This window comes from Shewanella carassii (genome assembly GCF_002777975.1).
Classification (GTDB): Bacteria; Pseudomonadota; Gammaproteobacteria; order Enterobacterales; family Shewanellaceae; genus Shewanella; species Shewanella carassii.
In genome coordinates this window covers 115,343-173,013 of sequence record NZ_NGVS01000033.1, presented here as the reverse complement: position 1 = coordinate 173,013, position 57,671 = coordinate 115,343, and the positions used below count along the sequence as shown (strand labels likewise).

The 57,671-nt window shown below is 54.7% G+C and carries 44 protein-coding genes (1 of these 44 cut by a window edge); 20 read left to right on the top strand and 24 right to left on the bottom strand.

Annotation, left to right across the window (positions count from 1 at the left end; genetic code table 11):
* Positions 1-162, top strand: partial view of a PepSY-associated TM helix domain-containing protein gene (locus CBE72_RS16970; RefSeq protein WP_100145254.1) — the 3' portion only. 1,446 nt of this gene lie to the left of the window's left edge; only the last 162 of its 1,608 coding nucleotides appear in the window; its start codon lies off the left edge, out of view; the stop codon is at positions 160-162.
* Positions 159-482 carry a DUF3325 domain-containing protein gene (locus CBE72_RS16965; protein ID WP_100145252.1) on the top strand — a complete coding sequence of 108 codons (324 nt, stop codon included), beginning with the start codon at positions 159-161 and terminating at the stop codon, positions 480-482. Before CBE72_RS16970 ends, CBE72_RS16965 begins: the two co-directional genes overlap by 4 nt.
* Before the next feature lie 78 nt (positions 483-560).
* On the opposite strand, the gene CBE72_RS16960 is transcribed toward CBE72_RS16965, so the two are convergent.
* Complete coding sequence (locus CBE72_RS16960) at positions 561-2,123, bottom strand: S8 family serine peptidase (protein WP_100145250.1); 1,563 nt, start codon at positions 2,121-2,123, stop codon at positions 561-563.
* 343 nt (positions 2,124-2,466) lie between these two features.
* On the opposite strand from CBE72_RS16960, the gene CBE72_RS16955 reads away from it, so the two are divergent.
* Entirely contained in the window at positions 2,467-2,910 is a 444-nt protein-coding gene (locus CBE72_RS16955) for an OsmC family protein (protein ID WP_100145248.1), read from the top strand.
* 105 nt (positions 2,911-3,015) lie between these two features.
* Here CBE72_RS16955 and CBE72_RS16950 read toward each other — a convergent pair whose 3' ends face one another.
* Entirely contained in the window at positions 3,016-6,282 is a 3,267-nt protein-coding gene (locus CBE72_RS16950; RefSeq protein ID WP_100145246.1) for a S41 family peptidase, read from the bottom strand.
* A 134-nt stretch (positions 6,283-6,416) separates the two neighbouring features.
* Positions 6,417-6,731, bottom strand: coding sequence for a monooxygenase (locus CBE72_RS16945; RefSeq protein WP_100145244.1), 315 nt, complete (start codon positions 6,729-6,731; stop codon positions 6,417-6,419).
* A gap of 206 nt (positions 6,732-6,937) precedes the next feature.
* Here CBE72_RS16945 and CBE72_RS16940 point away from each other — a divergent pair, with 206 nt between their 5' ends.
* Positions 6,938-7,276, top strand: coding sequence for a winged helix-turn-helix transcriptional regulator (locus tag CBE72_RS16940; RefSeq protein ID WP_100145242.1), 339 nt, complete (start codon positions 6,938-6,940; stop codon positions 7,274-7,276).
* On the top strand, positions 7,273-7,695 hold the full coding sequence (locus CBE72_RS16935) for a ribosomal maturation YjgA family protein (RefSeq protein ID WP_100145241.1): 423 nt from the start codon (positions 7,273-7,275) through the stop codon (positions 7,693-7,695). The genes CBE72_RS16940 and CBE72_RS16935 overlap by 4 nt, the downstream gene beginning before the upstream one ends.
* A 206-nt stretch (positions 7,696-7,901) precedes the next feature.
* On the opposite strand, the gene CBE72_RS16930 is transcribed toward CBE72_RS16935, so the two are convergent.
* From CBE72_RS16930 to CBE72_RS16915, 4 genes are all read right to left on the bottom strand, one after another.
* A complete protein-coding gene (locus CBE72_RS16930) occupies positions 7,902-8,372 on the bottom strand; it encodes a cupin domain-containing protein (protein ID WP_100145239.1) in 471 nt (156 codons plus the stop codon).
* 104 nt (positions 8,373-8,476) lie between these two features.
* Positions 8,477-9,322 carry a polyadenylate binding domain-containing protein gene (locus CBE72_RS16925; protein WP_100145237.1) on the bottom strand — a complete coding sequence of 282 codons (846 nt, stop codon included), beginning with the start codon at positions 9,320-9,322 and terminating at the stop codon, positions 8,477-8,479.
* Complete coding sequence (locus tag CBE72_RS16920; protein ID WP_100145235.1) at positions 9,319-9,897, bottom strand: sigma-70 family RNA polymerase sigma factor; 579 nt, start codon at positions 9,895-9,897, stop codon at positions 9,319-9,321. The genes CBE72_RS16925 and CBE72_RS16920 overlap by 4 nt, the downstream gene beginning before the upstream one ends.
* A gap of 237 nt (positions 9,898-10,134) precedes the next feature.
* A complete protein-coding gene (locus CBE72_RS16915) occupies positions 10,135-12,030 on the bottom strand; it encodes a vWA domain-containing protein (protein ID WP_229672002.1) in 1,896 nt (631 codons plus the stop codon).
* Between the two features lie 284 nt (positions 12,031-12,314).
* Here CBE72_RS16915 and dauA point away from each other — a divergent pair, with 284 nt between their 5' ends.
* The 8 genes from dauA to CBE72_RS16875 all read left to right on the top strand — a co-directional run bounded on the left by dauA (position 12,315) and on the right by CBE72_RS16875 (position 23,535).
* The gene (gene dauA / locus CBE72_RS16910) at positions 12,315-14,102 is read left to right on the top strand and encodes a C4-dicarboxylic acid transporter DauA (protein ID WP_100145233.1); all 1,788 of its coding nucleotides are present in this window, start codon (positions 12,315-12,317) and stop codon (positions 14,100-14,102) included.
* Positions 14,103-14,311: 209 nt separating this feature from the next.
* A complete protein-coding gene (locus tag CBE72_RS16905; protein ID WP_100145230.1) occupies positions 14,312-15,397 on the top strand; it encodes an alpha/beta hydrolase in 1,086 nt (361 codons plus the stop codon).
* A gap of 10 nt (positions 15,398-15,407) precedes the next feature.
* The gene (locus CBE72_RS16900; RefSeq protein ID WP_100145228.1) at positions 15,408-16,799 is read left to right on the top strand and encodes an SPFH domain-containing protein; all 1,392 of its coding nucleotides are present in this window, start codon (positions 15,408-15,410) and stop codon (positions 16,797-16,799) included.
* 98 nt (positions 16,800-16,897) lie between these two features.
* Positions 16,898-18,064, top strand: coding sequence for a PQQ-dependent sugar dehydrogenase (locus CBE72_RS16895; RefSeq protein ID WP_100145226.1), 1,167 nt, complete (start codon positions 16,898-16,900; stop codon positions 18,062-18,064).
* A 241-nt stretch (positions 18,065-18,305) separates the two neighbouring features.
* The gene (gene purE, locus CBE72_RS16890; RefSeq protein ID WP_025010942.1) at positions 18,306-18,797 is read left to right on the top strand and encodes a 5-(carboxyamino)imidazole ribonucleotide mutase; all 492 of its coding nucleotides are present in this window, start codon (positions 18,306-18,308) and stop codon (positions 18,795-18,797) included.
* Position 18,798: 1 nt separating this feature from the next.
* Entirely contained in the window at positions 18,799-19,878 is a 1,080-nt protein-coding gene (purK, locus tag CBE72_RS16885; RefSeq protein WP_100145224.1) for a 5-(carboxyamino)imidazole ribonucleotide synthase, read from the top strand.
* A gap of 65 nt (positions 19,879-19,943) precedes the next feature.
* Positions 19,944-21,167: a sensor domain-containing diguanylate cyclase gene (locus tag CBE72_RS16880; RefSeq protein ID WP_100145222.1), complete on the top strand. Its 1,224-nt coding sequence runs from the start codon at positions 19,944-19,946 to the stop codon at positions 21,165-21,167.
* 76 nt (positions 21,168-21,243) lie between these two features.
* A complete protein-coding gene (locus tag CBE72_RS16875) occupies positions 21,244-23,535 on the top strand; it encodes a toxin-antitoxin system YwqK family antitoxin (protein WP_308419688.1) in 2,292 nt (763 codons plus the stop codon).
* Between the two features lie 307 nt (positions 23,536-23,842).
* Here CBE72_RS16875 and grpE read toward each other — a convergent pair whose 3' ends face one another.
* Entirely contained in the window at positions 23,843-24,460 is a 618-nt protein-coding gene (grpE, locus tag CBE72_RS16870; RefSeq protein ID WP_100145218.1) for a nucleotide exchange factor GrpE, read from the bottom strand.
* Between the two features lie 94 nt (positions 24,461-24,554).
* Between grpE and nadK the strand changes: the two genes are divergently transcribed.
* The 6 genes from nadK to CBE72_RS16840 all read left to right on the top strand — a co-directional run bounded on the left by nadK (position 24,555) and on the right by CBE72_RS16840 (position 33,633).
* A complete protein-coding gene (gene nadK, locus CBE72_RS16865) occupies positions 24,555-25,433 on the top strand; it encodes an NAD(+) kinase (protein ID WP_100145216.1) in 879 nt (292 codons plus the stop codon).
* A gap of 652 nt (positions 25,434-26,085) precedes the next feature.
* Positions 26,086-27,732, top strand: a complete 1,647-nt coding sequence (locus CBE72_RS16860) for an L-lactate permease (RefSeq protein WP_100145214.1) — start codon at positions 26,086-26,088, stop codon at positions 27,730-27,732.
* 79 nt (positions 27,733-27,811) lie between these two features.
* Positions 27,812-30,616, top strand: coding sequence for an FAD-binding and (Fe-S)-binding domain-containing protein (locus tag CBE72_RS16855; RefSeq protein WP_100145212.1), 2,805 nt, complete (start codon positions 27,812-27,814; stop codon positions 30,614-30,616).
* Between the two features lie 312 nt (positions 30,617-30,928).
* A complete protein-coding gene (locus CBE72_RS16850) occupies positions 30,929-31,672 on the top strand; it encodes a (Fe-S)-binding protein (RefSeq protein WP_100145210.1) in 744 nt (247 codons plus the stop codon).
* Between the two features lie 10 nt (positions 31,673-31,682).
* Positions 31,683-33,059, top strand: coding sequence for a lactate utilization protein B (locus CBE72_RS16845; protein WP_100145208.1), 1,377 nt, complete (start codon positions 31,683-31,685; stop codon positions 33,057-33,059).
* 4 nt (positions 33,060-33,063) lie between these two features.
* Positions 33,064-33,633, top strand: a complete 570-nt coding sequence (locus tag CBE72_RS16840) for a LutC/YkgG family protein (protein WP_100145206.1) — start codon at positions 33,064-33,066, stop codon at positions 33,631-33,633.
* A gap of 90 nt (positions 33,634-33,723) precedes the next feature.
* Here CBE72_RS16840 and CBE72_RS16835 read toward each other — a convergent pair whose 3' ends face one another.
* From CBE72_RS16835 to CBE72_RS16815, 5 genes are all read right to left on the bottom strand, one after another.
* A complete protein-coding gene (locus tag CBE72_RS16835; protein WP_373289268.1) occupies positions 33,724-34,356 on the bottom strand; it encodes a transglycosylase SLT domain-containing protein in 633 nt (210 codons plus the stop codon).
* Positions 34,357-34,459: 103 nt separating this feature from the next.
* Positions 34,460-34,885, bottom strand: a complete 426-nt coding sequence (locus tag CBE72_RS16830) for a hypothetical protein (RefSeq protein WP_100145204.1) — start codon at positions 34,883-34,885, stop codon at positions 34,460-34,462.
* Positions 34,882-36,447 (bottom strand): glutamate--cysteine ligase, encoded by a 1,566-nt coding sequence (gshA, locus tag CBE72_RS16825; RefSeq protein WP_100145202.1) that lies wholly within the window; start codon positions 36,445-36,447, stop codon positions 34,882-34,884. Before gshA ends, CBE72_RS16830 begins: the two co-directional genes overlap by 4 nt.
* 300 nt (positions 36,448-36,747) lie before the next feature.
* Complete coding sequence (locus CBE72_RS16820) at positions 36,748-39,603, bottom strand: M16 family metallopeptidase (protein WP_100145200.1); 2,856 nt, start codon at positions 39,601-39,603, stop codon at positions 36,748-36,750.
* Positions 39,604-39,641: 38 nt separating this feature from the next.
* Positions 39,642-40,067, bottom strand: coding sequence for a YqaA family protein (locus tag CBE72_RS16815; protein ID WP_071477249.1), 426 nt, complete (start codon positions 40,065-40,067; stop codon positions 39,642-39,644).
* 291 nt (positions 40,068-40,358) lie between these two features.
* On the opposite strand from CBE72_RS16815, the gene CBE72_RS20265 reads away from it, so the two are divergent.
* Positions 40,359-40,526 carry a hypothetical protein gene (locus CBE72_RS20265; protein ID WP_167387693.1) on the top strand — a complete coding sequence of 56 codons (168 nt, stop codon included), beginning with the start codon at positions 40,359-40,361 and terminating at the stop codon, positions 40,524-40,526.
* 169 nt (positions 40,527-40,695) lie between these two features.
* On the opposite strand, the gene CBE72_RS16810 is transcribed toward CBE72_RS20265, so the two are convergent.
* The 11 genes from CBE72_RS16810 to kdpF all read right to left on the bottom strand — a co-directional run bounded on the left by CBE72_RS16810 (position 40,696) and on the right by kdpF (position 57,523).
* Entirely contained in the window at positions 40,696-41,829 is a 1,134-nt protein-coding gene (locus tag CBE72_RS16810; protein WP_100145198.1) for a sodium ion-translocating decarboxylase subunit beta, read from the bottom strand.
* Between the two features lie 9 nt (positions 41,830-41,838).
* On the bottom strand, positions 41,839-43,632 hold the full coding sequence (oadA, locus tag CBE72_RS16805; RefSeq protein WP_100145196.1) for a sodium-extruding oxaloacetate decarboxylase subunit alpha: 1,794 nt from the start codon (positions 43,630-43,632) through the stop codon (positions 41,839-41,841).
* Between the two features lie 26 nt (positions 43,633-43,658).
* Positions 43,659-43,928 carry an OadG family transporter subunit gene (locus CBE72_RS16800; RefSeq protein ID WP_100145194.1) on the bottom strand — a complete coding sequence of 90 codons (270 nt, stop codon included), beginning with the start codon at positions 43,926-43,928 and terminating at the stop codon, positions 43,659-43,661.
* Between the two features lie 531 nt (positions 43,929-44,459).
* Entirely contained in the window at positions 44,460-46,037 is a 1,578-nt protein-coding gene (tilS, locus tag CBE72_RS16795) for a tRNA lysidine(34) synthetase TilS (protein ID WP_100145192.1), read from the bottom strand.
* The gene (gene dnaE / locus CBE72_RS16790; protein WP_100145190.1) at positions 46,037-49,510 is read right to left on the bottom strand and encodes a DNA polymerase III subunit alpha; all 3,474 of its coding nucleotides are present in this window, start codon (positions 49,508-49,510) and stop codon (positions 46,037-46,039) included. Before dnaE ends, tilS begins: the two co-directional genes overlap by 1 nt.
* A 175-nt stretch (positions 49,511-49,685) precedes the next feature.
* Positions 49,686-50,405, bottom strand: coding sequence for a response regulator (locus tag CBE72_RS16785; protein ID WP_100145188.1), 720 nt, complete (start codon positions 50,403-50,405; stop codon positions 49,686-49,688).
* Complete coding sequence (locus CBE72_RS16780; protein WP_100145186.1) at positions 50,389-53,046, bottom strand: ATP-binding protein; 2,658 nt, start codon at positions 53,044-53,046, stop codon at positions 50,389-50,391. The genes CBE72_RS16785 and CBE72_RS16780 overlap by 17 nt, the downstream gene beginning before the upstream one ends.
* A gap of 4 nt (positions 53,047-53,050) precedes the next feature.
* On the bottom strand, positions 53,051-53,608 hold the full coding sequence (kdpC, locus tag CBE72_RS16775; RefSeq protein ID WP_100145185.1) for a potassium-transporting ATPase subunit KdpC: 558 nt from the start codon (positions 53,606-53,608) through the stop codon (positions 53,051-53,053).
* Between the two features lie 12 nt (positions 53,609-53,620).
* Positions 53,621-55,726, bottom strand: a complete 2,106-nt coding sequence (kdpB, locus tag CBE72_RS16770) for a potassium-transporting ATPase subunit KdpB (RefSeq protein WP_100145183.1) — start codon at positions 55,724-55,726, stop codon at positions 53,621-53,623.
* Positions 55,727-55,745: 19 nt separating this feature from the next.
* Positions 55,746-57,431 (bottom strand): potassium-transporting ATPase subunit KdpA, encoded by a 1,686-nt coding sequence (gene kdpA / locus CBE72_RS16765; RefSeq protein ID WP_100145181.1) that lies wholly within the window; start codon positions 57,429-57,431, stop codon positions 55,746-55,748.
* A 2-nt stretch (positions 57,432-57,433) separates the two neighbouring features.
* Positions 57,434-57,523 carry a K(+)-transporting ATPase subunit F gene (kdpF, locus tag CBE72_RS16760; protein ID WP_071238225.1) on the bottom strand — a complete coding sequence of 30 codons (90 nt, stop codon included), beginning with the start codon at positions 57,521-57,523 and terminating at the stop codon, positions 57,434-57,436.
* Between the last annotated feature and the right edge of the window lie 148 nt (positions 57,524-57,671).

The following is a 57,671-nucleotide window of genomic DNA, read 5'->3' as shown; positions in this document are numbered from 1 at the left end:
AACCTGCTGAGCAACCTCGCGGCCGGTCAGTGGCAATTGGCGGGATTTGATCTGCTGGTGCTGACTTTTGCTGCCCTTGGCTTATTTGCCTTCAAGCGTTTGGGGAGGCAGCCAATGAAACAAACGGCCAAGGCCCAAAAACTCCAGGCGGTGCGCGGATGATGATTGCACTTATTGCGTTGACTTATCTCGCCTTTGGCCTGCTGGCTATGTCCATGTTTGGTCATTTCCGTGAAGCCATGGGGCGCGCTCCCAAAACTCTGGAAAGCCGCCTGCTGTATGCGGGCGGTTGGTTGGCCCTGCTGGCAAGCTTTGTGCTTTGTGGCATGGGGTATGGCTGGGGTTATGGCAGCATACTGTTTTTCGGCCTGATGACGTTGGCTGCCCTGCCTGTGGTTTTACAACTCAGCTATCTCGGTCGCAGTCTGCCGAAAGCATTGATGTTGGCGCCGGTTGTTTTGGTTGTGGGATACCTTATCTAATTTTGTCTCCAGCTCTGCCATGAAAAAGCGCTGCAACAGCAGCGCTTTTTAGTGCGTATCTCAAAAGAGAGCCAGCAATCAGCGAGGATTTTTAGGGCTCTTACAGCCTTTGCCCTTACAACCACCTGTGTCACCGCCACCGCCGGTACCACCGCCCGAGCAACCGTTGGCGGTCAGGTAATCCACTGCATCCTTGGCCTGCACCAGACCATAACCTGTCTCATCATCACGGCCGGCAGCGCCGAGATCTTCGGCGGTGGCACGTAATGCCGCACGAATGTCACTGTTGCTGCATTGAGGGAAATGACTCCACACCAAGGCCGCAACCCCGGCCACATGAGGTGTCGCCATCGAAGTACCGTCGAAGTAAGCATAGTTACCCGCGCCGATATCAACGCTTGCATTGCTGCCGACTGCCGCCAACATGGCCGCACCATCAGTATCACTCACACCCACAGACGGAATGGCGGTAACCACCTCACCCAGAGTCCCGTTTAAGGCCCCCGGCTCATTGTTGTAGATAATGGCCGCAACACCACCGCCATTTTCACAGGCGAGCACCTTGTCGGAGAAGGCGATATTACCGCGCTGAATTAAACACACCTTACCGGCGGCATCACACTGGCTCTCACCTGTGCCACAGTCAGCCAGAGTACCGGCGGCGCTACCTGTAGGTGAGCCTTCCATACCTATGGCTTCGTAACCATTGCCGGCAACAGCGGCAGCAGCCACCAACGCAGTGCCCATAGGCACGGAGGAAAGTACGCCGACACCCGGGCCGGAGAGCTCAACCTGACTGGTACGCTGTGAGAAATCCGCATGTTGCTTGTTGGCATCCACTGCGGCAACCGACACCACAGAGTTATAAGATGCCGGATAGGAGTGACGGGTATTGCCGTCGTTACCGGCGGCGGCAATACTCAGAATGCCGCGGCTGTCGGCGGCGGCAAAGGCGCGGTCCTCGGTGCGGCTCTTCAAGCTGCCACCCAGACTCATGTTGATGACCTTGGCACCGGCCTGCTCACACTTGTCCAGTGCGGCAACCAGACTGGATGAATAACCCCAGCCATCGGCATTGAACACCTTGATAATGTGCAAGTTAAGATTGCCGTTGGGGTTAACCCCTACCACACCAACACCATTGTTGAGTGCGGCAATCGTCCCGGCCACATGGGTACCATGATGGTTTTCATCTGTGTACCAGTTACCGGTACCGGGATCATTGGTGCCATCGACATTGTTGCCCGACAGATCTTCATGGGCCAACTGGTAACCTGAGTCTATGATACAGACCTTCATATTGCCGGTCTGGGCGTCACTGAGTTGGTCGGCCTGCACCATGGGAATACCATAAGGCATTATCTGTGAAAGCGGGAAACGTTTCACATCCGCTTCGACATATTCCACGTTGGGATTGTTGGCCAGGCCCTTGAGAGCCTGGGCCGGAATAGAAAAAGCGGCGGCGTTGTGGGCCGACAAATCCAGTTCCATTTTGGCGCCCATGGCCTTCATCTGCGCCATAGTGCTGGGGCCTTTCCCCTCCTTGAACTTAACGATATAACGCTCATTATCTGCAGCCTGTGCACCGACGCACAGCGCCAGGGTGACCGCTGCTGCGAGGGGCTTGTAAAATGCCTGCATAATGTTCTCCTGCAATTTGTCTTTGATCAGTATTTCGATCTATCTCGAAACGTTATTTTTATTAACATATGAAACAATGTATTTACATACACTGTTGTTATAGCGCCGCCAGACTTGAGATGCAAGACTAAAGTAGGTGGAATGACCAAAGAATTAAGACCAAAGAACTAATTACGAGAATTTATACAATCATCTTTAAAAACAATGAATTAACACTACACCCTTCTTGATTTTATTGAGAAAAATCCAGCCAGGCGGGATCCTGATAGCCAGTGGCAGACAAGGGTTTGGCAAATAGGCTATAGTGGCCGCTACTTAGCAAACCGTCTCAAGGAGCATCCAATTGAGTTTTCATCTGACCGTATCCTGGCAAACCAGCCCGGCGCCCGAGGGAGAGTTCAATCGCGATCATCAGATAGACTTTGGTACTGGCCAACAACTGCTGGCGTCAGCAGCCCCCGAATACAAAGGCAATGAAGCCAAGGTCAACCCGGAAGAGAGCCTGCTGGCGGCATTATCGTCCTGCCATATGCTGACTTTCCTGACCATAGCTCACTTGAAGCGTTTGCCGGTCGAGAGCTACCGGGATAACGCCACCGCAGAAATCGGCAAAAAAGAGTCGGGTAAAATCGCCGTGACCCGCATGATTCTGAATCCTGAAGTGACTTTTGCCGAAGGTGCTGAGATAGATAGGGAAACATTGGAAAAGATCCACGAAAAGGCACATGCTAACTGCTTTATCGCCAACTCACTGGCGGCAGATACCGAAGTGGAAATTAATTTCTGAGCAATAAAAACGGGTGCCACCGGCCCGGGAACCACTTGGCCGGTAACACCCTAACACCTATACAGGGGATGCCAAATGCATCCCCTGTTTTTTATCACTGCATGCTTACTTAATATCGTCCGCTTCGCCCTTGGGGGGCATGGGGCGAGCATTCAATGCTGGTACCGGTTCGCGTACCAGTTCATCCTTGAGATAACTGATAGCCCGCTCAAGCTGGGCGTCTTTGCCATTGAAAGTGGCCAGAGGCAGGTTGTCTACCTCGATATCCGGGCTGACACCTCGGCCTTCAAGTACCCAGCGACCATCGATGGCATACTGAGGATACTCGGCAACCCGAGCCATGCCCCTGTCAGTGAGGCTGTTGCGGCCCGAGAGCCAAACCCCGGCGCCCGCCGTCTGTTTACCCACCAAGGGCGCCAGTCCCAGGGCCTTTATGCCAGCTGAGAAGGTTTCACCATCGGAGTAGGTCAACTGATCTGTCAGCACCACCAGGTGGCCGCGGAACGTCTGCTGCATGTTGACATAAGGCGCGCCTGTTGTGGGTTGCCAGAAGGCCCAGGCCTTACGCAGCAGCTTTTCAATGATCCAGCTGTCGATATTACCGCCACGATTGCGGCGCACATCGATAACCAGCCCCTCCTTGTCATAGTTGGCGTAAAACTCGCGGGCAAAGCTCTCAATATCACCACTGCCCATGGCATACAGATGCAGATAACCTATCTTGCCATCGCTGGCCTTGGCCACCTTATCGGCATTGGCATTGACCCAATCGAGATACCTGAGTTTGGCGTTATCACGGTTGCTGATGGCCTGCACTATTACCTTGTGCTGCTTGCTGCCGCGCTTGAGGCCCAAAAGCACTTGTTTGTCGGCCTGATTACGGAGCATAGAGGTGAGCTGCGCCAGGGTAGCCAGTTTACGGCCATTGATATGGGTGATGATGTCGCCATCGCGGACATCGACTCCGGGACGCGCCAGCGGTGAGGCCTGCATCGGCAGTTCAGGGTCGGTGCGATAGATATGGCTGACCTTGACACCATCTTTCACCTGACTCAGACGTGCACCCAGCTCGGCGGCCTTGGGCATGTCGGGATCCTTGGCAAAGTCACCGCCGCGCACTTGAGAGTGCAACGCATCCAGTTCCCCCATCATCTGAGTGAAGATGTCATTCAGCTCATGTCTGTCGGTGAGTCGGTCCAGCAATGGCTGATATTTGGCCTTGGCGGCTTGCCAATCGACCCCGCGCATCTTCTTGTCGAAGAAGGAGTCTCTGTGCATAAGCCAGGCATCTTCAAAGATCTGCTGCCACTCCTGATGCGGTTGAATGGCGAGTTGCCACTGGGATGTTTGCACCACGGCATTGCTGAGATCGCCCGGCAGTTTGTCACCCACTGGCACTATCACCATCTCTTTGGGATTGCTCTGCTTACGCAGCAATACCTTGCTCTGATCGGCCGAGAGTTGATAATCGCGCACATCATCGGCGAAGGTTTCCAGCTTGGGGCTCAAAGGGTCAAACCTTACCAGCTTGAGCGCCGACTGTTCGCCTGTGATATCGCTATCGAGCAGATAGAGCCCCGAGTCCAGCACCTGCAAATTCTGGTAGTTACCCGCCTCGATGGGGACTTGCCACAGCCGCGACTTCAGGCCTTGCCAATCCACTTGCAGCTTATCGTCAGCGGCCTTGTCATCACCGGCAACAGCGCCTTGCAACTCGTTGGGACGTTGGAATGGGAAACTGGCATCCTGACTCAATGCCAGGGCAAAGATTTGGCTACGCTTGTCAAATACGGGGCCCATGTTGCGATCGCCCCAAGGCGAAGATGGAGTGGCCTGGAACTCACGGTTTGACAGGAAATAGAGCCACTGGCCATCCGGGCTGAAGCTGGGCGAGAAAGACTCGTACTTGTCGCTGGTCAACATCTCGCCCTTGGCAGATTCCAGCGAGTAGAGCATTACCTGGCTGCGCTGGGCACCGACTTCCGAGCGAGTCAAGGCCAGGAAGCGGCTATCCGGCGACCAACGGATATCGACATAGGGGCCGAGACCTTCGTTGTGGGTCACTATCTTCTTATTACTGCCGTCTTTGAGATCCAGCAGCCACAAATTACCGGCATAATCATCATGAGCCAAATAACGACCATTGGGCGACAGCTCAAGGCTCATTCTCAATGTGTTGCCATCTTGGGTCAGCTGCTTGGCGCCAGCGCTGCCATCGGCGGGATAACGCCAGATCTCCTGCTCACCGGAAGCATCCGAGATGGCATAGACCCAACGGCTGTCATGACTCATCAGTGCATTGCGCATTCTATGCTTGCCGTCCGAGTCCAGCTCTACCAGGCGGGAACCATCTGTAGTCGCCAGCGCCACATGGCTGCGGGCAGTGATGACCACCTTGTCTCCTGCCGGGGCCAGCCTGGCACTGGTGGCAAAATCGAGCGGATCGTTAACCCAATGTTCACGCCGCTCGGGGAAGTCTGAGGCCAGACGCAGATCCAGCTTCTGCTCCTGCCCGGAAGCCAGGTCCCACAGGTGAATATCGGCACCCAGCTGAAACACTATGCGGCCGCCGTCCAGATAGGGGCTGCGCACTTCGAAATCACGATATTGAGTCAACTGTTTAAGATCTGAGCCATCGCTGGCCATAGACCAGATGTTGGCGTTGCCATCGGCATCCGAGACAAAATAGACCCGCCCCTGCCACAGCATGGGATGACGCAGCGAGCCCTGATGCTCTTTGGCCAGCCGCACGGCCTCTTTGTCCTGCCCCAGTTGATAACGCCACAGTTCACCCATGGCGCCGCCGCGGTACACCTTGGCATTATCCCCTGTGGTTTGCAGCCCAAAGCGGCTGAAGTAGACATACTCACCTTCTGGGTCAACCACGCCTTCTATGGCATCGGCCAGCGGCAGATCGCGGGTTGTCAAAGTATCCGGGTTTACCGAACGCAGCACCCAGTAGTTCGCCGGCCCCTGGGCATTGTCTGTGGCATAGAGAATTTCGCCATTTGTGGTCCAGCCCTGTAGCCGTACCTGGCTATTTTCGAAACTGACGCGCTTGGCAAGCCCGCCACTCATGGGGATCACATAGACTTCCTGGGCACCATCATAGTTGGCGGTAAACGCCAGCGATTTTCCATCGGCAGAGATCTTGGCATTCAACTCTTCGGCCGGCAGGCTGGTCAAACGGGCAGCTTTATCCTGCCCGAGTGTCTGAGTCCAGATATCCCCTTCGGCAGTAAACACCAGGGTGTTGTCATGAATCGCGGGCGAACGGTAATAGCCCTGACCCGCTTCTGCGGCATAGGCGGCTGCACTGCCCAAAGTTCCCAATGCCAGCATACAGCAGGCCACGGAGTGACGAAGTTTCATCAATGCCTCTATCTCTGTTATTAATCAGTTAGCGCGGTTTTACGAGCCCAACAAGTTAACAGAGAAAGCGGCGGGATTCAGCTGTTGCCGACGACAGAAGTTTTAGCAAATGTGTCGGCAGGCATACTGAAAAATCAAACTGATAGCGGCCAGCCGTGGGTAATTTTGCTCAAGGGTTCATTCACATCGAACAGCCTGATGCGTATGTTGTGGGCGCCCATGGCCGCCACTCGTTGTGAGTGCATGCAGGCGTAAGCTTCGGCGCTGGCTTCATCTTCAAACAGATAAATGCCACCGGCCTCGCCGCTGCGTGGGTTTTCGGTCCAGATTTTGGCAATGAAACCCGGCTCCCGGGTAATGGACTCGGCCAGAGGCTTGGCCTGCTCTGTCAGGGCATCGCCCATCATTTCGGTGGGAAATTCAAAATCGATTTGCAGTAGAGTGGTCATTCAACCCTCCCCTTGGTTTGCGGATAAATGTCAGGGAAGATGCAAACAAGTCATAGGCCTTGAACACCTGTCACTGTTTTAGCCGCTCTCTTTCAAGAGAGCGCCATCAGGACCTTCCTGATAAAATCATAAAACTGCTGCGCGTTCGCTACAAGGAGGCACAAATTGGTGGCATAGTTACCCCAAAGTAACTTGCGCCAAGCCTTATGACACTCAATCAGCAAGCCCCTCTCTGCCCGGCCTATCAGGTTCTGCGGCTGATCTGCGGCAAATGGAAACCCGCCATCCTGTTCTTGCTGCAACAGCAGCCACAGCGCTTCAGCTACCTAAAACGGCATCTACCCGGTGTCAGTCAAAAAGTGCTGACCGCTCAGCTAAAGGAGCTGGAGCAAGACGGCGTACTCACCCGTACTCTCTACCCTGAAGTGCCACCCAGAGTCGACTATCGTCTCAGCGCGCTTGGAATGGCACTGTTGCCGCTGCTGGAGCAGATGCACCTTTTTGCCGAGCAAAACGCCGACTTGCTGACGGGAGAGGCCCAATGAAACCTGTGCCCTGGTTCGATGGTTTGAAGCGCTGGCATTTTGCCTTAGCCACAGTTTTATTGTTCGGTATTGAAGTATTGATAGCCCGCTACGCCCCGCCCGGCTTCATCCGCGGGTTTATCGGCGATCTGCTGGTAGTAATATTGATGTTTTGCGCCCTTAAAACCGTGAGCCCCTGGGCAAGTCGGCTGCTGCTTCCCTTGGTACTGGCATTTGCCTTCGCCATAGAATTTGGCCAGGCCTTTGGCTTGGTGGATAAGCTGGGGCTGGGCCATATTAGCCTAGCACGAATCGTTATCGGCAGCCACTTCGACTGGCTGGATCTGCTGGCATACAGCCTGGGTTGTTTGCTGTTACTCCCGGGCTCCCTGGCGCTATCTTTTCCGGGGAAGAGCCAAGCTCAAAGTGCCCGGGAATAACCCCCTGAAATAAAACTCAGTTTCGGTACTTAACCCCGGCTTAGGCCAATATCAGCACCACCTGGGCGGCAATGGGACTGAGAATTACCCGCTAAGTCGGGCTAAAAGACCGGGAGCAGGTTGGCAGCTGCCCCCGGGGATTTGACGGTTCAAAAAGGCGGTTTAAAAATCACGGCTCAAAATAAGCTTAAACCTTGTAACGCCCGCTAGCGGGTCAGGCGGTTTATCAACGCCTGATGCTGAGGGAAACGCTCAAGCAGTTCATCACGGCCGAACAGCTTGAAGTCATCGAAGGTAAAGCCAGGTGCCACCATACAACCTACCAGCGAATAGCCCGGATTATTCATTGCCGAACCAAAAATAGTGCCTTTGGGCACCAAGACCTGTGGCCGCTCACCTTTGGCCAAGTCCATCCCGAGTTGCGCCTCGGTCAGTTCACCCTGCTCGGAGATCATATAGATGGTCAGCGACTCACCGCTGTGGAAGTACCACATCTCATCGGCCGTCAGTTGATGCAGGTGGGACACTTCACCCGTCTTGAGCATAAAGTAGATACTGGTCCACAGGTTACGGCTGTCATCAAACCGGCTGTCCGAGACGAATGAACGACCGAAATACCCGCCCTCAACATGGGGCTCAAGCTCGAGTGCCTGGATAACATCATCGGCGGTCAACATAAAAACTCCTGTTATTAAAATGAGGGCAGGCTCCCTGCCCCGTGATGGATTGAAACTGACGGGCTTCCCGATAACTCTTTTTAAGTTAAGCTCTGTCTTTAGCCTCAGTGATTCTCTTTGGCTTCGAGACTCTGCTTGAGACGCTCAAGCAAGGCTTGCCAGCGCTCGCTCTGCTCCTTATTAAGTACTTGCGCATTCTCGGGCGCCGTATCCTGATGGATAAAGGACTGCTGCTTCAGTTGCCGCAGTGCCGCTTCTTCCATCTGGGCCGCCTCATTTGCGCTCAAGGCCTTGGCCAAGGTATCCGGCAGCGTCAGTTGATAATCTGCGGCTATGCCTCGTACCAGCACTGCCGCCTGCTCAAGTTCACCGGCTTCGATGGTAGTTGTCAGCAGATCCAAACGGCCGTCGATATCCCTTGGCAACGCGGCCAGAGCTTGCTGCCTGGGGGCCAATCTCGCTCTTTGCTGCACAGTGTCCTCTGCCACGGCGCGATTCTTTGCAGCACTTTCTTGAGGAGGCATGTCCTGTTGCTGAACAGCCTGTTCCTGAGGTGCCGCTCGCTTGGCGGCCATGGACTGCTGCGGCGCCGCCATCGGCTCAAGTCTGGCGGGCTGCGCCGCATCTTCAGCGCTATCTGGCTGCAGGCTGATTTCCAGACTGGCCGGAGCACTGAGCTGCGGCGCCGATGAGTTTCGCAGTTCGGGATTCAGAATAAACAACCCTGCCACCAGCATCACAGAAGCCGCGGCGGATAGGCCATATCTGTGCTTTTGCCAGAATCCGGGCGCCGGACGGATCACCTCTGGTGCTTGACGGCAGTTGTCCCTCGCCTGCTGCAGAATTTGCTGATCCAAGGCTAGAGGCGGCTGCTCGACAGCACCTTCACGATAGAGCGCATCTATCTGCGAGTCTGGCGTGGCAGCATCATCGCGTTTGTTCTCTGTCATTCAATGCTCTCCTGGGTCTTGCGCCCCAAACAGTCACGCAGACTCTGATAGGCATAACGTATCCGGCTCTTGGTGGCCTCCAGCGTCGCCCCGACCACTTCGCTGATCAGTTGCGCCGTCAGCCCGGACTCCTGATTTAGCAAGAAGGCTTCCTTCTGCACCTGGGGCAAGAGGCCGATGCACTCCTTAAGCCAGGCGACCTGACGACTTCGCTGCAGTTCGCTATCCGGCTCGGCGGTTTGTGGGCCCAGCAGATTGGCCTGCGCATCCGGCTCATCCTCATCTATGCTGAGACTGTCGACCGGTTTAACCGCCCGCACATGGTCAATCAGCAGGTTATGAGCTATCCGGTACAGCCAGGTAGTAAACTTGGCGCTGGGTTGATAACTCTGCGCCGCCTTGATCACCCGGCTCCAGGTTTCCTGATACAAGTCTTCAGCCAAGGCCATGTCACTTAACTGGCGGACAAAATACCGGTAGAGTCCGCCCTTGTGTTTAAGATAGAGGCGCTCAAAAGCTTGGGCATCCCCGGCGGCATAAGCCAGCATCCAGGTCTCATCCTCTCCACTTGGCATTCCCGTCTGCCTTTGCTGTTCCAAATTCTCTCTCCTGACCGGCAGCTTAATTGGTTATTGGGATGAGAGTTTGCCCCCACGCCATTGGACTGTAAACCCCAATGGCGCGACTCTGGGTCTCAGTTTTGCCTATGCCCCTATTCCAGCGGCTTAAATCCGGCGGCTTGCATAGGTTCGAGCGGGTTCGGGCATAGATTCGGCCCTGATTTTGTTAATCATGGCTTTCTTAATCCCGGGTTACCCTGCTACAGAGAGCCCTGCCACGGTTTTGCGTCTGGGTTTAAGCGCGCCTTGCCCGGCCAACAGTGCGGCGCTGCGAGCCAGGCTGACAAACTCATGTCGATAACCGTATGGGTCTTCGCCCTTGGCCGAATCGGCAAGCTCGGTGACCTGGCGCCAGTCAAAGTCATGCAGATATACTGAACCGTTAAGTAGTTGCCCAAGCCCGGCTACCGCCGCAGCAAAACGCAGATCATCACTGGCGAGCGCAAGCGACTTGTGGGCCGAATCCAGGCGAATGGCGTGAGTATAAAGCTGGCTCTTGCTATCTTTGCTACTCTCACTCAAGGGCGGTTTGGCTCGCAGTTTCAGATAGCCAAGCTCTTCACGGCTGTATTTTTCCTTGCCGCTGACAGGGTCGCGACCATAGCGCAATGCATCGTTGGCCAGATTATTTGAATCCGTAAGGCTGAGCTCATACAGAGCCGTCACCGCATGCCCTGCGCCCATTTCGGCGGTGTCGACCTTATCGTTGTTGAAATCCTCCCGCTTGAGGGCGCGGTTTTCATAGCCGATGAGGCGATACTCAGCCACCAGCGCCGGGTTGAACTCGAGCTGCACTTTGACATCCGACGCTATGGTCAGCAGGGTGCCGCTACGCTGCTCCACCAGGATTTTGCGGGCTTCGCTCAAGGTATCGATATAAGCGTATTGGCCATTACCCTTATCCGCCAACTGCTCCAACATGCTGTCGCGGTAGTTGCCTAGGCCAAACCCCAGAGTTGTCAGGCCAATCCCCTGCTGCTTTTGTTGTTCAACCAGCGCCAGCAGCTCCTTCCTGCTGGTCAGGCCCACATTGAAGTCGCCGTCGGTGGCCAGCAGAACCCGATTTACCCCGCCACTGATAAAGTGCTTGCGGGCCAAACGGTAAGCTGTTTGGATGCCTTCGCCGCCGTTGGTGCCACCGGCGGCCTTAAGCTCAGCCAAAGCGGCATCTAAGCTCTCGCTATCGGCGCCATTGATACCGTCTAGTACTACGCCGGCCTCACCGGCGTAGACCACTATCGACACCTTGTCCTCAGAGGTGAGCGTGTCGCTGAGCATTTTGATGGCCGATTTCAGCAGCGGCAACTTGTCCTGCGATGACATGGAGCCAGACACATCCAGCAAGAACACTAGGTTGGCGGCGCCTATCTGACTGACTGGCACTTCATAGCCCTTAAGCCCGATACGCAGCAACATCTTGCCTTCATTGTAAGGCGACGGTGCCAGCTCAGTACTGATGGAGAAAGGCTCGCCTTTGTCCGGCTGTGGGTAGTTGTAGTCGAAATAGTTAATCAATTCCTCGACTCTCACAGTGCCCTTGGCTGGCAATGCTCCCAGGTTGATACTGAGCCGCATCAGGCTGTAACTGCCACTGTCCACATCAACGGAAAAGGTCGATAACGGCGTTTCGCCCGCCACCATGATGCCGTTGGCGATATACACCTCCGAGCCATTGGCAAGCACTGTGGCGCTGGGATAATTCACATCCGCCAGAGTCAACTCAGCAGGCACGCTCAAGCTTCTTGGCTGGACACTCGGCTGGTACAAAGTCCGAGGTGATGCGACGGTGCTGACGGCTAACTTCTGAGCTTGCGCATGGGTTATAGCATTCGCGATATCCCGCCCGGGGTCTTTGCTTGGCAGCACAGTAGTTTCAGCCTCAGAGGACTGAGCCTCACTCGCTTGATTGGCTACCTTGGGTGGCTCATGGGACTGCTGTGGCTGGCAGGCGGCTAACCCCAAACTGCCAACTAGAATGGCCCATAGGCTAAGATAATACCGGCGCCCGGCAATGGCGGCGCTTTGATTTATCCCCATCTTCCCTTTGGTACTCACCTTGCATTTGCCTGGCAACATTGTCGCCTTCATAACATTTCTCCTTATTCGGCTATTGTTATTGCAAACGGATGCCAAGGACAAAAGGGTTATCGCCAGATAAGAAAATGGAAATAAAAAGCCAAAGGCCATAGCCAAAGGCCTTCTTCTATCGCGAAAATAACCACTTAAACACCAAACATACTTCCACAATAAAAAAAAGCCTAAAATTTTGATTCTGAGCCAGACATCACACAAGGGTCATTAACGGAAGCCTAAAATAACGGCTCTTTTTTTCCCGGTCACAAGCCGGTTCGATTTTATGGAGCCCTGTCGACGTGCCTCACATAAGCAATTTCAGAACCCAACTCTTTTCTTTACGCCTGGGCCATGCCCTGCGTGAAGTCATCGCCAAGGAAGGATACAGCGGTAAGCATTTTGGCCAGGATCTGATGGCCGGGGTCACTGTGGGGATCATCGCCATTCCATTGGCTATGGCTTTGGCTATCGCCAGTGGTGTGGCCCCTCAATATGGTCTCTATACTGCGATCATAGGTGGCTTTATCATCGCCATTACCGGTGGTTCACGCTACTCCATCTCAGGCCCGACCGCGGCCTTTGTGGTACTGCTCTACCCAATAGCCCAGGAGTTTGGCCTAGCAGGTCTATTGATAGCGGGGATGATGTCAGGCGTTATCCTGATAGCCATGGCGCTGCTGCGCCTTGGTCGCCTGATCCAATATATTCCTCAGTCGGTGACGCTGGGCTTTACCGCCGGGATAGGTGTGGTCATTGCGGTTTTGCAGTTGAAAGACTTCTTCGGTCTCCCCATAGACAGCATGCCGGAGCAGTTTGGTGAAAAACTGCAAGTGTTGGTGCAAGCCTTACCACAAACCGACTTACCCAGCCTATTGGTCGCATTGGTCACTCTAGCGGTCATGTTGCTGTGGCCAAAACTGAAATTGCCGGTACCGGCGCATCTACCGGCCATCATAGTCGGCAGCCTACTGGCATTGCTGCTTGGCAGTTTTGGGCAAGAAATAGAAACCATAGGCAGCCGCTTTCATTATCTGTTGCCCGATGGCAGCCAAGGCAATGGTATTCCGCCCTTCTTGCCTAGCTTTGAGTGGCCTTGGTTGCAACCTGGACCAGATGGCGAACCTTTGGGGCTATCCTGGCAGATGATTAAGGCCCTGGCCCCGGCCGCCTTTGCCATCGCCATGTTGGGCGCCATCGAATCCTTGCTATGCGCCGTTGTACTCGATGGTATGACAGGTAAGCGTCACAGCGCCAACAGTGAACTGCTTGGCCAGGGGATAGGTAATATAGTGGCGCCCTTCTTTGGTGGGATCACTGCCACAGCCGCCATTGCCCGCAGCGCAGCCAACGTCAAGGCTGGGGCCTATAGCCCAGTATCAGCAATTATCCACTCTCTGGTGGTACTCCTGGGACTGGTGGCGCTGGCTGGCTTACTGTCCTTCCTGCCGATGGCGGCCATGGCGGCCTTGTTACTGGTAGTGGCCTGGAACATGAGCGAAGCTCCCAAGGCCTGGCAACTGCTGAAAACCGCGCCGCGCAGCGATATCTGGGTATTCTTAAGCTGCTTTTTCCTAACTGTGGTGTTCGACATGGTGATCGCCATCTCTTTCGGGATCATGTTGGCGGCCCTGCTGTTTATGAAAGAGATCGCCGAGATGACCCGGCTCTATGAAATCAATAACAATAAACGCTACATCGACCGGCCACTGCCGGACGACTGGGTGGTACTTAAGATTAATGGCCCACTGTTTTTTGCCGCGGCGGAGCGCATCTTTGCTGAAATCGCGCAGATGACTCAGGACAAACAGACCATAGTGCTCTATATGGATGGGGTGTCTATTCTCGATGCCGGTGGCATGGCGGCGTTGAATAAATTGATACGCAAATGCCAGAGCAATAATACCCGTCTGCTGGTCGCCGATCTGCAATTCCAGCCAATCCGAACCCTGGCCAAGGCCAAAGTTCAACCTATCGAAGGTGTACTCAAGTTCTATCCCACCTTAAGAGAGTTGATTGAAGAACAGGTGCCGCTCAGCACGGATGGTCAAACTCGTGCAGAAGCCCTCCAGAGCAAACCGGCACAATAGCGTTAACGTGCCGTTGCTTGTATCTTCCCGCGCCCGGTTTTACCCGGGCGCTCGCTTATCCTCCCCAAACAATAACCATCGCAAACTACTGACACAATTGTAAGAAATTGGCTATCCCCCCACTAAAGCGAATCTGCTAGTATGCGCGCTGACTAAAAACTCTCGAAAAAGTGCGATGCGGATCACCGCCACACGACAAAGGACTGGGGATGGAAACCAAACACACTAAGCTCTACCACCTGTTGAGATGGGGAGCCGGGCTGGGACTGCTCTGCCTAAGCCAACTGGCACTGGCAGATGAAGAAAAAACGGAGGCGGAGATCCGCTGGCAGACGTTGAGCCCGATAGCCAACCTGTATCTGAGTCAAGCCAATGCGGAAGACTTCATCGCCCAAGGGGATAATGAAAAAAACCGCTACAACAACTACGCAGGCGCCCTCGCCTATTACCTAATGGCCACAGAGCGCGATAGCAGTAATATCTGGGCGCCCTATCAAGCCGCCGGTACTCTGGCAATGCTGGAACTTAAAGAGCAAGCCATCGAAATGCTGTTGCAAGCCGACAGCCGCGGCCTGTGGCAATATATCATGCTCGAGGAAGACGACGAACTTAACGCCATCAGAGACTCGGATGAGTACCGCACCGTGCTGGATAATGTTAAACGCCGTTATCCTCAGCATGCAAAAGATGCCGGTACAGCTTATATCTACCGACCTCAGGGGGCTGCCCCTGAAGGTGGCTGGCCCGTGCTGGTCTGGTTATCCGGCTATGGCACAGAAGGCAGTAACAGCGCCCATATGGCCAAACTGCTGACAAGTGAACGGGCAATATTTATCGGGATCAACGGCACGGAAAAGCTCAATGAGCACAGCTTCCGCTGGGCCAGAACCGAAACCGAATCCAGTCACCAGGCGGTGCAGCAGGCTTTAGCCCAGGCGGCAAAGACCAGCCCTGTCAACAAGCAGAAAGTAGCATTGATGGGCTTTTCCCAGGGTGCCCTTCACAGCGCGCACCTGCTGGCCAAACACCCGAATGATTATGTCGGCGCCCTGCTATTGTCGGCAGGCGGCATGCAAACCGAAATCAAGGCTTCGGCGCCCGCCGGTAAGCGACTGGTTATCTCATACGGCGAACAGGAGCACAGCAGTAATCTGGCGCTGGATAAACAGCTGGAACAATTTTTTAGCCCGGGTAATCAACTGCAGCTCAAACCGCATCAGGGCGGGCATTTCTTTGATGATGCCTGGCAGCAGAAATACCCGGATTATGTCAATTTCGTATTGGAACTCAATTAAGGAAGATTAGATGGAACTGAAAAGTGCCTCAGGTTTTAAATCCTATTTTACCCCCAAGCGCATTCTGATTGGGGTGGGCGTTTTGGCGGCCCTGGGTATTGCCCAAAGCTCAGTATTGATGACAGATGCCGGTTACACCTATGTGCATCAAAACAATGTTACCGGCTCTTTGGATGTGTTCACCGAGCCCGGCATCCACTTTCGCATGCCGTTTCTGTCGAAAATAACCCGCTATGATCAGGTCGTTACAGTCTCCTTTGGCAACAACCAGGGCGAGGTATTCTACCAACGTCTGCCGGCGCTGCAGGTACGTTTTGCCGATACCTACACAGGCCAGGTACCGGCCACTTTCCGCTTCAAGCTGTCTTATGATCCCGAGCAGCTCAAGACGATGCATCGGGAGTTTCGCTCCAACGACAACCTGATTGACACCATGTTGATCAAGAACGCCCGCAACGTCACTGTGATCACCTCGACCCAATATACCGGCGAAGAGTTTTTCCAGGGCGGCCTCAATCAGTTCAAGGCACAATTGTCAGATCAGCTCAGCAACGGTATCTACACCACTGAACGGCGCCAAGTTGAAGTCGAGCAAGTGGATCTGGTGCCGGTGGGCTTCGATCAGGAGGATTCCAACAAGCTGCAAGCCACCAAGCAATTGGTGTGGAAGACAGTGCCTATTACCGACAAGAGCGGTAATCCGATACGTCAGGACAACCCGCTTAAACATTATGGCATCACGGTCACCCAGGTCACTATCGGCGATCCCAAGCCGGAAGATCAGCTTGACAAGCTATTGACCGATAAGAAAAAACTGGTTGCCGAGCGGATCCGCACTATTCAGGAGCAGGAAACCTCCAAGGCCCAGGCCAAGACAGAGCAGCTGCGCAAAGAGATCCAGCGTACCCGCGAAGTACAGGATGCCCAGCGTGCCAAGGAGCTGGCGGTTATTGCCCAGCAAAAAGAGGTTGAAGTGGCGCGGCAAATCGCCGAGCGTGAACTGGTGGAAGAACGTAAGAAGAAAGATATCGCCACCCTGAGCAAGGCCAAGGAGCTGGAAATCGCCCAGGCCAACCTAGAGATCCAGAAAGCCAACTCGGCCTCGGCCATGTTTGAGGCCAAGGCGATCCGTGAAAAAGGGATAGCCGAAGCCGACGTACTGGCGGCGAAATACAAGGCACTGGGTGCCCATGAGAAGGTGTATCTGGCCGAGCTGAACCGGGATGTGGCCAACTCCCTGTATCAGAACCTGCCCAACTTCAAGGTGGATATGCCGAAGAACTATATCAACGGCAGTGGCGGCAACGGCATGACCTCCAATTTGGACGTGATCACCGGCTTGTCGGCGTTGGGACTGATGGAAAAAAGCACCGTCCTTGGCAGTAAAGCATCCGCCAAATAACGAGCTGGTTAGAAAGTAAATTGAAGGGAGGCTTAGCCTCCCTTTTTATTCGCCTTCATTTCAGGTCATACTGATATGCCCAACCGCAAGGAGGCCTTATGTCTAAGCATTCATCCGTTTCACTGCGCCCGCTGCGCCGCGCTATTTCACTTGCAGCAGCTCTCTCGACGGCGGCTTTGCTGACAGCTACTGTGAGTGGCTCTGCACTGGCTAAAAATTCAGCGCCATCGGAACTGAAGGATATCCGCCTGCCCCAGGGCTTTGAGATAGAAGTCTATCTGGATAATGTCGCCAATGCCCGCCAGATGGCGCTTGGCAGCCAGGGCACACTCTTCATCGGCAGTCGCGGCGAAGGTAAAGTCTATGCCGCAATCGATACAGATGCCGATGGCCGCCACGACAAGGTCAAAGTGATCGCCTCCGGGCTCAATATGCCTTCCGGACTAGCCTTTCGGGACCTGACTCTCTATGTAGGCGCCGTGAGCCAAATTCTCGCCTTTGACAATATCGAGCAACAGCTGAGTCAGAGTGCTTCCCCGAGCTATCGAATCTTTTATGATGACTTACCCTCAGATAAGCATCACGGCTGGAAATACCTCAAGTTTGCCGCCGACGGCCGCCTGTATATACCCGTAGGCGCGCCTTGCAATATCTGTGATGCCGGCAGCGACTACAGCAAAATAATCAGCCTGGATCTCCAAAGCAAACAACCGAGGCTCGAAGCCGCCGGTGTGCGCAACAGTGTCGGTTTCGACTTCGACCCTATCAGTGGCCAGCTGTGGTTTACCGACAATGGCCGCGACATGATGGGAGACGATATGCCAGCCGATGAGCTCAATCATTTGAGTCAGCGCGGCCAACATTTTGGTTATCCCTACGTTCATCAAGGAGATACCCTGGATCCTGAATTCGGCAAAGGTAAGCAGCCCGCCGATTTCAGCCCTCCTGAAGTCAAGCTGGGCGCCCATGTAGCGGCGCTGGGAATGACCTTCTATCGCGGCGACAGCTTCCCCAAGGCCTATCACGGCGGCATTTTTATTGCCGAGCACGGTTCCTGGAACCGGTCCAGCAAGGTAGGATATCGAGTGCGTTTCGTGCCGATAAAACAGGGCAAGGCCGGTGAACCTCAGGTGTTTGCCGAAGGCTGGCTCAAGGGCGAAACCGTATCCGGACGCCCCGCCGATGTGCTGCAGTTACCGGATGGTTCCTTGCTGATAGCCGATGATGCCAAAGGCCGCCTCTATCGCATCTTTTACTCGGGCTGATTTTTGTCCGAAACACAGTGTTCAAGGGCAGCGCGCGCCGTCCTGTCATGATATTATCTGCAGCCATTATCGCCCGGCCTTGGGAACAACGCCGGGTTAAGGACGTTGCGAACCACGCCTTGTATCCTGGCCTGTAAGCCCACGCAGAGCACTCATGGAACTGGTTTGCACCGTCCGTTACTGTACCCGACCTGGAAACAGGCAAAATATTATAAATAAAATCAGTAGTTAAGGAGTTATCATGCAAGCCCTCGTTGCTGTTGTAATGGGTTCCAAGAGTGATTGGCCCACCATGGAAGCGGCCGCAGAGATCATGGATTCTCTCAAGGTGCCCTACCATGTCGAAGTGGTTTCGGCCCATAGAACCCCAGACAAGTTGATGGAATTTGCCGCATCAGCAGCAGACAAAGGATACAAGGTCATCATAGGCGGTGCCGGCGGCGCCGCTCACCTGCCGGGTATGATAGCTTCCAAGACCCGCTTGCCTGTACTGGGCGTGCCGGTACAAAGCAAGGCCCTCAGCGGCATGGACAGCCTGTTGTCGATAGTGCAGATGCCCAAGGGTATTGCCGTGGGAACGCTGGCCATAGGTACAGCCGGGGCATTCAATGCCGGCCTGCTGGCCTGCCAGATGCTGGCAACTCAGGACTCGCAACTGGCCGAGCGCCTCGAAGCCTTCCGCGAAGCTCAAACCCGCGCGGTACTGGATAATCCGGATCCGAGGGAAGACTGAGATGGCTGACAAGAGAGTTTGGGTACTGGGCGATGGCCAACTGGGTGCCATGTTACGTCATGCCGGCCAACCGCTGGCGATAGATGTCCGCCCGGTGGATATCATGGCGCCAAGCGATGAAAAGTTGCCGCTGACAGACACAGATATTATTACTGCCGAGCGTGAGCAGTGGCCGGAGTCGCCCCTGAGCCTGCAATTATCGCAGCACTGTCATTTCATTAATGGCCCGGTATTTGGCCGCCTCGCCGACAGATACACCCAAAAATCCCTGCTGGATCAGCTCAAGGTGGCCACAGCGCCTTGGGAACTGCTGGACGATAACACCCAAGTTAATGATCTTTATCACAAATATGGTAAAAGAGTTCTACTGAAACGCCGCACCGGCGGCTATGATGGCAAGGGGCAGCACTGGCTGAAGCAAGCCGAGTCGAGCACTATCCCGGCCGATTGGCGTAATGAGGCGATTGCCGAGCAGGCGATCCCCTTCGATGAAGAGGTATCTCTGGTTGGGGTTCGCAGCCGCAGCGGCGAGTGCTTCTTTTATCCTCTGACACTCAATCTACATCAGGATGGTATTCTGATGGCATCGATAGCCCCCTTGGCGCGATTGCAACCATTGCAGGCCGAAGCCGAGACTATGCTCAGCAGCATAATGCATGAGCTGGAGTATGTGGGGGTGATGGCGATGGAGTGTTTCCGGGTGGGCGATCACCTGCTGGTCAATGAACTGGCTCCCAGAGTGCACAACTCAGGACACTGGACTCAGGCAGGCACTCATATGGATCAGTTCCAGTTGCACCTGCGGGCCTTGTGCGAATTGCCACTGATGACGCCTCAGGTTAACTTCCAGTGTGTGATGGTCAACCTGATAGGCATAGATAAGGACGACCGTTGGCTGAGCCTGGCCAATGCCGAGCTGTTCTGGTACGACAAAGAGGTGCGCCCCGGCCGTAAGGTAGGCCACCTGAACCTGTCGGTACTGGATAAAAGTGCATTGACAGACAGTATCAGCCAACTCAAACAATGGATGCCGTCACAGTATCAGGCACCGCTCACGTGGATACTGGCGGAGTTTAGTTGATAAACAGGCGGGTAATAACCCGCCTTTTACCTCAATTCCAGGTATTACTTTAGGATTTTCAGAATTTGCCGGATCGGAATGGACTCAGAAAGCAGAAGATAGACACTTTGGATCTGCGCTATCACCTACTGCTTCTGTTACTGCCGCTGCTGCTGATAACCATATTGTTCTGGATCACCAGCCCTACTGACACACTGCCCTGGCTGCAGTGGGGCGGTGTTTCTATCATCTATTTCCTGGCTTATAGTCTGGGATGCTATGTCCATCAAGGTCATATTGGACGACTGTGGCAACACTTGGAACAGGTCATCGGGGTCAATGATGCCACCTTCGAGTTGGTACATCTATCCAGTCAATATGAGACCGAACACGCCTTTCTCAACGCCCTGCTGGGTAAAGCCGTTGCCATGGTCGATGGTGCCGAAATGGGCACTATCATACTGGTGGAACCCGGCAGTAATAAGCTGCACTTTGAATCGGCTGTGGGCCTGGATATGACCAAGCTAAAACAGCTGGATATGACCCTGGAGCAATCTTTTGCCTATCGTTTAACTAACGGCCAATGCGACCGGGTAGTTGTGGTCAATGATATGCGCAAAATCAACGCCGGAAGCGGTCTCAGTCTCGAAGCCCAGTCGCTATTATTGAACGCCGCCAGCCCGCCCATTCGGGCGACCCTGTCCAGTCCAATCCATATTGATAAAAAGCTCTATGCCATGCTCAACCTGGATAGCTCTTTGGTTGCCAGCTTCAGCAGCTATGACAGGGACTTGGTGGCTATTTTGACCCGCGAAGCCGCCAATGCCATCGCCCTATATCAAAAATCTCGCCAGATCCATAGGTTAGCCAACTTTGACAGCCTGACCGGATTAGCCAATCGCAAGTACTTCGAAACCCAAGCACAAAAATGGCAGCCCCAAAGTAAAGTGGAAACCATGTCTGCGCTGCTTGATATGGACAATCTGAAACAGATTAACGATACCTTGGGACACGGCGCCGGAGATTATGCCCTCAAGCGTCTGGCGACCGAGTTGAAGCACAACTTTCCTGCCCCATCGCTCATCAGTCGTTTTGGCGGCGACGAGTTTGTGCTGCTCTGCTACGGCAGCGAACTCTGGCTCAAAGAACGCTTACAGCAGGTCGAGACCCAATTGGCTACTCAGGATGTGGCGATTTATTTCAGTGTCGGCATTGCGCCTTTCAACGGCGATATTGAATCCAGCCTGAAACAGGCTGACAGCCAAATGTACTTCCATAAAAGAGCCCGCAAGAGCAGGCACACTTCCTAAGAAAAAACCTGGATCCCAATGACGGGATTGCTGCAGTAGGTAACAAGGAGAACCGATGCACAAACATCTCACCATCATGGCCATGCTGGCCGCTGCCACAATACAACCGGCGCTGCAACAGGCGCAGGCCGCACAAAACCTCTCGTCTTTAATGGTGGAAGTCCGGCAGCAAGATGGTATCCCCCATTATTACAATCTGGCCAGTGGCATGCCCCTCAATGGTGAGATCTCCATCGTTCGCGATAACCAAGGTTATACCCAAGCGACTTTCTCTCAAGGATTACCCAATGGCCGCTGGCAGGTATTTCACAGCAACAATGCCAAATTGATTGAGGGCCAGTATTTCCAGGGTTATCAGAATGGCAGCTGGCGCATGTATGACCTCAGCGGCCAGATGACCGAATTACAGGTGTTCAACAAGGGCGTGCCGGAAGGGGAATGGCAAACCTTCGACAGCAATGGCCGCCTCAATGAAAGCGTATTCTACCGCAGCGGCAACAAAGAGCTGGTCAAGCGCTTCTACGCCAGCGGTAAACTCAAGGCCAGCGAAACCTATACCGATAACCTGCGCCATGGTCAGTGGCAGAGCTTCTATGAAAATGGCACCCTGGCCCAAAGCCAGCAATATGCCAACAACCAACTCTTTGGCGAGTATCTGGAACAAAACAACCAGGGCGTCATCAAGATCAAGGGCAAATTCGATGCCAATGGCCAACGTCAGGGCGTCTGGCAGAGCTTTTTTGATGATGGCAGTAAAGAGAGCGAAACCCGTTTCAGCGCCGGAGAACGGGACGGCGAAAGCTTGAAATATCACCCCGGCGGTGAACTGGCGGTCAAATGTGCTTACCGCGCAGGTAAACGCCAGGGCCAATGCCAAACCTTCGACAATAAAGGCGTGCTGCTGGGCAATGAACTCTTCAGTGACGGCGAAAAAGATGGCCACCAGGAGTACTTCAACAGTGAAGGCAAGCTGGTCATAGAGCAGCATTACAAAAATGGCCTGCAAACCGGTATACAGAAACGTTTTCATCCCAATGGCCAGTTGGCCGAGCTGGAAACCTTCCACGACAGCCAATTGAGCGACAACGGTCAATATCCCCGCCATGGCAAGTATGAACGTTTCGATATCGACGGCAACCCACTGGAAAAGTCCCAGTTCGCCATGGGCCTGCTGGATGGCTTATATCAGCATTTCAGCGCCGGCGTGTTGCAAGAGTCCAGCCAATGGCAACAGGGAAAACGTCACGGCGACTTTATCCGTTACTTCCCGAACGGGGAAAAACGCAGCCTGTTGCAATATCAGCATGATAAGCAAACCGGAAAGTCCATCCGCTACTTTGAAGATGGCACAGTGCAAGAACAGGGCGAAGTCATAGACGGCAAGTGGGTCGGCAAATATGAGAGCTTCTACGACAATGGCAAGCCCAGGGAGTTGGCCCACTATGCCAAAGACAAGGCCGCCAAGGATTATCGTTATCCGCTCGATGGTGCCTTCAAGCGCTGGTACGCCAACGGCGATCCCAATGAGGAAGGCGCATATCTCAACGGCGACAAGGACGGGCTCTGGATTCAGTATCGCGAAGGGGTCAAGAGCCGGGAGCAGACCTTTGTCAAAGGCAAACTCAATGGCCAATATGCCGAGTATTACCATGGCCGCCGCCGGGTTACTGGAGAATACCTGGACAACAAGAAGACAGGTACCTGGATAGACTACCGCTACGAAGAGGACGATCCTACCTTCGGCACCATCCCCGAGGGCAATATTAGGATCAAGAGCCTGTGGCAGCAGGGTAAGTTGCATGGTGCACGTGAGCATTACAGCTTCAAGGGCATCCTTTATCGCAAGGAAACCTATGCCAATGGCGACAAGACCGGCAGCTACAGCGAGTACTATGTCGACAATGGGCAGCAGAAACTGGCCGGCGAGTTGTTAAAAGGGGCCAAAAACGGCCAGTGGCAAAGCTGGTTTGAAGATGGCATGCTCGCCGCCAGTCAGGAATTCAAGGACGATGTACTGCACGGCAAGTCTGAGCAGTACTACAGTAACGGCCAGTTGAAACTGCAGGCCAACTACTGGCAGGGAAAACTCGATGGCAAACTGAGCCAGTACTTCCAAAATGGCAAACCACAGAGCCATGAACAGTGGCTCAAGGGCCAGAAAGAGGGTGAAGCCAGTTACTTCCACAACAACGGCAAGCTGGCCGAGAAAGGCACCTTCCTCAGGGACAGAAAAGAGGGGCTGTGGCAGACCTTCTGGACCAATGGCGAAAAACGTACCGAAGGCAGCTATATCAGCAATCGTGAATCTGGCGACTGGAACTTCTACGATCAGTTCGGCAAGCTGATAAAGACAGAGCATCACGGCTAAGCTAGTACAGTTAAACGCCCGTGATTGAGCAGATAGCCATTCGCTGCAACGCGAGTGGCATTTTGACGTTTCCATGTCACTACTGTTTGATTGGTTCGCAGGTCTTTTGCCGCTGAGCCCCGATTCAGCACTCGAAGTCGATGACAATTCAACGACGATATTTAGCCAATCCAATATAGTCACCGCCAGGCGAGATAACTCACATATAAAAAATCAGCCGTAACTCGAGTTACGGCTGATTTTCGAGCCGGGAAAAACTCCGCGGCGATATCAAACTGACATAGAGCCTAGATATCAAGCTTAAGAATCAAGCTTGAGTATCGATGCCTTCACCGCCCTTGGACACCATTACCATGGCGGGACGCAACAGACGTTCGTTGAGCTGATAGCCCTTCTGCATCACCAGCATTACAGTATTGGCCGGAAACTCGGCGCTTGGCTGCATGCCAATGGCCTGATGCTGCTCAGGGTTAAAGGCTTCACCCATAGGATCTAGCTGCTTGACACCGAACTTCTCAACCGCAGATAGGAAGCTCTTCAGTGTCAGTTCAACCCCTTCAAACAAAGGCTTGGTGGCTTCATCGGCCTTGTCGGCACCCACCAGAGCACGCTCCATGTTATCGATCACCGGCAGCAGCTCATTGCTGAACTTTTCCAGCGCAAACTTATGCGCCTTCTCTACATCCTGCGCCGCGCGGCGACGAATGTTTTCAACTTCAGCAGCGGCTCGGATAACAGAATCCTTCTGCTCCTGAACTGTCGCCTGCGCGTCAGATAAAGCCTGCTCCAGCTCCTCAATACGGAAATTCGCCTGAGTCAGCTCGTCGATAATGCCGCCTTCCTCAGCTACGCCCTCAGTGGTTTCAACCTGTTCAACCACTTCTTCGACCTGTTCCTGCTCTGCTTTAAATGACTCTTTGTTCATTTCTACTCCAGCTAAAAATGCTTTGTTTCTGCATACTCTGGGCATATTATGGGGATCAAATTGACCGTTTCAACCCCCAGAGTTCCCAAAATCTATGTCCACTGAGTTTCATACTATAGGCCTGATAGGAAAACCCCACCATCAGGGGACCAACCTGACCCTCAAGCGCCTGCATCACTGGCTGAAAATGCAAGGTTATGATGTCTTGGTGGAAGAGCGAGTCGCGGCCGAGCTCGGAAAAGATGTTCGAGCCGTGGATCTACTTGAAATTGGTGAACATTGCGATCTGGCGATAGTCGTTGGTGGTGATGGCAATATGCTGGGTGCGGCTCGGGTATTGGCACGCTTCGATCTCGGCGTTATCGGCGTCAACCGCGGCAATCTGGGCTTTTTAACCGATCTGCCTCCGGATGCCTTTGAAGAGTCTCTGGCCAAGGTACTGGATGGAGAGTTTGATACTGAACACAGATTTCTGCTGGAGGCCGAGGTGTATCGCCATGGCGAAGTGAAGGCCAGCAATACCGCCGTCAACGAAGCCGTGCTGCACCCTGGCAAGATTGCCCATATGATCGAGTTTGAGGTCTATATCGACAACCATTTCATGTACAGCCAGCGTGCCGATGGCATGATAGTGTCGACCCCGACCGGCTCAACCGCCTATTCACTGTCGGCCGGCGGTGCGATACTGACCCCCAACCTAGAAGCGCTGATCTTGGTGCCCATGTTTCCCCATACCCTCTCCTGTCGTCCCATAGTGGTCGATGCTTCCAGCACCATCAAACTGGTGGTGTCACCGGAAAACGGCGAAAACCTGGAAGTGAGTTGTGATGGTCATGTCACCTTATCTGTGATGCCGGGCGATGAAATCTTGCTGAAACGCAGTCAGGAACGACTCAAACTGATCCATCCGAAGGGACACAACTACTTTCACGTATTGCGCAACAAACTGGGCTGGGGAAGTAAACTTTTCTGACCTCACCCCCCAAAGCCTTTTACTGCCGAATAACAAACCCACACCAATCCAAGCACCTTCTCCCGAAAGGTGCTTTTTGTTATTTGATTTCAGAAAAATGTAAAACAGCCACCGCGTGACCCAGGTCACAAAACGCCACCCCGTAAAAAACAGTGAGCCAAGTCACTGACAAAATAAAGGTCTAAAATAAATTATCTAGTTGATTTACATGCAAATAATTTAAATAAGACACAATCCAAAAGTCACCAAATGCCAATAGATGTGACATTGATCACGCTATAATTTTCAATAGTACGCCTAGATTTCAATCATAAATGAAATAACAGGATCACTTTATTACCGTTTCGAGTAAAACAAGGCCATAATCCCGGGCCTAGGGGGCTATTTTTCCACCTCATCCGCTCAAGTGCCAGAAAATAATCAATTCAACAGTGATCTTGATCACATTAAACTTTGCAACAACACAGGGGCGGTTCTCATAACCAAAAACTAAACTGAGATACAAATAGCAAGATGATCCAGATCATTTTGGTTCGGGGTAAATTAATCATGATAAGCACGCAAAACTACAAAAATGGGAAAGGCGACAGCACTTTCTCAACACCACAATAAGCACAAGCAACATATGAAATTTTGAAATGATGAGGCAACCATGACATTTCTACAGTTACTCGCAAGCCTAACCCCCGTGATCAGCGTCATGCTGTTCCTGGTATTGCTCCGAATGCCCGCATCCAGAGCCATGCCTATCTCCATGGTGATCACCGCCCTGGCAGCCGTTTTTATCTGGCAGATGGACACCACTCTGCTGGCCGCCTCGGTGGTTGAAGGTTTGCTGTCGGCAATTACCCCTTTGACCATCATCTTCGGTGCGGTATTCCTGCTCAACACCCTGAAATACTCGGGAGCCATGGATACCATTCGCGCCGGATTTACCAATATCAGCGCAGACGCCCGGGTTCAGGTGATTATCATCTGTTGGCTGTTCGGCTCTTTTATTGAAGGCTCTGCCGGTTTTGGTACACCCGCCGCCATCGGTGCTCCACTGCTGGTGCTCTTGGGTATTCCGCCGGTCGCCGCCGCCGTGGTTGCGCTGATCGCCGACTCAACGTCAGTGTCTTTCGGCGCCATTGGTCTGCCGGTGCTCTTTGGTATGGAGCAGGGGCTGCTCGAAGGCGGTACCAGCATGGCTGCAGCGCAAATTGCCGAACATGGCGGTCACTTCAGTGATTATGCTCAGTTCATTGCTATGCATATGATCACCATAGATCTGATAACAGGTACGCTGATCCCCTTGGTGATGGTGTCTGTACTGACAGGCTTCTTCGGCCGCAACAAGTCCTTCAAGGAAGGCTTTGCCATCTGGAAATTCGCCCTGTTCGCCGGTATGGCCTTTACCATCCCAGCCTGGCTGATCAACTTCTTTGCCGGCCCGGAATTCCCTTCAGTGATTGGCGCGCTGGTCGGCATGGCACTGGTTATCCCGGTTGCCCGCAAAGGCTGGTTACTGCCGAAAACACCTTGGAATGACTTTGCCGAAAACGACAAAGAGGGTGACACGGCTCAAGTGGAAACTAAGGCACGTTTCTCTCAGTTGGCCGCCTGGACGCCCTACCTGATCATGGCCGGTCTCTTGGTGCTTTCACGCGTGGTACAGCCACTGAAAGTCTGGCTGAACAGCTTCAACATCAGCTGGACCGGCTTGCTGGGCACCGAGCTCAAAGCCGGATTTGCCACCTTCTTTGCACCGGGGGCCTTCTTTGTTGCCGTGTGTATTCTGGGCTTCTTCCTGTTCAGAATGAACTCCAAGGCCATTAAGGAATCGGTCACGGTTTCCTGCAAATCCATGGTGCCAACCATTATCTCCTTGGGCGCCTCTGTGCCTATGGTGAAAATCTTCCTCAACTCAGGCACTAACAGTGCCGGTCTGCAATCCATGCCGGTTGCGCTGGCCGATATGCTGGCCGGAAGCCTCGGCAGTGTTTGGGCCTGGATTTCCCCGATAGTCGGTATTTTCGGTGCATTCCTGTCGGGTTCGGCCACCTTCTCCAACATGATGTTCTCCGGCCTGCAGTACAGTGTGGCCGATAACATCGGGGCCAACCATGCACTTATCCTGGCACTACAGGGGATTGGTGCCAACGCCGGTAACATGATGTGTGTAATGAACGTGGTCGCGGCAGCAACTGTGGTCGGTATGGCAGGTCGCGAATCTGAAATCATCCGCAAGACTATGCCTGTGGCGCTTGGTTATGCCTTAGTGGCCGGCACCCTGGCGGTGATCTGGGGCGGGTTCTAAAACAATAATAATCCTTGAATAAGGCAGTCGCCGCCGGCGCTGCCTTTATTTCCAAATTCTATGTGTAGAGAAATGTCTTATGTCTATCAACTATGAAGCCGTGATCCGCGATCTGCGCAAGCAGGTGGGAGAAGCCGCCGTCAGTGACGATCCTGTACGCCGTTTTGCCTGGTCAACCGATGCCAGCTATTTCCGAATAGTGCCCGAAGTGGTGGTACATGCCGAAGATCTGGAGCAGGTAAAACGTACTCTAGCGGTGGCCAGAAGTTATGGCGCTCCAGTGACTTTCCGCGCCGCGGGTACCAGTCTGTCGGGTCAGGCCATAGGTGAAGGCATCTTGCTTATCCTGGGATTCGACGGTTTCCGCACCCTGGAGATCAGTGAAGACAACAACAAGGTCACCCTGGGGGCTGCAGTTATTGGCGCCGATGCCAACGCCGCCCTCAAACCCTTGAATAAAAAAATTGGTCCGGATCCTGCCACACTGGCTTCGGCCATGGTGGGTGGTATCGTCTCCAACAACGCTTCCGGTATGTGCTGCGGTACGGCTCAAAACAGCTACCAAACTATTTCGTCTGTCAAACTGTTGCTGGCCGATGGCACTGAGCTGGATACCGGCAGCGAAGAGTCCAGAGAAGCCTTCCGTCAGTCACACCCCGAGCTGCTCCAAGCGTTGGTAGACTTAGGTGCTATGGCCCGCGGTAATGAGACTCTGGCAGCGCGAATTCGCAAAAAATTCGCTATCAAAAATACCACAGGGTATAGCCTCAACGCCCTGGTGGATTTCGAAGATCCCTTCGATATCATCAACCACATCATAGTCGGCGCCGAAGGTACCCTGGCGTTTGTTAACGAAGTCACCTATCACACAGTGGACGAGGCCAAATTCAAGGCCTCTGCCATGGCGGTATTCTTCAATATGGAGGATGCTGCCCGGGCAATCCCTCCTATTCAGGGCGAAAGCGTGGCCGCAGCCGAACTGCTGGACTGGGCCTCCATCAAGGCGGTTACCGGCAAGAAAGGTATGCCGGATTGGCTGACTGAATTGCCGGAAGGCGCTGCGATTTTGCTGATAGAATCCCGTGCCAACGATGATGAGACTCTGGAGCGTTATACCCAGGATGTGATTGCCAAGCTTTCACATATTGAGACCGAGCGCCCCATCTGCTTCAGCCGCGACCCAGCCGTATACGGTCAATACTGGGCGATGCGCTCAGGCCTGTTCCCCATTATCGGTGGCGAGCGCCCCAAGGGCACTTCGGTGATCATCGAAGACGTGGCGTTCCGGGTTGAAAACCTCGCCAGTGCTGCCCACGATCTGACCGAACTGTTCCATAAGCACGGCTATCCTGAAGGGGTGATCTATGGCCATGCACTGGCCGGTAACTTCCACTTTATCATCACCCCTAAATTTGCTTCCCAGGCCGATATCGAGCAGTTCCATCAATTTATGGAAGCGGTCGCCGATATGGTGATCAACAAGTATGACGGCTCCATGAAGGCCGAGCACGGCACCGGCCGCGCCGTAGCACCTTTTGTGGAGATGGAATGGGGCAGCGATGCCTATACCCTGATGAAGAACATCAAGCAGATCTTCGATCCCGAAGGCCTGCTGAACCCAGGGGTTATCCTTAACGACGACAAACAGGTACACATCAAAAATATCAAACCCTGTCCCGTAGTGGACGATCTGGTAGATAAGTGTATCGAGTGCGGCTTCTGTGAGAAGACCTGCCCCACCTCGGCGCTGAACCTGTCCCCAAGACAACGGATAGCCACCTTGCGTGAAATCGAACGTCTGGAGCAAAGCGGCGATAAAGAAGCCGCCGACAAGATGCGCGCCGCCGCCAAATACGATGTGGTGGATACCTGCGCCGCCTGCCAGCTGTGTACCATTGCCTGCCCGGTAGACAACAGCATGGGTCAACTGGTTCGTAAGCTGCGTACTCCTTACATCACCACCACAGAGCAGAAGGTTCTCGACTTCCAGGCCAAACACTGGGGTACGGTCAACCAAGCGCTTAGCACAGGTTTTGATGTGTTGGGCACAATACACAAGCTCACGGGTACGGGTATCACTTCAGGGCTGATGAACATGGGCCGGGCGATTTCCAAAGAAGTGCCTTACTGGAACCCGGATTTCCCCAAAGGTGGCAAGCTGCCCAAACCATCGGCTCCCAAGGCCAACCAAGAAACCGTGGTCTACTTCGCCGCTTGCGGTGGCCGCACCTTTGGTCCAACACCGCTGGATCCCGATGATCGCACCCTACCTGAAGTGGTCGTGACCTTGCTGGAACGCGCCGGTTATAACGTGATCACACCGGACAATACCCGCAATCTGTGCTGTGGCCAGATGTGGGAATCCAAAGGGGATTTCAAGAATGCCGATATGAAGCGCGATGAGCTTATCGAGGCGGTCAGCGCCATGACCGAGGGCGGCAAGCTGCCTGTAGTCGTCGATGCCCTGTCCTGCACCTACCGCGCTCTTTCCGGCAATCCCAAGGTTGAGCTGCTGGATCTGGTCGAATTCCTGCACGACAAGGTGTTACCCAAACTCACCCTCACCAAGAAGGTCAATGTGGCACTGCACCTGGGTTGTTCGGCGCGTAAGATGAAGCTGGAACCCAAGATGCAAGCCATCGCCGATGCCTGTTCCGACAAGGTGCTGCGCCCGGCCGGTGTCGACTGTTGTGGTTATGCCGGTGAGAAAGGTCTCTACAAACCTGAGATCAACGCCTCGGCGCTGCGTAACATCAAGAAACTCATTCCCACCGACTTTAAGGAAGGCTACTACGCCAACCGTATGTGTGAAGTGGGCCTGAGCCACCACAGTGGCATTTCCTACCGCCACTTGGCCTATCTGCTGGAAGAGTGCAGCCGCTGATAACGGTCAGAGGGAGCCTATGTCTCCCTCTTTTTTCATCTGTGTTAGTAAACAGAAATGCGTTCGGATTAACGAACAAACTAAATGACAAAAAACCAATTAACATCAAGTGGTTACAATTTTTCCATTTTTGCAAAAAAGATTTTAATCATTTACTGAATTAGCACTATTTATTGTGTGGTTATAAGCTTATATTCAAACATATTTACCCTGTGTCAGATGGTGTTTACACAAAGAGTCAGAAACAAGCTGACCACATCGGACATAGATAATGTCGGTTAACGCAAGCAACATCCAATTAGGAAACACCAAATGAAGATAGCCTTGTTTATTCCCTGTCTGGTCAACCAGATGCTGCCGGATGTGGCCATTGCCACCTTGGAACTGCTGGAAAAACTGGGGCACCAGGTGATTTTACCTGAAGGCCAAACCTGCTGTGGTCAACCCATGACCAACTCGGGTTGTTTTGACGAAGCCCGCAAGACCACTATGAAGCTGCTCAATGCATTCAAGGGTGTCGAATGTGACGCTATCGTCTGTCCAGCTGCTTCCTGCCTGGTAGCAGCCAAAGAAAACTTCCACGAGTTTGATGACAGCCCTGAAGCCGCGGCCGTGATTGCCAAGCTCTATGAGTTGACCGAATTCCTGCATGATGTCGCTCCGGTCGAGAGCTTCCCTAAAGCCTTCCCGCACAAGGTGAGCCTGCAGCTGAGCTGCCACGGTATCCGTATGTTGGATCTGGCGACCCCAAGCGAATACATGGGCCCACGTTACAACAAGATGGAAGCCCTGCTGAAGCGTATCCCCGGTATTGAGATCACCTACCCGGAACGCTACGACGAATGCTGCGGCTTCGGTGGTACTTTTGCAGTGGATGAAGGCGCGGTGTCAGCCAAGATGGGCAAAGACAAGGCTCACGCTCACGCAGATACCGGCGCCGACTTTATTGTTGGCTTCGATCCATCCTGTCTGATGCATCTGGATGGTACTGTCCGCCGTCAAAAACTGCCGATAGAAACCCGCCACCTGGCACAGATCCTCAACGCTGCCATTTAGGGAGATAGTTATGTCACAGACACAAGGGGCGAATGTCCACGCCAACCAGGCAGAGATCTTCTGCCGCGATGAGTCCAGGGTCGATTGGCATTCCAAAGCTCTATGGGTGCTGCGGGAAAAGCGTGACCGCGCTGCCGGCAGCCTGCCTGAATGGGAACAGCTGAGGGATCTGGGTTCGGCTATTAAGCTGCACACTCTGACTAATCTGGCTAAATATCTAGAAGAGTTCGAAGCCAACTGTATCCAGAACGGGATTCAGGTGCACTGGGCTAAAGATGGTGCCGAGCACAACCGTATCGTGCATGAGATTCTGGCCAGCCACCAGGTGAAGAAACTGGTGAAATCCAAATCCATGCTCACCGAAGAGTGTCACCTTAACCCCTTCCTCGAAAGCAAGGGCATAGAGGTCATAGACACAGACTTGGGTGAACGCATCATTCAGCTGAAAAAACAGCCACCTTCACATATCGTGGTCCCCGCCATTCACCTCAAGAAAGAGGAAGTGGGCGACCTGTTCCATGAAAAACTAGGTACCGAAGCCGGCGCCAGCGATCCAACCTATTTGACCCGTGCCGCCCGTGCCCATCTGCGAGAGCAATTCCTCAGTGCCGATGCGGCCATGACAGGGGTTAACATGGCCATCGCCGACAAGGGTGCAGTGGTTGTCTGTACCAACGAAGGTAACGCCGACATGGGCTGTAACCTGCCTAAGCTGCAGCTGCACTCCATGGGGATAGACAAGCTGGTACCATCGGTAGAAAGCGCCGCCGTTTACCTGCGTACTCTGGCCCGCAACGCCACCGGCCAGCCGGTAACCACTTACTCCAGCTTCTACCGCGGTCCTCAGGCCGGTGGTGAGATGCACGTCATCATTGTGGACAACGGCCGCACCGAGATGCTCAAGGACAAGATCCTGGCCGAGTCGCTCAAGTGTATTCGCTGTGGTGGCTGTCTGAACACCTGCCCAGTGTATCGTCGCAGCGGTGGTTACAGCTACAACTACACCATTCCAGGCCCAATCGGCATCGCCGTTGGCGCCCAGCACGATGACACCAACTCCATCGCCTGGGCTTGTACCCTGTGCGGCTCTTGCTCCTACGTGTGCCCTACCAAGGTGCCATTGGACAAGATCATCTTCCGTCATCGTCGCCTCAAGGCCGAGTCGGGTCAACTGCCTTATGGTAAAGGCGGTTATATGCCATTAGTCGGCAAGTTTATGGCCAGCACCACTATGCTGAACTGCTCCATGAGCATGGCAAGACTGGGCTTGAGAATACTGCCCGGCAGCCTGCTCAAGCCATTCTCTGGCGCTTGGGGTAAATACCGTGAACTGCCCAAGGCACCCGCCTCCAGTTTCGAGGCCTGGTTCAAGAAAAACAGGAGCTAATTAGATGTCCAGCAAATCTTTTATTTTGGATGCCCTCAAGTCCTGTGCACTTGAAGGACACGATATGCCCGCCATAGATGTGGCCCCTCGACTGGACGACCTGATTGGCCAGTTTGAAACCAACCTGGGAACCGTTGCCGGCAAGCTGCATAAACGCGGTGGTTTTGCCGAGCTGCAACAACAGGTCGATGCGCTGATTGCCGAAGGCAAGCAGATTATCTCTCAAGTGGAAGGGGTTAGTGGTAACCGTGAAGTCCCTGAAGACAGCCATGATCTGCGTGATATCGACTATGCCGTGATCAAGGGCCAAGTGGGTGTTGCCGAAAACGGTGCCATCTGGGTCAGTCAGAAGTCTCTGTCCCACAGGATCACGCCCTTTATCTGTGAAAACCTGTTTCTGGTATTGGAAGCCGATGCCATTGTCGCCAACATGCACGAAGCGGCCGACAAGATCATGCTGGACTCGGGTGAGTTTGGGGTGTTTATCGCCGGTCCGTCCAAGACGGCAGACATCGAGCAAGCACTGGTAGTAGGTGCCCATGGCGCCTGTAGCCTGAACGTTTACCTGATCTAGTATTTAGATTAGAAACGCATTCAATGCCACTCGCTCTGTAGCGAGTGGCATTTTTTTATGCGCGTATTTGACACGATTTATTGCCTGCGCTTAGTCGAAAAACAGCCGCCAAAGCCAAGAGGCGTCCAGATCTTCCTTGCATTGATTATATTGCGCCGCATAACGGCGGGAGCGATTGTCCACCTTGTCGGCCACCCTTACCAACCAAGCCTTGCTGCGGTAACTGCCGCGTTTGTAACCGCCCCAGCCTTCGTGATAATTGAGATACTGGTTGCGGGCGTCCCACTTGGACACACCATTGATCTTATGGCTCTTATAGATAAACCAGCCCATAAAATCCATTGCATCATCAAAATCGCTGCGACTGGCCCAGCTGTTACCGGTCTCACGCACATAATCATCCCAGGTCATGGTCTTGGCCTGGGCATAACCATAAGCATCACTGGCGCGTCCTATGGGAATGATCCACAAGAAATACTCCATAGGTGGCGCCGCATCATGCTTGAAGGAGCTCTCCTGATACATCATGGCCAAGGGCACATGCACGGGAACGCCCCATTTTTCGCGGGCATCCTTGGCGGCGTTGTACCAAGATCTGTGCTCTTTGAAGATGGCGCAGATATTATCGGGATCTTTGGGAGGCGAAGTGGCGCAGCCGCCCAAAAACAGGGAGGCGGTAATGGCGAGCACCGGGAAAAATTTGGATAACAACTGTTGCTTCACGAAAATCTCACAGTTTTCAAAGGCCAGGCCTTGGGTTGAACTTGGGCTCAGTGTCGCCCGAGTCAAACATCAAATGCAACCTGAGCCTCTGAAAAAGTGAGCTCTATTGCGGCTCAGGCAACTCACACTCGTGTGCTTCCTGTTGCCAGACCACAGGTTCCCAGTAACCGGTATCCTTGCCGGTATAGCGCCTGTCGGTATTGAACTTGGCCGCCAGGTGATAACGTTGTCCGGCTTCCACCAGCAACTTCAGTTCCTTGGGCGTGCGAGCCGACAGCCGTACCTTGAGCTCAGGTGAATCTATCAGCTCAGAGACGGTAAAGCTGTGCTCCCCCGGCGGCAACTGATAGTTGGGTTTGGAGATCACAGGTTGGCCATCGAGATGAGTGACCACCAAGCGGTAGAACTGCTGCTCCCGATCCGGCTCCAGATAACCTGAAACCGTACCACATTCGCGCCCGGGCTCGGGAGCACTGGCGCAGGCCGACAACAACACTGCTGCGGCCGAGATTAACAACAAAGACTTCACTGACTGACTGCTTCCTTGGCTGGCTCATTGGCAAAGTACTGAACCAGAAAATCATCAAAATTCAAACGATCCGCGGCTTCCATCTGCAATTGACTCTCGATGGAGGCCTGGGCTTCGGCTTCAAAGGAAGCCAGCGTTGCGGCACTCAACGGGTAATCCAGCAGTTGCTGCTGATATTCTTTCGCCAATGCCATCACCCAGGCGCCGTGATCCAGCCCCTTATCCGCCAAGGTCTTCATCACCTGCCCAGACAGCGTCTCATTCGGGTCGATAACGGCTTGATGCCACTTGGCCAGTGCCAGCTGATACTGGTCATCATCCTTTCCATCGAGCAGCTCGGCCAGTTGCTGCAGCTCGGCAAACAGTGCCAGCATCCACTGCTCACGCGCCACAGGCTCGCCGTTTTGGCTCAGCATCAAGCCGGGCTTACGCCCTTCCAACACCACGGCCTTGAGGTTGGCGGCTATCTCTTGTTCACCTGCAGCGTCAGTGGTCGCCGATGGACTCAACAGACAATAGAGCAGAAACAGATCCAGGAATCGCACCTGAGAGGCCTCTATGCCTATGGCACTGAAGGGGTTTACATCCAGCGCCCGCACTTCGATATATTCCACCCCGGCTCTTGCCAGCGCCTCGGAGGGTTTTTCACCGCTACGGGTCACCCGCTTGGCGCGAATGGGAGCATAAAACTCATTTTCTATCTGCAACACATTGGCGTTGAGCTGGCGATATTCACCATCGACCTTCACCCCTATGTTGGCAAAGTTGTCGGAAGGCATCTTGATGGCGGCACGGATCCCCTTGAGGTAATCCGCCAGCGAGTTATAGCTGATACTGAGCCGCTCCTGCTCCTTGTTGGTGTAACCCAGGTCGCTCATTCTCAATGAAGTCGCCCAGGGCAGATACAGGGTGCCACGGCCCATCTTTTCAAAATCCAGCTCTGTCTGCTGCTCTTTGATGAAAGAGTGGCACAACGCCGGCGAAGCGCCAAACAGATAAGGCAACACCCACACCAAACGGCGGTAGTTACGGATAAGGCCGAAGTAACGTTCCGAGATAAAATCACAACGGGAAACCGACTTGTCGCTCTGGGCATAGAGTAGATCCCAAAGCTCGTCAGAAACCGAGAAGTTAAAGTGCACTCCTGAGATGATCTGCATCAAGGCGCCGTATCTGTAGGTCAGCCCCTTGCGATAGAGGGTCTTCATCCGTCCCGAGTTGGAACTGCCATATTGGGCAATGGGAATATCCTTCTCATCGCCCACATAGCAAGGCATGCTCACAGGCCAAAGCTGTTGTCCCTTAAGCTGATTGAGGGTAAAAGCATGAGTCTCGGTGAGACCGGTCAGCAGCTCATCTATGCTGTGGGTAACCGGCGTGATGAACTCAAGCAGCGCCTCACTGTAATCGGTAGTGATCCGCGAGTGGGTCAGGGCCGAGCCTAGGGTTTTGGGATGACCATCCATAGCCAGGTGCCCGCTGGCATCAATTCTCAAGGCTTCTCGCTCAATCCCACGGCGCATATCCTTAAGTGCGGCGCGACCTTCGGCTCCTTTGAGCATTGCGACAGATTCGGTAAATGACTTCAAATTCTTGTTCTCTGCTTGACGGCTTAGGCCTTTCTCGGGCCAATAGACCGGGGCATACCTGCTCCGCTTTCATCTCTTGATGATTCAGCATCAAAAGGCACAGGACTGCTCTGTGTGACGGTTGCCCAAAAATAAAGCCTAAGCGACCTTTCAGGCAAGTGTAATTTAAAAGACACAGGCGGTGATGCTCCTCGAAGCATCACCGCCTTGCGTAGTGGCAAGCGAGTCGTAACCCGCCGCGGTTAAGATCAATATGGGGTCAAAGTGGTCGTTTTACAAGGGCAGATTGATCACTGAATAACCCATTGCCTTAATCCCAGGCTCGATAAGATTTTTATCCCCGACCACCAATATTTGCATGCTGGCAGGATCCAACCATTCTTTGGCCAGTTCATTGAGGCTGCCCAGCGTGGCATCATTGATAATCTCATCCTGACGGGCGGTAAAATCATCGCTCAGACCGTACTTCTGGATCATGCGGATAAAGCCGGCCTTTTGGTAAGGCGTTTCATAATCCAGAGCCTTGCCCTGAGAGATGGAGGCCCGCATAAAGCTAAGCTCTTGTGCCGTCATCCCCTTATCATGATAAGCCTTGAGCTCCTTGATAAACTCGGCCAGCGCCTTGTCGGTGACATCGCTGCGAACGCTGGCGCCCGCCTTGAAGTAGCCCTGCTCAATCCCCCCACTGAAGAAGCTACGGGCACCATAGGTGTAGCCCTTGTCTTCCCTGAGGTTAAGGTTGATACGGCTGTTGAAAGCGCCGCCTAAGGGATAGTTCATCAGGTAAGCCTTGAAGAAGTCGCCCGTGGCATCGTAAGGCAGGGCGCGCTTGCCTATGCTGATAACCGACTGGGCTGCTCCCGGCTTATCGATAAGGAATACCACTCCGGGTTTGCCCTCGGGCAGCTCACTCAAGGCCGGCAAAGACACCGCCTGACCGCCCCAAGACTCTAATCCCTTGAGCTTACCGATTAGCTGCTCGCGAGGCAGATCGGTTACCGCCACCAGTTGGGCGTTACCGGCTCGATACTGCTCCTTATAGAAAGCCTTGATATCATCGAGCGTCAGCTGGCTGACACTCTCAAGCGTGCCGTTATCATTGACACCTAGACTGGTCTGGCTGCCAAACAACAACTTACTGAACCCCTCTTCGGCCAGATAGTTGGGATCCGAGGCCAGATGTTGCAGGCTCTGCAACTGTTGCTGTTTTACCCGCTCGAAATCGGCTTCCTTGAAGCCTGGCTCAAACAGCCTTTCTTCGACTATCGCCAGGGTCTTATCCAAGTTTTCGGTCAAGGCCGAGATCCGGATGCTGCTTTGATAACCGCTACTGTCAAACACCACGGAAGATCCCAGCAGCTCCAGCGCCTGGGCCAGTTCTTCACTGCTGCGTTTGGCGCTGGATTCATTGAGCATGGCCGCCGTCAAACCGGCGAGCCCGGCCTTTTCCACCGGCACCAGTCTGTGACCACCGTTGAGGTAGATGACCAGCTCGGTAGTGGGCGTTTCATGGCTTTCAGTGCCCATGACACTGATACCGTTGTTCAGCTGGGCAGACCAAAGCTTGGGCACCTGCATGGAGGGCGCCTTGCCAGCAGCGGGGATCTTACTGCGATCGAAACTGCTGTTGGCACTTACGGCCTGCTGCAACCCGGCAACGGCTTCGGCGGCAACCCTTGGCTCAGGCGGGGTGAAGTTATCGGCCTTGGCCACCAGCGCCTTGGCGCCCATGGGCACCACGCTCATCACCACACTGGGCTTATCCTTGATATAGCGCTTAAATACCCGCATCACATCTTCTTTGGTCACTGCATCATAACGGGCTAAATCTTTGGCTATCTGATTGGGATCACCGGCGAATGTCTGGTTATAGGCCAGGTTGGACACCTTACCCGAGACACTCTGCAGCGAGAAGATACTGTCGGCGCGGAACTGCACCTTGACCTTCTGCAGATCTTCATCTGTGACGCCCCGCTGTTCAAATTCGGCAATCGATTCGCGGATCTTGGCCTCTATCGGCGCCAGTGCTCCGCCCTTGGCCGGATTGGCCAAGGCGTAGATGGACATTTGACAGGCAAGCTCCTGGCAAGGATGACTGACCCCGGCCTGCACCGCATAACCATCTTTCACCAGATTCTTGTAAACCAGCGAGGTCTTGCCGCCTCCGAGAATATTGGCCAGCAGATCCAGCGCAGCCTCATCCTGGTGACGGGCATAAACGGTTGGGAAAGCCATGCGGATGAGTGGCAGATGGACCTTATCTTCCATCGAGATATAGCGGCTCTTGTCCAGCGTTACCAAAGGCTTGGCCTCGTCTGCTACTTCAGGCCCTTTGGGAATATCTCCAAAGTACTTGCTGACCCAGGCCAATGTTTGCGCGGTATCTATATCGCCGCCTATGGTCAGAGTGGCATTGTTGGGGCCATACCAGCGCTGGAAAAAGTGTCTTACATCGTCAGGCGTGGCGCGGTCGAGATCCTCAGGCCAACCGATAACAGGCCAGGAATAGGGATGACCGGCGGGATAAAACGCCTGATTGAAGCGTTCATTCATCCGCCCATAAGGACGGTTATCGATGCGCTGGGCCCGTTCGTTTTTCACGGTTTCCCGCTGCACTTCAAATTTCTTGTCGGTCAGGGCCGGAAGCAGGTAGCCCATGCGATCCGACTCCAGCCAAAGCATTTTTTCCAATTGATTACTGGGAACAGTTTCGAAATAGTTGGTGCGATCTGTGTTGGTGGTGCCATTCAAGGTGCCGCCGGCCTCGGTGACTATCTTGAAATGCTGTTCATCGGCCACATTCGCAGAGCCCTGGAACATCATATGTTCAAACAGATGGGCAAAACCACTGCGTCCGGCCTGCTCTCTGGCCGAGCCCACATGATAGGTCACATCCACATGCACCAGAGGATCAGAATTGTCCTGATGCAGTATCACGGTCAGGCCGTTGGCCAAGCGATACTTGCTGTAAGGGATACCGACTTCACCGGCCTTGGGGGTGACCGACTCGACTAGCGTCACTCCCGCCGGCAGTTGTACCGAGGAAACCTCAGTCAATCCTGTGTCGGTTTGCACTGAGCAACCCGCCAATGCGGCCGAAATTGCCGCCGCCAATAACCATTTCTTCAAAACGTTACTCCTTCAACCAGAAACCAAACTCAAAAAACTCATTGCAGCCACTCTAAAGCCAACAACACAATTATCAAATAGCGCAGGCCCTTGCCTGTCAAAATCATCAGAGTGGATTTTGTAAGAGGAAGTTTCATCCAACCAGCTAAAAGGCACAAAATATCGCCAATAAGCGGCACCCAAGAAAGTAACAAGGCCCAATAACCGTAGCGCTTCAGCAGCGCCAGCGCCTGCTTGTGACGACCACTGTCGAGTTGCTCTGGCGTGACAGCCTTGCGCCCCAAAAGCCCAAGTAGATAGCTGCTCAAGGCCCCCAAGGTGTTGCCTATAGTAGCGCTAAGCAGCAGCGACCATGCCATCTCCGGCTGCTTGTCCAGCAAAGCCAGCAACAAGACTTCCGAGCCTCCAGGCAGCAATGTCGCCGCCAAAAAAGCGCCGCTGAACATCAGCCAGAGTTCCCACATAAGATACCTTCCTGCATACTGCTTGAATCAAAGGCCCGGCCAGGCGGACTTTATAGATAAATGGATAAAAACTGATTTTTTAGTGCTGAAAGATATAAGAAAATGGCGCCCTTGCCCAGCTGAGTCTGCCACTAGAGCCATACTTGTCCCAAGCCAAGAAACTGAGACAGATGTTAATTAAGGTGCTGGCGGATAAAGGCATTGCAGCGAGCAATATTCAAGCATCTGACTGGTACTCCGTGAGTATCCCAGTCTATGATTAAGCCATATCCCTTTGAATAGTGAGCAATCATGGCCCGTCTTTTGTTTCTGCCTATTATCCTGTCCCTATTCTGGATAGCATTTTTACACTTCAATAATGTCCCTTTGGCGCAGGGGAAACGCGGGTTTATTTGGATAATAGGCGTCAGTGGCGCCTTGATAGCCCTGCTGTCACTGGCCATCTGGCTGACGACCTAAGCTTTTGATATGAGCCTTTGAAATGAGTGCTTGAATCGACTCAGAGCGTACCAAAACCCGTTCGTTGCAGATTACCCGCTAGCGAGCCTTAAAACAGATAACCGGCGCGGCCACTGGCTACGCCGGTTATTTTAACGTCATGGCACTCAGCGTTAAGCGCTCAAAGCGCTCAGTTGCCCAATACCGCCAACAGAATACCGGCAGCGACTGCACTGCCCAGCACCCCGGCCACATTAGGGCCCATGGCGTGCATCAACAGGAAGTTTTGCTGATTGGCCTCTAGCCCCACCTTATTCACCACCCTGGCGGCCATGGGAACGGCCGAGACCCCGGCGGCACCAATCAAGGGGTTGACCTTGCCACCACTGAGTTTGCACATAAGCTTGGCCATCAAGACCCCGGCAGCGGTGCCAATGCTGAAAGCCACCGCCCCGAGCAGCAAGATCCCCAATGTCTCGACCCGAAGAAACTGCTCGGCCGAGAGCTTGGAACCCACCGCCAATCCGAGGAAAATGGTGACTATATTGATAAGTTCGTTCTGCGCCGTGTTGGAAAGTCTATCCACCACCCCGGACTCACGCATCAGATTTCCGAGACAGAACATGCCCACCAGGGGGGTCGCCGTCGGCAAAAACAGTATGGTCATTCCCAGCACCATAAGGGGGAAGATGATCTTCTCCTTCTTGCTGACTTCCCGCAGCTGTTCCATCTTGATCTGCCGCTCGGCTTCCGTGGTCAAGGCCCGCATGATGGGTGGCTGAATAAGCGGCACCAAGGCCATGTAGGAGTATGCCGCCACCGCAATGGCTCCCAGCAAATCAGGCGCCAGTTTGGAGGCGAGGAAAATGGCCGTCGGACCATCGGCGCCGCCTATGATGGCGATGGCACCGGCATCTTGCATACTGAACTCAAACCCGGGCACCAGGTTAAGGGCTATCGCACCAATCAGGGTGGCAAAGATCCCGAACTGAGCGGCCGCGCCCAGCAACAGCGTCTTGGGGTTGGCTATCAAGGCGCCGAAGTCTGTCATGGCGCCGACCCCCATAAAGATCAGCAGCGGAAAAATCCCGGTATCTATGCCCACGTGATAAACATAGTAGAGCAGCCCACCTTCCTCGGTAAATCCTGCGTTGGGGATATTGGCCAGAATGGCGCCGAAGCCGATGGGAAGCAGCAGCAATGGCTCAAACTTGCGCACGATTGCCAGATACAACAGCAAGGCGCCGACCAACATCATCAAGGCCTGCGGCCAGGTAAAGTGCGCTATTCCCGTCTCGGACCAAAAAGCGAGTAAACCGTCCATCATTGCTCCTTAGGCCAGAGCCAACAGCTTGGTACCGACGCTGACGGCATCGCCTTCCTTGACCAGAATGCGGCTGACCACGCCATCGGCCTGAGCCCGGATCTCAGTTTCCATCTTCATCGCTTCGAGGATGATAACGACATCACCGGCGCGAACGCTGTCTCCGGCGGCCACCTGTACCTTGAAGATATTGCCGGAAAGCGGCGCGCTCATCTCCAGCTCCGGGCCAGAGGCAACAGCAGGGGCCTGCACTGGGGTGGCCTGGGGCTCTGCCACCGGCAAAGGCGCCACCTGACTGATATCACCGCCTTCACTGACCTGCACCACAAAACGCTGGCCCTGCACATCTACGGTATAAACCTCGGGCTGACGACCACCGGCCTTGGTTTGAGTGGCTTGCGGCTGAGGAGCTTCCAATTCTGGCTTGGGTTCAAATGCCGCAGGATTACCACGGTTCTTAATAAACTGCAGACCGATTTGCGGGAACAGTGCATACGTCAGCACATCATCATCGCGCTCATCACTGAGCCTCAGACCTTGCGCCAACGCTTTTTCGGCCAGTTCGGCCCGCAGATGTTCAAGCTCGGGCGCGAGCAGATCGGCCGGGCGGCAACTCACAGGCTCGGCTCCCTGCAGCACCCGCTGTTGCAATTTACTGTTGACCTTGGCCGGGGTGGCGCCATATTCGCCCTTGAGAACCCCTTCTGTCTCCTTGGTCAGCGACTTATAGCGCTCGCCCATCAGCACATTGATTACCGCCTGGGTACCAACAATCTGGGAGGTGGGGGTCACCAGTGGAATAAAGCCCAGATCTTCCCGCACTCTGGGGATCTCTTCGAGCACCAGGTCCAGCTTGTCCTCGGCGCCCTGCTCTCTGAGCTGGTTTTCCATATTGGTCAGCATGCCACCCGGCACCTGAGCCCGCAGAATGCGTGAATCTATGCCCTTGAGCGCCCCTTCGAAACGGGCATATTTTTTTCTGACTTCACGGAAATAGGCGGCAATCTCCTCCAGCAGCGCCAAGTCATAGCCGGTCGCCCTATCGGTGTCTTCGACCATGGCAACCAAGGTCTCGGTGGCACTGTGACCATAGGTTTGGCTCATGGAAGAGATGGCCGTATCCAGCACATCGACCCCGGCCTCAATCGCCTTTTGATAGGTGGCAGTCGATAACCCTGTGGTGGCATGGCACTGCATGGTGATCAAGAGATCGGTTTCCGACTTCAAGCGGCTTATTAGCTCGAAGGCCTCCATCGGCTTGAGCAACCCGGCCATATCCTTGATACAGAGTGAATGGCAGCCCATATCTTCCAGCTGCTTGGCCATGGTCAACCAGGTTTGCAGTGTATGTACGGGGCTTGTGGTATAAGAAATTGTGCCCTGGGCATGAGCGCCAACATCAATCACGGCTTTCAGCGCCGCTTGCAAGTTGCGCACATCGTTCATGGCATCGAATACTCGGAATACATCGACTCCGCTCTCATGGGCGCGCTCGACAAACCGGGTCACCAGGTCGTCACTGTAATGGCGATAACCCAGCAGATTTTGCCCTCTCAATAACATCTGCTGCGGAGTATTAGGCATAGCTTGTTTCAGCGCCCGGATCCGCTCCCAGGGATCCTCCCCCAAATAACGGATACAGGCATCGAAGGTGGCACCGCCCCAAGACTCCAGGGACCAGAAGCCAACACTGTCCAACTTGGCGGCGATTGGCAACATATCGTCGATACGCATTCTGGTTGCCAATAGTGATTGGTGAGCATCCCGCAGGACAACGTCGGTTAATGCTAAAGCTTTACTCATCTTTCTTATCCATCAGATTACGGCAGTTAAGCCTGTTTGCGGTATTGGTGAATGGCACAGCTAATGGCTGCCAGCTGTTGCGGTGTGGGCGCTCCGACTTGAGCTACGCCGGGGGAGCGAGCCGCAGCTCTTTCCTGCGTTTGTGAGTGACTCGTTTCCAAACCGGGTCTCGGTGCCAGATAGTGAGCCGATATCCGGATCCCCAAGATCAGCAACCCCAAAAATAGATAAACCAACCCCATACCGAGCAGCATAATCCCTACAGACTCCATGAGTTGCTCAGATAGCGACATCATCTCTTCCTCATCATTGTTAACGGCTTGGCTCGCTTTTCCCGATTAAGGGCAGGCCGGGACGGCGAACAACTCAACCCGGGTACAAATGGTAAACATGCAGAAAAATGTCATTTGTAGTCACATTTTCATTCTGAACTAACAGTGAGTATCTATTGAGGTATGTGACCGGCATCAAAAAACACAACCAATCTATAACAAAAAACCTGCCTGAATGTAAATTGGTAATACCAAAACAAACTAATAAAATCTCGAATCAATTGAGAAATCACAAATATAATGGCAAAAAATTTAGAAAAACACTATTTGAAAGGCTAAAAAGACAAAGTGTCGATACGAATATACCAACAACCAGGATGATTCAGTTGCGGATGGCTGCCACTGAATATTAATTAACAAAGGTTAACTCTATCCCCAAAAGCTTATCACTGACAGTCAAAGTCAGACCGCTGTAGCATGCTCATAAAGACACTAAATTACCCAAGCGGTAACCCGCAGCATGTATAGGGCAACACCAATTAACTCTGGTGGCCGTCACTCAAAGCTTGCATCGGCCACCAGCTTCAACACGATTCCGGGTTCAGAACCAGAGGCCAGTGCGCTACGCTCGACAAAACCACCGGCCAGCGCCAGCAGTCGGCCATTTTGCATCAGCAGCGGCACTCTGTCTCTGAGCCAGGGCGGCACCCCGAGTTCATGCCAGAGTTTCTTGAGCTCCCGCCCCTTGTCTCTATTGTGGGGTTGACAGCGGTAACTGCCCTTGAGCCCCATGAGCAATTCAGGCGCAGCAGCGGTATCTGATAGTTGAACTTTTGCCCCTAGTGACGCCGATAGTGACGCCAGTTGTGGGGCCATGACTTGAGCCAGCGCCACCCTGGGCCCTGAGTCTGCCAATGTCAGCTCCAGGCGCTGCCAGGGGGAGGTGAGCCCAACACTCAGACTCTGCCCTTGGCTCAAAGCTTGCAGCTGCTTTTGGCTCAGGGTCAGTTTCGAGTTTTTTGCTGCCAAATCTTCAGCCGAACCTGCGCCATCAAGCAGCTGGAATGCTGCCCCCGGCAGAGGCGCCATGGCATAGATCTGTTGCCCATAACGCTTGAGGAGCAATCCCTTAAAGCTAAGCTCAAGCTGAGCATCCTCCCTGGCATCGAGTAGCTGCGCCAAGGCTTGCTGCAACTGTACCTGCGCCGGTAAGGGCAAGCGCTGCATCTGAATAAACTGCCGCAGCAACTGCGCCTGCCACTGGGGTGACAGCACTTTGAGCCCGGCGCTATCCAGCACCCTAACGCCGCTGAAGCAGCAACGGCCGAGCAAGGGCTGCAACTTTTCGGCGCTGACTTCATCGAGCAGCAACTGCTGCTCGGCGCACAGGGCGGCGCTGCGTGAGGCCGTAGTGGCAATCGAAGGCCAGCGCTGCTTGAGAACAGGGATCACCTCGGCGCGCAGGAAGTTGCGGTCATACTGGGTGTCCTGATTACTCTCATCATTGATATAGGGCAGCTCGAGACTCGCCACCGCCTGCTCTATTTGAGCCCGGCTGCTGTCCAGCATGGGCCGTAATTGCCAGCATGGCGCACTTTCTGCCCTGGATGTCTGAGCCAAGGAACTTTCTGCCTTAGATATCAGAGCCAAGTGCTGAGCTTGCCCCATGGCCGCCAGTCCCTTGGGGCCCTGACCGCGCTTGAGCGCCAGCAGCAGCGTCTCCAACTGATCGTCCTGATGATGGGCCGTCAGCAGAATATCGCCGGGATTGAGCAACTCGGCAATCGCCTGATAGCGAGCGCGCCGCGCCTCGGCCTCGATACTGACGCGCGGGCCGAGCTCAAGTTGCACCTTCCGAAGAACAAAATTCAGGCCATAATGCTCGGCTCTTTGGCGACAATGGGCCGCCCAGGCATCGGCATTGCGGCTGAGGCCATGGTGTACGTGCACCAGGGAGATTTGATAAGGCGTATTGGAATGAGTCTGGCGAAAGCGCGCCAAGGTGTAGGCCAGCAGCTCTGAGTCCATACCGCCGCTGTAACCCAGCCAGAGGTGGTTGTCAGCCGTGGCGCCGATTTGATCCAGCAGCGCCGTTAACTTGAGTACCAGGGTATCGACCAGAGTGTGAGACATTAAAAGAGGATCCTGACCTTATCTGTGCCGAGCATGGCTTCCAGTGCCATCATGAGTTCATCACTGGGGTTTACCCGCCAGTCGTCACTCAAACGGAACTGTCCCTTGGCCTGGGCCTGACGATAGTTGATCGCCACAGGCACAGAGCCACCGCGCCAGGGCGAAAGGGTCTCATAAAACTGTGTCAGCCATTCCGGGCTCAATATTGCCGCATCGAGATCCAGCTCCACCGCCGCCGCAAAGTGGCTGCGGGCTTCGCCCATATCTATGATGTTGCGCGCCGTCATCCGGTTACCGCCGGAGAAGTCATCGAAGCTCACTTCACCTTCACAGATGAGGATCCTGTCTTTCTCCAGCAGGTGATTGAATTTCTCGAAGGCCTCGGTAAACAGCATCACTTCCAGACGGGCACTCTTGTCGTCCAGTGTCAGCAGCCCCATCTTGGAGCCTCGCTTGGTCAGCATCACCCGGGTGGCGACCACCAATCCGGCGGCCTTGACCGTCTTGCCCCTGTCTGTGGGGTGAATATCCTTGAGCCGCCCGGAGGTGTAGTGCCTGAGCTCTTTGAGATATTGGTTGATGGGGTGACCTGTGAGGTAAAGCCCCAGGGTCTCACGCTCCCCTTCCAACCAGACCTTGTCCGGCCAACGCGGGCAGTCAACAAACTGTTGCTTGCTGTCCTCTGGGTCGTCGTTGAGCAGACCGAACATGTCGCACTGACCTATGGCCTCGGCCTTGGCGTGCTGATCGGCGGCGCGTATCGCCTCCGGCAAGGTAGCCATCATGGAAGCCCGGTGTGGCCCCAGATTGTCCATGGCGCCGGCATTGATCAGCTTCTCAATCACCCGGCGGTTGAGTTTTTTCAAATCCACCCGGGCGCAGAAGTCGAACAAGTCTTTGAACGGCCCCCCCTTGCGGGCTTCCAGAATCGACTCGACCGGCCCCTCGCCCACGCCCTTGATGGCGCCTATACCGTAGACGATATTGAGCTCTTCATCGACGGTAAACTTGAACAGGCCCTTGTTGACATCCGGCGGAATAAGCTTGAGTCCCATGCGCTCACACTCATCCACCAGGGTCACTATCTTGTCTGTGTTATCCATATCGGCGGACATTACCGCCGCCATAAATTCAGACGGATAGTGGGTCTTGAGCCAGAGGGTCTGATAGGACACCAGTGCATAGGCGGCCGAGTGCGATTTGTTGAAGCCGTAACCGGCGAATTTCTCCACCAGATCGAAGATCTTCATCGCCAGTTCGCCGTCGACGCCGTTTTTTATCGCCCCGGCTTCAAAACCGGCACGCTGCTTGGCCATCTCTTCCGGCTTTTTCTTACCCATGGCCCGGCGCAGCATGTCCGCGCCGCCCAGGGTATACCCCGCCAGCGTCTGGGCAATCTGCATCACCTGTTCCTGATAGAGGATGATGCCGTAGGTAGGATCCAAAATCGGTTTGAGGCTCTCGTGTTGCCACTTCTCATCCGGGTAGGAGATGGCCTCGTGGCCGTGCTTACGCTCGATAAAGTTATCTACCATCCCCGACTGCAAGGGGCCTGGGCGGAACAGGGCCACCAGAGCGATCATATCTTCGAAGCAGTCGGGCTGCAGACGCTTGATAAGATCTTTCATGCCGCGGGATTCCAGCTGGAATACCGCCGTGGTTTCGTAGCGTTTCAGTACCCCGAAGGACTTGGCATCGTCAAGCGGAATGGCGGCAATATCGACCGGCGGCTTGCCGAGCTTGGCGAGCCTTGGGTTAATCATCCCCAGCGCCCAGTCGATAATGGTCAGGGTTCTGAGACCCAGGAAGTCAAACTTCACCAGGCCGGCGGTTTCCACGTCGTTCTTGTCGAACTGGGTCACCGGGTTTTTCCCTTCCGCGTCGCAATAAAGCGGCGAGAAATCGGTGATCTTGGTCGGCGCAATCACCACGCCCCCGGCGTGCTTACCCGCGTTACGGGTCACACCCTCAAGCTTGCGGCACATGTCGATAAGGTCTTTGACATCCTCATCGGCCTCATAGGCTTCGGGCAGCGCAGGCTCGGCCTCAAAAGCCTTGGCCAGCGTCATCCCGGGCTCGGCCGGGATCATCTTGGAAATTCTGTCGACAAAGCCATAGGGGTGACCCAGCACCCGGCCCACATCACGCACTACCGCCTTGGCGGCCATGGTACCGAAGGTGATGATCTGCGATACTGCATCCCGGCCATAGAGTTCGGCCACGTGATCGATAACCTCGTCACGCCGGTCCATACAGAAGTCGACGTCGAAGTCGGGCATCGACACCCGCTCGGGGTTAAGAAAACGTTCGAACAGCAGGTCAAATTCCAGCGGGTCCAAGTCAGTGATCTTAAGCGCATAGGCCACCAGGGAGCCGGCTCCCGACCCCCGCCCCGGGCCCACGGGAATACCGTTGTCCTTACCCCACTGGATAAACTCCATCACGATAAGGAAGTAGCCGGGAAAGCCCATCTGGTTAATTACCTTGAGCTCAATATCCAAACGCTCGTCATACTCGCCGCGCTTTTCCGCCCGCTCCTGTGGGTCTGGGAACAGGAACTCGAGACGCTCTTCCAGTCCCTCTTTGGAGCGCATTACCAGATAGTCTTCGGTGGACAGCTCACCCGTGGGAAAGTTGGGCAGGAAGTATTCGCCGAGCCGCACAGTAACGTTACAGCGCTTGGCTATCTCCACCGTGTTTTGCAGCGCTTCCGGAATGTCGGCAAACAGCTCGCACATCTCAGCTTCTGTCTTGAGATACTGCTGCTCGCTGTATTTCTTGGGTCTACGGGGGTCAGCCAGTGTGTAGCCATCGTGGATAGCCACCCGAATTTCATGGGCCTCAAACTCTTCCGGGGTCATGAACACCACCTGGTTGGTGGCAACCACAGGCAGGCCTGTGTTGGCGGCATGTTCCACCGCCATGTGCAGGTAGCGCTCCTCATCCGGGCGCCCGGTGCGGATAAGCTCAATAAAGTAACGGTCGTTGAAGTGCTGCTTATAGAAATCGGTCAGTTCCTGGGCCTGGTTCTGGTTGCCCTTGAGCAGCGCCTTGCCCAGGTCCCCTTCCCGGGCACCGGAGAGCAGCAAAATACCGGCGCCGTGCTCCAGCAGCCACTCCTGATCGATAGCGACCCGGTCACGCACCTGGCCGCGCAGATAGGCCTTGGAGATCAGCTGGGTCAGATTCTGGTAGCCATCGTTATCCATGGCCAGCACGGTAAGCGCGCAGAACTCATCTTCAAAGCCGGGCACCAACATCCAGAAGTCGGCCCCTATGATGGGCTTTATCCCGGCGCCATGGCAGCCACCGTAGAATTTCACCAGGCCACAGAGGTTGTTCTGATCCGTCAGCGCCACTGCCGCCATGCCCTCATCGGCCACCTTGGCCAGAATGGGCTTGACCTTGGCCAGACCATCGGTCATGGAAAAGTCTGAGTGAACACGTAGATGGACGAAACGGGGCTGTGACATGAAAATCCGATTACTCTGACTGGCTGAAAATCAATAGGGAAAGATAACACGCCGGGAGAGGTTCACCAAAGTTAAAACCGGCCGCCTTGTCGGCAAAATCACGCCAAAGGCGTTATCTGGCGGCTTTTGCGACAAAATCAAAAACTAAGGCTTGAAGCCGAGCCGGGCCTCTCCATTATTTACCTGTGACGAGGCGATAACCTATGCCGATTTCCGTCAGCAGGTATTTGGGGTTGGCGGGCTCAGCTTCTATCTTATTGCGCAGATGCTTCATATAGGTGCGCACATAGTGGCCATGCTCGACAAATGTCGGCCCCCAGACCTGTTTCAGCAGGCTCTGTTGAGTCAACACCTTGCCCGGCTGCTCCAGCAGGGCGTTCAAGAGCTTTAATTCCGTCTTGGTCAGATGCACGGGCTCGCCGTTGCGGCTCAGCTGCTGACGGCGGCGGTCGAACAAGACCTCTCCCAGCTGCACCTGAGCCTCCGGCTCATGGCTGTGACGTAAGTGTCGCCTCAATGCCACCCGCACCCGGGCCAGCAGCTCCTCTATGCCGAAGGGCTTGCACAGGTAATCGTCGGCGCCGCTGTTAAGCGCCTGCACCTTGTCGGCTTCATCGCTGCGGGCCGACAGCACTATCACAGGAGCATCACTCCAGCTGCGAAAGCGGGGAATAAAGCTCTGGCCATCGCCATCGGGCAAGCCGAGATCCAGGATCACAGTATCCGGCTGCCGGGTCGAGGCCTCCATCAAGCCCTGATTGAGCGAGTGAGCGGTGAACACCTCAAGCCCCAGCTGCTGCAAGGCCTTACTGACAAACTGACAGATCTCCTGGGCATCATCTATCACCAATACCCTTCTGTGATGAAACGGCTGCGGCTCAATCAATGCTGGCATAACTGGATTCCTGCTCGGGTAAATACTCTTCTTCGCCGCACATCTCGGGCGGTGAAACATAGGGCAAGCTGAAGGTGAACACGGCGCCGCCCTGCTCGCGGTTATGGGCCCAGATGCGGCCACCGTGGGCCGAGACTATCGCCTGACAGATGGCCAAGCCGAGCCCCAGCCCGGGAATGCCACACTCCTTGTTGCCGCGCTCAAACTTGGTAAATAGCCAACTGGCATCCTCTGTGGGAAGCCCGGGCCCGTTGTCGGCCACTTCGATATAAAACTGCTCGGCATCCAACTGGGCACTGATGCTTATCTGTACCTTTGGCGGGCCATATTTAAATGCATTTTCCAAAAGATTCAACAGCACCCGCTGAATGAGATTGCCATCGCAATAGATAAGCGGCAGCTCGGCAGGGATATTCAACCGAATCTGGGTTCTGGGTTCCAGTTGCCTTAGCGTCACCCCGAGGATCTCCTCCAGATCCTGCCAGTCGAGCTGCAAAATAAAATGGCAGGACTCGAGGCGGATCATCTCCATCACATTGTTGGTCAGGCGAATGGTTTCGCCTATCCGCTGCGCCAGTTGGCGCGCCTGCTGACACTGCTCGGGGAAAGGCGCCAGACTGGTCACCAGGCTGTCGCTCTGGTTGCGGATAAGCGTCAGCGGCGTGCGCAAGTCATGGGACAGGGAAGATAGCATGGTGCTGCGCATCTTTTCGGTTTCCACATTCAACTGCGCCTGCTTGGAGGCCTTGGCCAGCTCGAGCCGCTCAAGTGCCTGCGCCAACAGGCAAACAAAGGCATTGAGCAGCCTTTGCTGCTCAGGTGCCAGCCAACCGCTGAGACTCACAGGCTCGAGCACCACCATGGCCAGCACCCGCTGCTCTATCGCTACCGGCTGATAGTAGCAACCGGCATTGGGCAGGGTATCTGTTCCGGTGCCGGCTGCACAGTTGTTGGCTATGCTCCACTTGGCAATGGCCGAATCATAACGGGTAAACCCCTTGGTCAACAGCAAGGTTCCCTGCTCTTCGGCCTTCAATACCGCCACCGCCGCGGCGAAGCTCTTGCCGATATGCTGCTGGGCGATGGCAGCCATCTCCCGCTCAGTTTGCGCCGAGCCCAGTTGCTGCGACATCTCAAACAGCTGATAGGTGCGCAGCTCCCGCTGCCGGGCCATTTGCGCCTGAATACGCGTGGTATGTGTGAGTTGGGTGATGGCGATACTGACTATGGCCATGGCGAAGAAGGTCATCAGATATTGGGCATCGGCAACCGAGAAGGAGAACCTGGGCTCGACAAAGAAGAGGTCAAAGCAGGCCACATTGACCAAAGTTGCCAACAAGGCGCTCATTCTGTCGAGCCTGAGCGACAGCAAGACAGTGCCCAAGAGGTAGATCATCACTATGTTGGTGGCATGAAACCAGGGCGCCAGCCAATAGCCAAGCAAGGTACAAAAGGCCGACATACCCAGAGCCAGGGCAATATTCGCCGGGCGCAGCCTGGGCCAGGCTCTGGGATTGGCAGCCTTGGGCTGCTTAGTGGCTTGATCAAGGTTGAGGCTGATAATCTCCTCATCTGCGGCGCGCTTTCTCAAACGCTGGCCCAGCTCCCGACGCCATGGCAGCTGCCGCTTGCCGCTGTGGTGGCCGATAAGGATCCGCTCCAACCTGTGTTCGCCGGCAAATTCCAGCAAGCCGTGGCAAATATCATGATCCACCAGAGTCGCGGTCTCGGCCCCCAGGCTCTCGGCCAGCTTGAGGTTATCCTGCAGTTGTTGCCGCTTGCTATCATCCCACTGCTGCACCTCGGGCGTTTCCACATGCAGGGCATACCAGCGGCAGTTGAGGCGCTTGGCCAGACGCATGGCGTGGCGAATAAGCTTCTCCTGCTGCTCACCATGGGTCAGCCCCAGCAGCAGGCCGCCCCTGAGGCCGGGCTCATTGTCCTGACGCCTGCGCTGCTCCAGCCGCTCGGCGGTGGCGTTGAGGGCCAACTCCCTGAGTGCGGTGAGATTCTGACGGTTGAAGAAGTTTTCTATCGCCCTTTCCACCTGGGATGAGAGATAGATTTTACCCTCACGCATTCGCTGCATCAGATCATCGGGTGGCAGGTCCACCAGCACCACTTCGTCGGCCTCATAAAACACTGAGTCCGGCAGGGTTTCCGACACCTTGATACCGGTAATGCCACCCACCAGATCGTTGAGGCTTTCAAGATGCTGCACATTGACTGTGGTAAACACATCTATACCGGCATCCAGCAACTCTTTGACATCCTGCCAACGTTTGCGGTGACGGCATCCTGGAGCGTTGCTGTGAGCCAGCTCATCGACCAATACCAGCGCCGGATGCCGGGCAAGCACGGCATCGATATCAAACTCCTGATAACGCCTGTGCATTATGCTCAGCGCTTTGGGCGGCAGCAGCTCCAGGCCTTCGAGCAGGGCCGCCGTCTCATCTCTGCCGTGGGTTTCCACCAATCCGGCCAGTACATCCAGCCCCTGCAGTCTTAGCCTGCGAGCCTCGCTGAGCATGGCATAGGTTTTGCCCACCCCGGCAAAGGCGCCGAAGAAGATTTTGAGCCGCCCCCGGGAGGACGGCTGTTGCTGTAGCAGCAAATCGGCATTGGGCCTGATTTCTGACAAGTGATTACTCCATTTTGCTCAATGCCAGGTTCAGCAATGAAACATTGACCGTAGGCTGGCCGATAAAGGGCAAGGGCGGCTGCCGAATATGGCTGTCAATCAGTGCCTTTAACCGCGCCTCTGAGACCCCTCTCGCCTTGGCGACTCGCCCCAGCTGCCAGTAGGCGGCCTCGGGTGAGATATGGGGGTCCAGACCACTGCCGGAGGCAGTGACCAGCAGCCCAGGCACAGACGAATTTCCAGGGTTGTGGGCATTCAAGGCCGCAGCTCGCTGCCGCCACTGGGATTGCAACTCACGGCTGTGGGGCGACAGGTTACTGCCGCCGGAAGCCAGGGCGTCATAAGCCGAGGCCGAGGCGCGACCATGGAAAAAACCATCCGCCTTGTAGTCCTGCCCGATAAGCTCTGAGCCCAGTAAGACGCCATCTCTCTCTATTATGCTGCCTCCTGCCTGGTGCGGGAACAGTGCCGTGGCGCCAACAGTTACCAGCAGCGGATAGACCAACCCGGTCACGACAAAGATAACGCCAAATACCCACAAGCCCATTTTCAAGGTTTTCATAACATACTCCAATCAGATCCAGCCAGTAGCGGCAAGCAATGCGTCTATGACTTTAATGGCAACAAAGGGCAACAGCAGGCCGCCAACCCCATAAAACAACAGGTTGCGTTTGAGCACTGCGGCGGCCGCCATGGCGCGATAACGCACGCCCTTGAGTGCCAGCGGCAACAGCGCCACCAGGATCAGCGCATTGAAGATCACCGCCGAAATGACCGCCGACTCGGGCGAGTGCAGTCGCATCAGATTGAGGCTCTCGAGCGCCGGAAAGGTGGTGCTGAAGGCCGCGGGAATGATGGCAAAATATTTGGCCAGATCGTTGGCTATGCTGAAACTGGTAAGCGAGCCACGGGTCATCAACATCTGTTTGCCGATATGCACCACTTCGATAAGCTTGGTGGGGTTGGAGTCGAGATCCACCATATTACCGGCCTCCTTGGCCGCCTGGGTGCCCGAGTTCATTGCCAATGCCACATCTGACTGTGCCAGCGCAGGTGCGTCATTGGTGCCATCGCCTGTCATGGCCACCAGGCGGCCCTCATTCTGGTATTGCCGAATCAGCGCCAGCTTGGCTTCGGGTGTGGCCTCGGCCAGATACTCATCCACTCCGGCCTCGGCGGCAATGGCCGCGGCGGTGAGCGGGTTATCGCCGGTGATCATCACGGTTTTGATGCCCATCTTGCGCAGCTGGATAAAGCGCTCCTTAATACCGCCTTTGACTATGTCCTTGAGCGCTATCACCCCGAGAAGTTTGTTGCCTTCGGCCACCACCAGAGGAGTGGAGCCCTGCTTGGCCACCTTGTCCACCAAGGCTCCCAGTTCTTTGGGAACCTCGCCGCCGTTGGCCTTCACATATTGACTGATGGCATCGAAAGAGCCTTTGCGTATCTGCCTCGTCCCCAGATTGATACCGCTCATGCGGGTTTGGGCAGTAAAGGGAATAAAACTGGCGTCGAGCTCGGCAAGACTGCGCTCCCGGATGGCAAACTTCTGTTTCGCCAGCACCACTATGCTGCGCCCCTCCGGGGTTTCATCGGCAAGAGAGGCCAGCTGCGCCGCATTGGCCAACGCCTCTTCAGCTATACCGGCCACAGGCAGAAAATCACTCGCCTGGCGATTGCCCAGGGTGATGGTGCCTGTCTTGTCCAGCAAGAGCACATCCACATCACCGGCGGCTTCCACCGCCCTTCCCGAAGTGGCTATCACATTGACGCCTATCATGCGGCTCATGCCGGCGATACCCACGGTAGACAGCAGCCCGCCTATGGTGGTGGGGATGAGGCAGATGAGCAGCGCCAGCAGCACCGTCATCGAGATAGGCTCGCCGCCGCTGTCCATGGCACCATAAGCGGAAAATGGCGCCAGAGTCACAGTGACCAACAGGAAAATCAGCGTCAGGGTGATCAGCAAAATATTCAGCGCCACCTCATTGGGGGTCTTGCGCCGCTTGGCGCCGTCCACCATGGCAATCATGCGATCGAGGAAGGTATTGCCGCTCTCCTGGGCACAGCGCACCACCAGCCAGTCTGACAACAGCCGGGTTCCACCCACCACAGAGCTGAAGTCGCCACCGGACTCGCGGATAACGGGTGCCGACTCACCGGTAATGGCGCTCTCATCCACAGAGGCAACCCCTTGAATAATCTCCCCGTCGCAGGGAATGATCTCACCGGCTTCCACCCGCACTATATCACCGCACTTCAGAGTATCGGCGAGTACTTTCTCAAGCCCCTTGTCTGTCTGCTTGTTGGCCCAGCTGCTGCGTCGAAGTCCCCGCAGACTGTCGGCCTGCGCCTTGCTGCGTCCCTCGGCCAGCGCCTCGGCAAAGTTGGCAAACAGCAAGGTCAGCCACAGCCAGATGGCAATAATACCGCTGAACCAGGGATTTCCGGCGCGCCAACCCAAGCCTATGGCCACCGCCTCCAGCGACAGAAGAATACTGGCGATATAGACCACAAACATGATGGGGTTCTTCAGCTGCACTCTGGGGTCCAGCTTGGTCAGCGCGCTTAGCAGCGTTTGCCTCAGCATGGCGGCATCTATCTGCAGCACCGGATGACGCTTGTTGCAGCCTGTCTCTCTTGGATGATCAGGCGTTATATCAAAACTGAAGGTTTTCATTGTCTGTTTCTCCCTGAATTCATTGAGCTGTCGTCAGTGCTTGCGGCAACGGGAATGTCAGCTGCTCCGCCACAGGCCCGAGAGTCAATGCCGGAATAAAGGTCAAGGCGCCAAAGAGCAAAAGGGTTCCCAACAACATGCTGGCAAACAACCAGCCATGGGTGGGCAAGGTGCCTGGGCCTGCCTCTTGGGCGGGTTTGGCAGCCATACTACCGGCTATCATCAGCACAGGTAGAATCACGCCAAAGCGCCCAAGTAGCATGGCCGCCGCCAGCAGAAGGTTGTAAAAAGGCGTATTGGCGTTGAAGCCACCAAAGGCGCTGCCGTTGTTGTTGGCCGCCGATGACAGGGCGTACAACAGCTCGCTGAAACCATGGGGGCCGGTTTCCTGCAGCGACTCGGGAGAGAGCACCAAGCCAAGCGCCGCGCCGGACAGCACTATCACAGGCGAACAGAGCAGTGCCAGACAGACAAGTTTCATCTCCCGGGTTTCAATCTTCTTGCCCAGATACTCGGGGCTGCGGCCTATCATCAGTCCGGCAATAAACACTGTCAGGAATACAAACAGCAAGATGCCGTAAAAACCGCTGCCAACACCGCCGAAGATCACCTCACCAAGTTGCATCAACCACATGGGCATCATGCCGCCAAGCGCGGTAAAGGAGTCGTGCATGGCATTCACCGCACCGCAGGAAGCTGCCGTGGTGACAGTGGCAAACAGGCTGCTTGCTCCGATGCCAAAGCGAGTCTCCTTGCCTTCCATATTGCCGGGGAAGTGAATGTCGGCCATCTGCTGCAGTTGCAGCTCAGAGTGATTTATCCATAGAAAGGCCGCCACAAACACCAATGCCATACACCCCAAAATACTCGCCCCCTGGCGCCAATCCTCCGCGCAGAGGCCAAAGGCGATAACCAGGCTGCAGGGCAACAGGAAAATACACAGCATCTGCAGCAGATTGCTCAACGCCGTGGGATTTTCAAAGGGGTGCGCCGAATTGGCGCCAAAGAAACCGCCGCCATTGGTACCCAGCATCTTAATCGCTTCCTGGGATGCTACCGGCCCCATGGGCAACAGCTGTTGTTGACCTTCCAGCCCGGTCACCGGCAGATAAGCGGCAAGATTCTGAATGACGCCCTGCTGCACCAACAACAGGGCGATCAACAAGGCCAGAGGCAACAGCAGATAGAGGTTCACCCTCAGCAAATCCAACCAGGCGTTGCCGAGCATAGTCTGCCCCTTGGTTGTCAAGGCTCTGATAATGGCAAAGGCCACCACCATACCCGTGGCGGCCGAGCAGAAGTTCTGCACCGTCAGCCCCGCCATCTGGCTGAAATAACTGAGACTGGTTTCGCCCGAATAGGCCTGCCAATTGGTGTTGGTCACAAAGCTGATTGAGGTGTTGAACGCCAGTTGCCAATCCATCCCCGGCAGGTTTTGCGGGTTAAGCGGCAGGTGTTGCTGCAACAGCAGGATAAGCATCAGGCACAGGGCGCCAAGGGCATTGAAACACAAGAGCGCCGCCGCATATTGGCGCCAGTTCATCTCCTCAAATACCGCAGTCATACCGGACCATAGCGCCGCCTCGCGTTTGAAAGGCTTTTGATGCCGGATTAATAGCGCCAACGGCTTTGCCAACAATAGGGATGCCGCCAACAAGAGCCCTAGAAAAATCGCCGGCAAGCCTAAGGATTCCATAGTCAACATAGTCAGAAATCCTCTGGATGCATCAGGGCAAAAAACAGATAGCCAAATAGTCCCAAGGCCAGCAGTAAAGCGGCCCACTCCATAACAGCCATAGTAAATATCTCCTGAAAAAGACTTTAATTTCAGGGTCAAAGCTTATGAAAACCGGTATAAAAACGGGGTGTAAATATCCGCAGGGTTTGTATAAAAGCTGTATAAATGGGCGGGATTGGCATTGCACTACTGCCAAGATAAACGGCG

Bases quoted from the DNA above. Each gene is read 5' to 3' on its own strand.
- CBE72_RS16965 (WP_100145252.1), top strand. From the start codon at position 159: ATGATGATTGCACTTATTGCGTTGACTTATCTCGCCTTTGGCCTGCTG.
- CBE72_RS16960 (WP_100145250.1), bottom strand. From the start codon at position 2,123: ATGCAGGCATTTTACAAGCCCCTCGCAGCAGCGGTCACCCTGGCGCTG.
- CBE72_RS16950 (WP_100145246.1), bottom strand. From the start codon at position 6,282: ATGAAACTTCGTCACTCCGTGGCCTGCTGTATGCTGGCATTGGGAACT.
- CBE72_RS16945 (WP_100145244.1), bottom strand. From the start codon at position 6,731: ATGACCACTCTACTGCAAATCGATTTTGAATTTCCCACCGAAATGATG.
- CBE72_RS16940 (WP_100145242.1), top strand. From the start codon at position 6,938: ATGACACTCAATCAGCAAGCCCCTCTCTGCCCGGCCTATCAGGTTCTG.
- CBE72_RS16935 (WP_100145241.1), top strand. From the start codon at position 7,273: ATGAAACCTGTGCCCTGGTTCGATGGTTTGAAGCGCTGGCATTTTGCC.
- CBE72_RS16930 (WP_100145239.1), bottom strand. From the start codon at position 8,372: ATGTTGACCGCCGATGATGTTATCCAGGCACTCGAGCTTGAGCCCCAT.
- CBE72_RS16925 (WP_100145237.1), bottom strand. From the start codon at position 9,322: ATGACAGAGAACAAACGCGATGATGCTGCCACGCCAGACTCGCAGATA.
- CBE72_RS16920 (WP_100145235.1), bottom strand. From the start codon at position 9,897: ATGCCAAGTGGAGAGGATGAGACCTGGATGCTGGCTTATGCCGCCGGG.
- CBE72_RS16915 (WP_229672002.1), bottom strand. From the start codon at position 12,030: ATGAAGGCGACAATGTTGCCAGGCAAATGCAAGGTGAGTACCAAAGGG.
- CBE72_RS16905 (WP_100145230.1), top strand. From the start codon at position 14,312: ATGGAAACCAAACACACTAAGCTCTACCACCTGTTGAGATGGGGAGCC.
- CBE72_RS16900 (WP_100145228.1), top strand. From the start codon at position 15,408: ATGGAACTGAAAAGTGCCTCAGGTTTTAAATCCTATTTTACCCCCAAG.
- CBE72_RS16895 (WP_100145226.1), top strand. From the start codon at position 16,898: ATGTCTAAGCATTCATCCGTTTCACTGCGCCCGCTGCGCCGCGCTATT.
- purE (WP_025010942.1), top strand. From the start codon at position 18,306: ATGCAAGCCCTCGTTGCTGTTGTAATGGGTTCCAAGAGTGATTGGCCC.
- purK (WP_100145224.1), top strand. From the start codon at position 18,799: ATGGCTGACAAGAGAGTTTGGGTACTGGGCGATGGCCAACTGGGTGCC.
- CBE72_RS16875 (WP_308419688.1), top strand. From the start codon at position 21,244: ATGGCCATGCTGGCCGCTGCCACAATACAACCGGCGCTGCAACAGGCG.
- grpE (WP_100145218.1), bottom strand. From the start codon at position 24,460: ATGAACAAAGAGTCATTTAAAGCAGAGCAGGAACAGGTCGAAGAAGTG.
- nadK (WP_100145216.1), top strand. From the start codon at position 24,555: ATGTCCACTGAGTTTCATACTATAGGCCTGATAGGAAAACCCCACCAT.
- CBE72_RS16860 (WP_100145214.1), top strand. From the start codon at position 26,086: ATGACATTTCTACAGTTACTCGCAAGCCTAACCCCCGTGATCAGCGTC.
- CBE72_RS16855 (WP_100145212.1), top strand. From the start codon at position 27,812: ATGTCTATCAACTATGAAGCCGTGATCCGCGATCTGCGCAAGCAGGTG.
- CBE72_RS16850 (WP_100145210.1), top strand. From the start codon at position 30,929: ATGAAGATAGCCTTGTTTATTCCCTGTCTGGTCAACCAGATGCTGCCG.
- CBE72_RS16845 (WP_100145208.1), top strand. From the start codon at position 31,683: ATGTCACAGACACAAGGGGCGAATGTCCACGCCAACCAGGCAGAGATC.
- CBE72_RS16840 (WP_100145206.1), top strand. From the start codon at position 33,064: ATGTCCAGCAAATCTTTTATTTTGGATGCCCTCAAGTCCTGTGCACTT.
- gshA (WP_100145202.1), bottom strand. From the start codon at position 36,447: ATGCTCAAAGGAGCCGAAGGTCGCGCCGCACTTAAGGATATGCGCCGT.
- CBE72_RS16815 (WP_071477249.1), bottom strand. From the start codon at position 40,067: ATGTGGGAACTCTGGCTGATGTTCAGCGGCGCTTTTTTGGCGGCGACA.
- CBE72_RS20265 (WP_167387693.1), top strand. From the start codon at position 40,359: ATGGCCCGTCTTTTGTTTCTGCCTATTATCCTGTCCCTATTCTGGATA.
- CBE72_RS16810 (WP_100145198.1), bottom strand. From the start codon at position 41,829: ATGGACGGTTTACTCGCTTTTTGGTCCGAGACGGGAATAGCGCACTTT.
- oadA (WP_100145196.1), bottom strand. From the start codon at position 43,632: ATGAGTAAAGCTTTAGCATTAACCGACGTTGTCCTGCGGGATGCTCAC.
- CBE72_RS16800 (WP_100145194.1), bottom strand. From the start codon at position 43,928: ATGATGTCGCTATCTGAGCAACTCATGGAGTCTGTAGGGATTATGCTG.
- tilS (WP_100145192.1), bottom strand. From the start codon at position 46,037: ATGTCTCACACTCTGGTCGATACCCTGGTACTCAAGTTAACGGCGCTG.
- dnaE (WP_100145190.1), bottom strand. From the start codon at position 49,510: ATGTCACAGCCCCGTTTCGTCCATCTACGTGTTCACTCAGACTTTTCC.
- CBE72_RS16785 (WP_100145188.1), bottom strand. From the start codon at position 50,405: ATGCCAGCATTGATTGAGCCGCAGCCGTTTCATCACAGAAGGGTATTG.
- kdpC (WP_100145185.1), bottom strand. From the start codon at position 53,608: ATGAAAACCTTGAAAATGGGCTTGTGGGTATTTGGCGTTATCTTTGTC.
- kdpB (WP_100145183.1), bottom strand. From the start codon at position 55,726: ATGAAAACCTTCAGTTTTGATATAACGCCTGATCATCCAAGAGAGACA.
- kdpA (WP_100145181.1), bottom strand. From the start codon at position 57,431: ATGTTGACTATGGAATCCTTAGGCTTGCCGGCGATTTTTCTAGGGCTC.
- kdpF (WP_071238225.1), bottom strand. From the start codon at position 57,523: ATGGCTGTTATGGAGTGGGCCGCTTTACTGCTGGCCTTGGGACTATTT.